Raw genomic sequence first — 57671 nt, forward strand, 5'->3', positions numbered from 1 at the left:
TGCAACAGTCATGTCTGAATCTTTAACAAATGCTTGATCTGCTAAGCTGATTTCTGCCAAGAACTTGTTAACACGTCCAGCAACCATTTTTTCAACGATATTAGCTGGCTTGCCTTCGTTCAAAGCTTCTTGAGTTAAGACTTCAGTTTCGTGTGCAAGACGGTCTGCAGGAACGTCATCACGTGAAACAAATTCTGGATTAACAGCAGCAACGTGCATAGCAATATCTTTGGCAGTTTCTGCATCAGCACCTTCAATAAGTACCAAAGCACCAATACTTCCACCCATGTGTAAGTATGCGCCAAAGTTTTCGCTATCAGTCTTTTCGAGAATTGCAAAACGACGAAGTGACACTTTTTCACCAGTTTGTTGAGTTGCAGTGATTAATTCATCATTCAAAGTACCTTTATCAGTACTCAATGCTAAAGCAGCTTCAACATCAGCTGGAGCATTAGCAACAAGAACATCAGCAATATGGCTAAGAAGGTTCTTAAAAGTTTCACCGGCTGCAACGAAATCAGTTTCTGAGTTCAATTCAACGATAACAGCCTTGTTACCATCAACTTTGATACCAGTTAAACCTTCGGCTGCAATACGATCACTCTTCTTGGCTGCTTTAGCAATCCCTTTTTCACGAAGAAAATCGATTGCCTTGTCAATGTCACCTTCAGTAGCAACGAGGGCCTTTTTTGCGTCCATCATTCCTACACCAGTTTTTTTACGTAAGTCCATAACTTGGGCTGCTTTAATGTCTGCCATTTTATGTTTCTCCTTAGAATATATAATTATTTTTGCTTTTAAAAAAAGACTGTCCCACTTGCTCAGGCCAATATGGTCCTACTTGCAAATGAAACAGCCTAAGGTTTTAATTATTTTTCAGTTGTACCTTCAACGGTAGCTTTTAAACCGTCAAGGTCCGCGCCAGAAACTTCTTTGTTAGCTTCTTCAGCTTGAACTTGTTCAGCTTGGTCGTCAACGCCTTGGTTACCTTCGATAACAGCATCTGCCATCTTAGCAGTAATCAAACGAACGGCACGAATAGCATCGTCATTTGAAGGAATGATAACATCAATGTCATCAGGGTCAGTATTAGTATCAACCATGGCAACGATTGGAATGTTAAGCTTTTGAGCTTCCTTAACCGCAATTTGTTCCTTGTGTGGATCAACAATAAACATTACGTCTGGGATACGTGGCATGTCTTCAATCCCACCCAAGAATTTTTCAAGTTTTTCACGTTGCTTAGTAAGCAATGAAACTTCTTTCTTAGGTAAAACATCAAAGCTACCATCTTCGCTCATGCTCTTAAGTTGCTTAAGATGCTTGATACGAGTTTGGATTGTGTCCCAGTTAGTCAATGTTCCACCTAACCAACGATGGTTAACGTAGTATTGACCGGCACGTACAGATTCTTCTGCAACGGCTTCTTGAGCTTGCTTTTTAGTACCAACGAAAAGAACAACACCACCATCAGCAGCGGTTTCCTTAACGAAGTTGTAAGCTGAATCGATCATTTTAACAGTCTTTTGTAAATCAATGATGTAAATACCATTACGTTCTGTAAAGATGTATGGCTTCATCTTTGGATTCCAACGACGTGTTTGGTGTCCAAAATGAACACCGGCTTCTAACAATTGTTTCATGCTAATAACTGACATGAATAGTACCTCCAAAAAAGTTTTTTCCCTCCCCAGGCATCTCATTTGAGTTGAGAACTCTTACGAGCAACGCTCTTCTCATCAATCCTAGGTGTGAATTGGCGCTTTTGCACCGAAAATTAGTATACCGAAAAATGGGCTGCAGTGCAAGCTTTTAATTAAAAGTTACCAAATTATCAGCCGTGCCTGTTTGGATGAGTGACAGATTATTATCAAGCCCACCGTTAACCATATTTTTAACCGCCACATCAGTAAAGAATGCTGTATGTGGTGAAACTAATACATTTTGTCGAGCGGTTAAATTTTGGAAAACTGGGTAATCAATGGTTTTACCACTGAAATCTTGATTAAATAAACGCGTCTCTTCTTCCAAAACATCTAAGGCGGCGCCGGCAACTTTTCCACTGTCTAACGCATCAATGAGTGCTTGTTCATCAATCAATGGTCCACGAGCAGTGTTGACAATAAAGACTCCGTCGTTCATTTTTTGGAATGCAGCTGCATTTAACATGTGTTCTGTTTCGGGGAACAACGGAATGTGTAATGAAATCACCGTCGCTTGATCATAAATCTCGTCTAAAGAATCTACGTACAACCCTTGTGCTTCAACATCAGGATTATGGAACTTATCATAGGCAATGACTTTAGCACCGAAGCCTTGGAAAATTTTGATAGCACTTTGACCGATATGCCCCGTACCAATCACACCGACAGTTTGCTGATTTAGTTCTTTAGAAATCTGTGGTGCCCAACGGAAATCTTGGTTAGCAGCTTTGGCGTTATATTCTTTTGTCCGTCGCAACAGATTCATTAATTGGGTAACGGTAAATTCAGCAATTGCTTCTGGTGAATAGACTGGTACATTCGTAACTTTAATGCCAAGTTCTTTCACTTTAGCTGGGTTTAAGTTATCAACCCCAACGTTACGTAATGACAAATACTTAATGCCAAAATCTGACATAGTTTGAAGTGCAGCGTCAGGATATTGGATTTGCTGGAACGCAACAACGCCGTCATATCCCTTGGCTTGTTGGATTGATTGTTCATCCAATAGAGCAGTTACCGAAGTAACTTCAACATCTGGATGTTGTGTAGCCCAATCCTTAACAAATGGTTGTTCATCGTCTCTAATACCGTAAGCAATAATTTTCATCAGTTAATTAACCTCCATATTTGTTCCAATGTTTTCAGCAACTAAGTTAATTATATCAAAGCTTGTTGCTTGACTGAAACAAAAAGGCACCGCTTTCACTGATATTTTTGCCAATTAATCTGGTGGTCATTTAAAAAATGCTCTTTCGCCAATCGGGATTGGTGTTTGAACTGATACTCCGCCTTCATTGCCTCTGATTTAGAATCAAATCGTTGTGAATAAATTAAATGCAATGGATGCCGACTTTTAACCTGGGTGTATTTAGCCCCTTTGCCTGCTTCGTGAGTTTCAAATCGTTTCAGGACATCATCCGAATAACCACCATAAAAAGTATTATCTGCACAGTAAAGAACATAAAAATAATAGGCTTTATTTTCCATACAGCATTTCCTTTACTTGCGGAGTATATTCATTTTGTTGATCAGCCACCACGATGGGTTCAATAATTCTGACCCCCCCGGGTCGACCATCACGAATGGCTTCGATTAACACCATGTTCGCTTCTCGTCCTGGTTTAGGATGGATAAATTGAATTCGTTTCGGTGCCATTCGGTATTTCCTAAAGATATCAAAAATCTCGGTTAACCGATCAGGTCGATGAACCATATAGCCTCGGCCATTGGTTTTTAATAAACCACTCATCACCGACACAACCCCGTCTAGGTTGGTCTTTAATTCATGTCGCGCAATCGCCAAATATTCATTAGGATTCTTCTTACTATCGGGTAAATCTGTAAAATATGGCGGATTACAGAGCACAATATCTACACTATCTTTATCAATCTTCGAGTACAAATCGGCAATATCAAGATTTAAAACAGTGTATTGTTCCTCGAGTTGATTGAGGATGACACTCCTTTGGGCCATGTTCGCTAACCGCGGTTGAATTTCCACTTCAGTAAAATGAGATGGAATTTTAGAATGTAAAAATAATCCTACTGCCCCGTTACCGGCGCACATATCGACTACTTTTAAGCGAGTTTTTTTGGTGGCTGGGACAAAATTAGCCAGTAAAACTGCATCCAACGAGAAGGAAAATACCTCGTTGCTCTGGATAATTTGCACGTCCTGACTATATAGTTGATCAATTCTTTCATTTGCTTGTAATAAATCTTGTTCTTGCATTCTCATTTCCTCTTGTCAAAGTAACTTGCAACTCTCTTATTTTTCTTGCATACTAAACATGTGCTACAGATAAACAAGCACATAAACTAATTTAGGAGAAACAACCTAATGTTCTATTCATTTTTACGTGGATTGGTTAGAATTCTATTATATATTCTAAACGGAAAGCCCACATATTTAAACAAAGAAAATTTACCTGAAGGAAATTATATCTTAGTTGGCCCTCATCGTACATGGTTTGATCCAGTTTATTATGCGTTAGCTGGATCACCCAAAAAGTTCAGCTTCATGGCTAAGCAAGAATTATTTCAAAATAAATTCTATAAGTTCGTCTTAGATCATATGTTTGCTTATCCAGTTGATCGGGCTAATCCTGGCCCATCAGTGATTAAAACACCGGTCAATTATCTCAAAAAAACTGATTTATCGACAATTATTTTCCCCAGTGGAACCCGCTATTCAGAGCAAATGAAAGGTGGAGCACTGGTAATTGCTAAATTAGCTGGGGTACCATTGATTCCCACTGTCTACCAAGGTCCAATGACATTCAAAGGGCTTTTGACAAGGAAGAAAACTACCGTAGCCTTTGGTAAACCCATCATGGTTGAGAAAAAAGTTAAGCTTGATGACGATGTACAAGCAGATTATGAACAACGCCTCCAACAAGCCTTTGATAACTTAGACCATCAAATTGATCCAGGTTTTCACTATGTGTTACCCGTTAAAAAAGAAAAATAAACCAAGAGCACTCGACGAAAAATAAAATTCTCGTCGAGTGCTCTTTTTATGAAGACGGATTTTCTTTGATGAATAATGTCAGCAAGCCTACTACTCCCATTAAGATTCCAACAATCGAGAGTACTGCTTGGGGCTGATGATTACCCACCATATTTTGCACTAAATTCAGTGCATACGGCGTTAAAATCACACCAACATTAATCCCAACAATCAAGACGGCTGACGAAAAGGTCTCATGACCTAAACCAGCAATTGATGCGGATTGCGTAAATAAGTATGGTCCAACCAGTGACGTCGTTAAGCCGGCAAATGCTGCCATCAAATATGTGAAAATCATTTGGTGCGAAATTGTCATCCCCATAATCGCCAGTGCGGCCCCAATCAAGCCAATCGGCAAGATAAAACGGGCTAAGACTTTATGCAATTTACCATATAAAGCACCACCGACCATGGTCGCAAATCCTAAAATTGCTAATCCAATTGTCGCTTGAAATTCATTGCCATACCCTTAGCCAACCACTAAATCAGCAATTTTTACCACAACCGTGGTTGAGACAAACATACTAAACATCACCAACAAAAACAGCAGTATCAACTTGGGACTAAAAGGATTCCGCTGTATTTCTTGACCGGTTGTACTTTCACTGGTGCTTTGCTCCTGCAGAGAATTTGGCATTTTTCGTGTGCCCCATAAGAAGATCACCAAAATCGGCACCGTAATCAAATAATACAAATTAACTGCTCTCCAAACAATGAGCACGAGTCCTGCGGTGATAATAAACATTACAATATTGCCTAACGAGGTGATTGCCCATTCATAACCTAGCAATCGCTGCCGCTCATCCCCATCAAAATATTCACTAATCATACTGTATGCAAAGGCATTAAACAGTCCCACGCCCATTCCCAGTAATAATCTGGCCAGGTACAGTATCCAAAAGCTAGGTGCCAAATACGAAATCACACCCGCCACAAATATCGTAATCATTCCCGTTGCGACGACTTGGCGTTCCGTAAACCACTGTGTAATTTTGGTACTGAGTAAAACAAAAATTAAGACGGTCACACTTGGAATGGTCACCAATCTTTCTATTTGCGTGGCGGAAACCGTATTGAATTCTTGTTTTAATCCCGGAATCGAACCCGCAATAGCATTCGCACTAGTTAACAAAATTGAGATGGATAAAATACTGGTTTTAAATCCAATTTGATTATTTTTCATCAATTTGTCCTCCCAACGATGCTTTGACATATTGATGATTGGCCAACGAAATCAGCCGATTGACCATTGTCAAACTCAGTTTCCCTGATGATTGTTGCGCTAATCGAATGATTGGTGTGTCCAAAATAATCGTGCGCATAAATTTTGCCTCTGGACTAGTTTTATCCGGAATCTCCTTCAATAATTGCTTAATCATGAGGTTGGTATAATTTTTCACCAAAATGGAATAGTTTTGCATTTCAGCTGGAGTGCTCAAATAATTAAATGCCCCAGCCTTAACTTGATAATTAGTGTCAAAATCTAAGCCACTCATGGTTTTAAAATCATCAATTTCAACCTTTACAGCGGATGGTTGCAAGTACCATTTGGGAAAATTATTACCACTTTTTTCTTGCCCAGCGACGTTGACTACTTGCATAAATTGGATATCATCGACGCTGGTTCCCACAAAGATTTGTTGGCTACTTTCAAATAATCGCCACTCTTGATTTATTTCCGACCAAGCCTTAAACGCTTGCGATGGTAACTCAAAGAAGACCTCTTGAGTTTCATGAGGTGCCAATTTAATTTTTTTGAATGCCTTTAATTCTTTGGCGGGCCGCTTTTCATTGCTACTATTCTGATTTCCAACGTACAACTGAATTACTTCACTCCCAGTGTGTTGGCCGGTATTAGTCACTGTCAAACTCACCTGCACCTGTCCATTTGCTGCCAGTTCGGTTGAATCAACTTTAAAATCTGTCAACGAAAATTGGGTGTAACTTAAACCATAACCAAATGGAAAAGCCACCGTCACTTTTGCCTTATCGTAATAACGATACCCTGCGTAAATACTTTCAAAATATGGTGCCTGCCGACGGTAACGTCCGTAAACGTCGGAGGAAGGCACATCCTGGTACTTGATTGGATAAGTTTCAGCTAATTTACCGCTAGGATTAACCTCTCCACTTAATAAACGAGCAACTGCCTGACCAACCTCCTGACCCGCTAGGTAAACATTTAATAAACCTTTAATTGAGTCAATAAACGGTAATTCTACAGGCGCTCCAGCAACCAAGACCACCACGATATTTTTATTAACTTGGCTCAAACGTTCAATTAATTTAATTTGATTAGCTGGTAATTGCATAGTTTTGCGATCAAAGCCTTCAGATTCATCTGCTTCGGGTAATCCCATGACCACAACCACTTTTTTCACTAATTTTGCCTGTGCCACAGCCTGTGAGACTAACTCTTCCGCGACTTGGCCATCTAACTGGTACCCTTGTTAATAGCTAAACGCCTGTTGAAATTGTTGTTTCATACCTTCCAAGATTGACGTGTGATGAGTCGCATTGATATGCGATGAACCCGCACCTTGGAATCTAGTTTCAGCCGCCATTTCACCAACTAATAATATTTTTTCATCTGTTTTTATCGGTAAAATGTCTTCTTCATTTTTTAATAAAACGGCAGAATCTTCGGCCACCTTTTGTGCCAACTTTGCATTAGCTGTTAGCAATTCATCAAGATTACCAACAAATTTGGGGCGTTTACGTTGCGCAATTGAATCAAGCTTGTTCGCAGCACGTTCGAGGTCTGCTCGCTTCAATCGTTGCTCCTCGAGTGCAGTTAACGCTTGTGCATCAAACATATGTGCACTGCTTGGAATTTCTAAATCTGTGCCCGCCTGGATACTCTTTGACTTATTATTCAGTGCGCCCCAATCTGTGATGACAGCTCCGTCAAAACTCCATTGATTTCTTAATACGTTTGTAAGTAAATAAGTGTTCTCGCTAGCATAAACTCCATTAACTAAATTGTATGAACACATGATACTTTCAGGTTGAGATTCTTCAATCACAATCCGAAAGGCTTCTAAATATAGTTCTTGCAACGCCTGAGCATCCACAACAGAATTTGAAACTAACCGTTCATTTTCTTGACTATTGAGTGCGAAATGCTTTACACAAGCTCCGATGCCCACGCTTTGAATTCCAGTGACCCATGCTGAACCCAGCATGCCAGACAAATATGGATCCTCACTGAAATACTCAAAGTTTCGTCCACATAATGGATTCCGTTTGATGTTAACCCCCGGTCCCAAAACAACATCGACATCCCGAGCATTAGCTCCCTGGCCAATTGCCGCACCAATCTGATTGACTAAGTCCAAATTCCAACTTGACGCCACTGCACTTGCAGTCGGAAAACTGGTATTCGGCAAACTATCATTAATTCCCAAGTGGTCTGAATCCAACGCCTGAAATCTTAAGCCATTTGGTCCATCACTCATCCGAAAGCTGTTGATTGACTTTTGGTCGATGGATTCTGAATTCCAAAAATCTTTGCCTGACGTCAATTTAATCAATTCAGCATTCGTTAAACTTGCTATTCTTGCGTTACAAAAAGGGAGTACAACTTATGGAATCGATTCAAAAAAACGTTTGTACAGAAAAAGGTCTGTAAAACAAAACGTTAGTTTCGTCACAGACCCCTTTAAGTTTTAAAGAATCGCTTATTTACTCTTCTTTGATTGTTGTTGCATTGCTTGCATCATTTGGTGAAGCTTCTTAGCAGAAGGCTTCTGACCCATTTGTAACATCATTGTGCTAAGCATTTCTTCATTGATTGGTGGGTTATCTTGTAGATATTTTTCCATGTACTTACGTGCACCGAAGAATCCACCAACGACACCAATAACTAAAGCTACTACAATTAATAAAATCCAAATGCCAGTAGACAAATTGAATCCCCCTTTTCTAGTTCAATATCTTATGATACTCAATATTCGCCGTGATTGAAAGTAAAATTTTAGATTTGCGTCAATTATTAATCGTCACGCAAGCCTTTATCTCTTTGAATTTTTTTAACTTTTTCTGGTGTAACCTCTTTACCAGATTTATCGAAGACTTGCATCATCTCCACTTGGCTTCTAAAAGATTCTTTAAAATTAGCCAAAAACTGTTTTCTTAATTTTTGTCGTTCGATTGCTTCTTCTTCAGTTAAACCTTCTTCTTTGTCCTTGCGCGACAGTTGATTGATTCGTGCTGTCAATAATTTACGTTCTTTATCCGTTGCCATTTTGCACCTCATTATTTTACATTTTGTCTGTTTTGATAATACTCAATTTTAGTCAATTCTTCAAGTTTGATAAATTATCTTAAAATACACGAACAAGTGTTTGATTAGCGACATAAACTATGGTATCGTTAACATTAGATAAAAAAGCGGGAGTGTCGACATGTCAAAACAAGGAGAAACAAAACAATTAGCAGTACTTAATTTTATCCATGAACGCGTTGCTAATCATGGGTACCCACCCACTGTGCGCGAAATTGGAGAAGCCGTAGATCTTTCATCTACTTCCACCGTGCACGGTCATATCAATCGTTTAATTAAAAAAGGATACTTACAAAAGGATCCTTCCAAACCACGTGCTATTGAAATTACCCCTGATGGTCTGGCACTGTTAGGCCTTTCTAACGTGGTTACCCCTTCTTTTGAAGAAGAGAAGATTCCAATGTTAGGGGTAGTTACTGCCGGGGCTCCAATCTTGGCGGTGGAAGAAGCCACGGATTACTTCCCAGTCCCACCTACGATTCATAACAATGAAGATTTATTTATGCTCACCATTCGTGGTGAAAGTATGATTAACGCCGGTATCCTTAACGGCGATAAAGTCATTGTTCGTAAAATGGCGAGCGCCAAAAATGGCGACATTGTGATTGCCATGAATGATGACAATGAAGCAACTTGTAAACGATTCTTTAAAGAATCCGATCACTTCCGTTTACAACCAGAAAATGACACTATGGCGCCAATTATTCTCAAGAATGTTTCAATTCTTGGACTTGTTGTTGGCCTGTTCCGAGACGATATTTACTAATTTAATAAAAGCCTGCATCGTTAAGATGTAGGCTTTTTGTATACAGCAAATTATTATTTTTGTATATTACAACTAATTTGATTGAATCTGATAGATTCTTTTTTGATCCTGAATGCCTGCTAAGACAAATTGATTAGGGTCTGCATCAATATTTAATGAAATATCGGCCGTATTCATACCCAATTGACTATTAAAAATTGATTCATATTCAGTGACGGACACTTTGGTGCGGTTCGCTAAATTAGCTTCAATTTGTTGACTACTGAATGCATTTTCAAATCCCGGTTGTAATTTGACTGGATAAAATTCACCCTCAGCACCTGATCCATAACTAAACAACCCTAACTTATCCCCGGCCTTAACGTTACCGTTAGCCAACAGAGAAATTAAACTCAAGTATAATGATCCCGTATATAAATTACCAACTTCTCGATTTAACTGCTGACTGGCTGTTAACTGTGCCCTTAATTGTTCAGCAATGGCACTGTGGTCTTCACCTAGCAATGCTTCCAACGCTTTTTTGCCCATCTTCGTAAAGGGCAAGTGAAATGCCAATGCGGTAAAGTCAGTTAATTGGTCATTTGTCAGTTGTTGATACCGTTTAAATGCATCTAAGAACATTTCAATGTAGACATTGGTAGAATATTTACCATCAACAATCGCTTCAGTAGCTCCCAAAGGCCGCCAAAAATCCATCACATCTCGTGTAATCGGTACACTAGGATTTTCAATCGTCAAAATTCGCGGATTGGCTTTAACCAACATCGCCACCGCTCCGCCTCCTTGTGTCACTTCACCAGGCGTATTTAAGCCATATCGCGCAATATCGGCGGCAATGACTAGGACTTGTTCATCTGGATTAGCACTCACCAATCCTTTAGCTGCTTGAATTGCCGCGGTTCCAGCGTAACACGCTTCTTTAAATTCAATTGTCCGCACAAAATCATCCAACCCTAATAAAGTTTTCACATAAATGGCCGATGCTTTTGAATTATCAATACCTGATTCCGTCGCAACAATCACGGTGGTAATTTTAGCTTTCTCTGTTTCAGTTAAAATTTGTGCTGCAGCACTAGCCCCCATGGTCACGATATCTTGGGTAGGAGCAATAACTGCCTGTTTTGCTTGCCCAATACCAATTAAATATTTATTAGGATCTACGCCACGAGCTTCAGCTAGCTCCACCAAATCCAAATATAGTGATGAAGTGGAAAATCCAATTTTATCAATTCCAATTTGCATCTAAATGTTCTCCTTATTGATTAATTCATCATTACATTTTAGCACCAATTGCACGGTTAAACTACTTTGGTTGTTCAATCACTATGTCCCAGCTGCTCAACTGTGCGACTAACTCTTGACGAGTTTCTGCCGTAATTGTCCATTGGTCAATGGTCAATGCATCATTGGCGCATGTTTGATAATAGCCAAACCATTCAAAATCTAATAGACTCAACTCTTCGGCAGTTAAACTAGCCTTCGTACGCGACACTTCATTTTCTTCCATCAAGGTTTTAATCTTTTGATATTCTACTAACTTAGCATCTAATGAATCCTGACTAAATAAATAGATTGGCTCAGGCCAGAGGGTAAAGTCACCCTTATCTTTTGGATAAATGGCCAAAGCATATCCCTCTTCAACGACCCGCTGAATTCGATCAGCAGTCAATTTTATGGAGCGAATCTTTTTGGTTAATAAATTTGTGGTTTGAAAGTTATATTCTTCGTTATTCATCTGCGCCACCTCATTAGTAGTTTATCATGTTTACTAAACAAATAAAAAAATCATTCTTTTATTTGCGAGGATAATTTTTTCTTCGTTTGACCTGTTCGTTGATGGCAGTCACATCCAAATAAATCCAAATACGAAAACCAATCCAGATTAATAGGTAAATAATTAAGAATGAAATAATTCCTTGTTTCCAATCATCCAAGAAACTTATGGGATAGACCAAGTAAGCAATCAATACTGCCAAACTAGTCAGTATAAAATGTGCAATAATTCGTAAGGTGAAATTACCAAAATCCATATCTAACACTTTTGAAATCATCCCTATAATTCCACTCATTACTAAAATAATTATTATATAAAACGTTTTAATTGTGACAGTGTTCCACCCGAATAATAAGCAAAAAACGAATGTCGTTGAACCAATTAATATTGCAATAACCGCACGTCTGATTAAATCTTTTATCGTATTGATCTTAATCACATCCCTAATTTAAATTTTAAATCTGGTAAATATTTTCTACTTACACCTATTTTTACGGAATGACTTAAAATGGCAACCATATTGCCAGAAAATCCCGCTTCTAAACTATCTGGTCCCCTGTCAATAAAATAGACAATTTAATATAGAAACTTTTTTGTCCTATACCACGACTAAATTTTGAATTTGAGTTTGATACTCATCTTCAAGTTGCTTTGGTGATTTGAATCCACAGTGACTGTGAATTCTAACTGTGTTGTAAAACGTTTCAATGTACTGAAAAACTAGTCGTTTAGGTTCGGAGTATGAATGGATTTTAAACCGATTTATCCATTCACGCTTAATCAAGGCATGAAACGACTCAATGCAGGCATTATCCCAAGGATAAGCTTTCTTTGAATAGCTTAATGTCATGTTAGCTGTAACTTGATTGTAAGCTTCAGACGTAAACTGACTACCACGATCACTGTGCATGATTAATGGCTTGCTAATATGGCGACTGTGCTTAGTCTTTTCAATAAGTGGGATGACATTCGATACCTCCAAGGTTTCAGATAAGTCCCAACCAATGATCCGTCGGGAGTACAAGTCCATAATACTGGTTAAATAAACGAATCCGTCATGAACTGGAATATAAGTGGTGTCAATGCACCAAACGGCGTTTGGTCGCAATGGATTGAACTGCTCGTCTAAAATATTTATTAGCTGTTTATCAAACTTAGAATTGCGAGTGGTAGTCGTCCAAGGGGTTAGGTAAACGGCGTGAATGCCAAGTTCACGCATATACTTACCAACAGTTCGTTCAGCGATCTTATATCCTTTTGAGCGAAGTTCTTGGGTGATTTTGCCGGCACCGTAAATACAAAGGCTTTTGAGCCAAATTGCTTTAATTTCACCTTGAATAAACTTCTTCCGAAGCTTTCGCGGTGATTGGTGATTATGACGCTTTTCTCGTTGATAGTAACCACTTCTTGAGATTCCAACATAATCACACATACCATTGATGGAAGGGTGGGATTCCAAAGCGTGCTGAACGTCCATTTCTTGGTATGCCTTTTCGGTAGTTACTTGCTCAGAATCCCGATTGATTTTTTTAACACTTCGATCGCTCCTTCAGCGTCACGAAGTTGACGCTTTAGTCGTGCAATCTCCTTGTCCTTATCGCTGGCAAAATTACCAGAGCCACGGCCAAACTCCCCAGTCTCAGTAAACAGCTTAATCCATTTATGTAATGTACTAGCCCCAATACCTAGATTCTTACTTATTTCATTCATGGTCATGTGATCCTTGTTATCTAAGTAATACTGAACGGCCTGTTCCTTAAATTCCTTGTCATAACTGTGCTTCGTCATTATTTGATCCTCCAATTTACTTCCTTAATTATACTAAATCAGAGTCTCTATTTAACTTGTACACTTTTTATTCTAGGCCCAATTGTCAGCAACGGTTGTAAAATGTTGGAAAATACCGATTAGAAAATGTCGGTTTTCCAACATTTTTTTACGGTAAACTAAACGCATCTCAAATTTGGAGGAACTGAAATGCGTTTAGGTATTGAACAGTGTGTCCAGCAATATATTATGAACAAAATAAAGCCCAACTTCGCTGAAATTGGTCGACGATATGGTGTTGATCCGCGAACGGTTAAAAGATACTACAATTTAGGGCTCACGCCCCCAGATGAGCAGCCACAACCCCTACGGCGGCCGAGTAAACTTGACGATTATCGAAAAACGATTGAAGAAAAGGTTCTAGAAGGCTGTTCGGCAACGGCAATTTATTACTTTATCAAAGAACGTGGCTATCAAGGAAAGCAAAGTATTCTCAGAGACTATTGTCGAACCATCAGAAAAGCCGCAACGAAAAAAGCCACTATCCGGATTGAAACCTCGCCAGGACTTTCAGCCCAGGTTGATTGGAAAGAAGACTTAACATTGGTTTCTCGGCATGGAGAGATTGTCAAAGGCAACATCTTCTTATATGTTTTAGGGTACTCGCGAATGAAATACATGCAATTTACCTTCAGTCGCAGCCAAACTACCTTTTTTGATTGCTTAACGAATGCCTTTTGGGCAACCGGGGGTGTGCCGAAAGAAATCTGGTTTGACAACCAAAAGGTTGTCGTCGATCATCATAAAAGTAATTTTGGTAAGCCGGTATTTAATGAAACCTTCGTTGAATACGCTAAGGACGCTTGTTTCAAGCCAATTGCTTGTCGACCGTTTCGGCCACAAACCAAAGGAAAGGTTGAGGCGTTGGCCAGAACTACTCAGCGAATTAAAGTTTACAACCATGAGTTTGAAGAGCCGCTAGACTTAGCCGAAATCGTTCATTTGACGTGTGATCAGCTGAATCATGAGAAGTCTCAGGCGACTCAAATTCCGCCTTATTTATTGATTGATAAAGAAAAAGAGTATCTCCATGATTTTGATCATGACTTACTCGATGCCTATGCCAGCCAAACCATCGCAAGGAAAGTTAGCAAGGAATCAATGATTGTCTTTCAAAATCGGAAATACTCCGTCCCCATCAGATATATTGACGAAACCGTACAAATTAAACACGATGACATGGAAGAGATTGTCCGATCAGACCTTTATAAGAATCGTGATGACCGAGTCATTGATGATTACGTCGACCGAAACCTGAAGATGTTTGATGAAATGGAGTGAGAAAATGGCTAATTACCAAGCGTTATACACCAACCTTAGACAATTAAAGTTAGATCGTTTCGCCGAACATTTAGGCTACCTATTGGATCATCAAGATGAAGCACCCAAGTCCTTGAGTGATGCCTTATTCGAATTGACAACGGCTGAGCTTAAATACCTGGAACAAAAAAAGATTAATTTGAGAATTAAACTAGCCCGCTTTCCATATGAAAAAACGTTAGCTGACTTTGACTTTAGCTATCAACCAGGAATTAACCAAGGGACAATTGAGGACTTGGGATCACTAAGATTCACCCAAGAGAATCAAAACATTTTGTTTATCGGCACCTCCGGTGTCGGTAAGACTCACCTAGCCACCGCCATTGGAATTGAAGGGTGTAAACAAGGAATTTCAACGCAGTTTATTCGATGTAGCGACCTCATCAACAAGCTTCAAACAGCACAAGTTCAAGGACGAAGCGAAGAAGTGTTGCGCCGGTATGCCCGTTTTCAAATTCTAATCATTGACGAGATTGGTTATCTCCCAATTGAGTCAGTGGGTGCTAAGCTGTTCTTTCAGCTAATTGAAAGACGATATGAACGGAAATCAACCATTATCACCACTAATATTCCGCTTTCTAAGTGGGGAAACACCTTTTCAGATAAGATGTTAGCTAACGCCATTTTAGACCGCTTGGTTCACCACGCTAAAGTTATCCGAATCACCGGTCGATCATATCGAATGAGGGATCATTTGATTGAAAAGAAGGATAATTCTGGACCTGATTTATCAGGTTTCAGCTCACAAAATAAAGAAAGGAGCAGTGAGACACTGTAAACCTTATCGGTAAAAAACAGCATTTTTTAATCGGCAAAAAACGACATTTTCACATCGGGGTTGACACCAATCACAATCCAGATTAATAACCGCACTTTTAGATACCTGTACAAAGTCATTTTCCGGAAGTTTTAACAATATGCTTTTTAGTTGTCCTTTAATCTCAAACTCCTGAGAAAATGTATGAATAGTTAAATTATTTTTTAATACTTCAATTGCAATAATATCGGCGAACTGAATCATTCGTATGCTGTCACCAATGCTGATTGGTAAAGTTTTTGAGAATGAATTATTGGAGTTGATATTATTAATTAAGTCGATAACAGGTTGACTCAACTGATTAGCAGAAACTTCGACTTTTATTTCATTATCACGGAGGTTATTATATTGATTAAAATTAACTTTCAAACTTATTTACCACCTTAATCTTTCAACTTCTTTGAACTGATTTTTTTCGAGAAACTTTACTGATAAACAGAATAGCAATCATCGCCAACAGTGTAAATATAATCATTATAATTATATTTTTAAAAGGCTGAGTTAATCCGTTTATATCTATTCCCGAGAGCGTAAAATATCTTGTGTAAATGCATAAAAGATTTCTGAATTGTATAGAAATAGGGAATGCCTTCCCTTATGATATTTAGTAATCACAGAAAACATCACAGGAGGCATTCCCCATGAATGAACTTACCACAGAAATTATCGCTGCACTAGCCCAAAAGCAATATTTGGACGAAGTTTTTCGTCACCACCTCGAAATTGCGATTAACCAGCTGCTTCAAACCGAATTGGCAGAGTTTTTGGGTTACGAACGCTACTCATACGCTGGGATTAACACTGGTAATAACCGCAACGGCAGTTATGAGCGCTCGTTTGATACGAAGTACGGCCAACTTAACTTAACCATTCCTCGAGATCGCAATGGCCGGTTTGAAAATCATACCTTGCCAGCCTACGGTCGGCACAGTGATAATTTAGAAACAACGGTCATTCAGTTGTATACCAAGGAAATTACCACTGCTGAAATTGCCGAACTTATTGAGAAAATGTACGGTGCTCACTACTCCAAAGCCACGGTTTCCAACATGACTAAAGCCGTCAATGAACAGGTTCAAGCTTTCCAGCAACGTCGACTGGCTTCACAATATGCGGCCATCTTCTTAGATGCCACTTACTTGCCGTTAAAGCGGGATACCGTTCAAAAAGAAGCCGTTCATATTGCGATTGGCATTCGTCCAGATGGTACGAAAGAAGTGCTGAACTACCAAGTGGCGCCAACGGAATCGACTGGAATCTGGACTGAACTGCTGGGAACCTTGATCAAGCAGGGCGTTAAAGATGTGCTGTTGTTTGTGGCCGATGGGTTAGTTGGTTTTGATGAAGGCTTGAATCGGCATTTCCCTAAAGCCAAACGACAACGTTGCCTGGTTCATGTTGGGCGGAATCTGATGAACAAAGTTCGCGTAAAAGACCGCAAGGCCGTGATCAGTGACTTTAAACAAGTTCATCGGGCCGCCAACCGTGAAGCAGCCGAACTGAAACTGAATGAGTTCGCCAACAACTGGCATCAGACCTATCCCAAATTAATCAAAGATCTGCTTAAAATGCCGAATTTACTCACTTTCATGGACTTTCCACCAGTTATCCGGCAATCACTATACTCCACTAACCTGATTGAGAACTTTAATAAGCATCTCAAGCGCACCACCCACCACAAAGAACAATTTCCAACGGAAGATTCACTGGATCGCTTCCTGGTTTCTCAGTTTAATGTTTATAACGAGAAGTCTCTGAAGCGGATCCACCGATGGTTCAAAGGACCCCAGGACACCTTGGAAGCATCATTTATTTAAGTTAGATACATATTATATGTACGAAGGCATTTCATTTACACAAGATTCTTGACGCTACCTCTGAATATTCTGCCTCCTCTAAATAATGAGTCGTTAGAATAATCGTTAACAGTTTTTTATGTCTAATTTCATTTAAAATATCCCAAATTTTGTTTCTAGTTTGAATATCTAAACCTGTAGATGGTTCATCTAAAAATAATAATTCTGGTTCATGTACCAAAGCCCTAACAATATCTACTCTTCGACGTTGTCCACCTGACAAAATACCATATTTTTTATCTAAAATATTTTCAAGTTCAAATTGTCTAATCAATTCTTCGAAATACGCTTGACTAAATTGCGGATATAATTTAGCTCGAGTAATCAAATTTTGAAGTACTGTTAAATTGTGATCCAAAACACTATCCTGAAATACAACACCAATTTTATTTCTAAACTGAGCACTATTAACCTTTACGCCACTCAAGCTAATTTTCCCTTTTGTTGGGGATATAAGCCCTGTTAACATGTCTATAGTAGTCGATTTACCAGCACCATTAGGGCCCAAAAATGCAATCAGCTGACCCTTATCTGCTCTTAAATTAATACTGTTTACAACTCGATGGTTGTTAAATTCTTTTGTAATGCTTTTTGCTTCAAAGATACTCATTATCTTTTACCCTCTCGTATTTAATATCAAAAAGATAACAAAGATTGGATATAAAATAAGTAATTCCAAGATAACAGGACGATTATTAAATATAAGTGGTAATAAATTTTAAACAAAAAAACGAGCTGTCATTTCGACAACTCGTTTACAAGTTAACGGTTATTATTCGTCATTTTCAATGGATCTACTAATTGATTGAATTCTTCAGCTGTCACATAACCTAGTTTTAAAGCAGCTGTTTTCAAATTAGTATCATCTTCATGGGCTTGTTGCGCAATTTCAGCAGCTTTATGATAGCCAATTTTTGGTGACAGGGAAGTCACTGTCATCAAAGAATTATCAATCAAATCCTTCATTCTGCCTTCGTTGACTGTGATTCCGGCCACCATCTTGTCAGTAAATGGTCCCAACACTCCTGTCAACAGTGACACTGATTCCAAGAAAGCAGAAATAATAACTGGCTTGTAGACATTCATCTCAAAATTACCTTGGCTGGCTGCAACTTCAATTGTCGTATCGTTACCCATCACCCGGGTGGCTGTCATTGTGACGGCTTCTGCTTGAGTAGGATTAACCTTCCCCGGCATGATTGATGAGCCCGGTTCATTGGCAGGAATTGTCAATTCACCATAGCCAGCCCGTGGTCCACTGGCCAAAAAGCGAATATCGTTCGCAATTTTCAATAAATCTACGGCTAGCGTGCGTAATGCCCCGTGCACTGCGGTCAAGCCAGAATGTGATGCGAGACCAAAGAATTTGTTTTGCGGTTTAAATTGTAATCCATAAATTGAATTCAACCGTTCGATAATTTTTTCATCAAAGTCGGCAGGTGCATTCAAACCTGTGCCGACAGCAGTTCCACCAATTGGTAATTCCAATAAGGTTTGACTTAAGTCTTGAATGTAGCTTAAATCGTGTTCTAGAGCACTCACCCAACCACTAATTTCTTGACCAAATGTCAATGGCGTTGCATCTTGTAAATGAGTCCGGCCTAATTTAACCACGTCCCAATATTTGGTTTGTTTTTCTTTTAAGGTCGCAATCAAATGTTCAACCACTGGCGTGAACTCGATGATAGCTTGAGTTGCAGCAATGTTCATCGCCGTTGGAAAAGTATCATTGGAACTTTGCGATTTATTCACATCATCATTGGGGAGTATTTCAACAAAGTCATCAATTTGATCACTAACGTTGGCTAAAACCTCATTTACATTCATGTTAGTTTGAGTACCAGAACCAGTTTGGTAAATATGTAGGGGAAAATCTTTCATTAATTCTTCATCTGATAACGCAAGCAATTGTTTGCCGGCCGAAACAATGACATCAGCCTTTTTATGGTCAATTAATTGTTTATCGTCGTTAACTTGTGCTGCGGCAGACTTTATATTAATTAAAGCTCGAATTAAGTGTACTGGCATTAAAGGTCCTGTTGGAAAATTGTGACGACTCCGCTCAGTTTGTGGTCCCCACAGGGCATCGATTGGCACTTTCACCTCTCCCAAAGTATCATGTTCAATTCTAAATTCAGTCATCGGTAAATCCTCCTAAATTTCATTGATTTCTCATAATCATACACTATTTATGACATAATTGGCTGGCTTTTGTCTAATTTACCTGAATTATGATAAGATTATTTAACTGTTAACGATTTGAGGAAGATGCATGAATAAATATGCCAAACACATTTTAATATCCCTAGGTGTCTTAATTGCGCTTGGCCTAATTGCCTTACTGGTTCGTAATTACTATAGCCAATTCAGTGCACTGTGGGACAATACCAACAATTTGAAAACAATCTTAGCGTTACTGCGAGACTATTCCGCTTATGACGTGGTCATTTTCTTAATCTTATTAATTGTCGTTTCTGGCATTCCAGGCGCCCCGGCATCAATCTTTGCCATCGCCGCCGGAATTTGTTTTGGTAAATTACTCGGCGCCACGATTAGTGCGATTGGTTTTTCGTTAGGCAATATGTTAGATGTGTTTGCTTTGACGTTCGTCGACGGATTAATGAAAAAAGAACGCACGAACAAATACCTGGACGCGATAATTAATATGGAGCATCCCCGAATTGGACTAATTATTGGCTATGCTGTGCCCTTTATCCCCTCATTTATGACTAGTATGGCCGCGGTCAAGATGAAAACAAGTTCTTGGCAAACCGTTTCTTGTATCATCCTTGGTAGCACGCCAATTGCCTTTATCTACGCATTTGGTGGCGATGAATTGATGAAACAACACTGGACCTCTGCCATTTTATTTATCTTATTAGCCGCCGCATTAATTTTCTTAGTCATTTTTATCTTTAAGGATCGGAAAAAGATTATTGAACGAACCAAAAGTGCCAATTTATTCACTAAAAAATAACCTAAAGGAGTCATACTAATGCTCGTTGCTAAAGTTTTGGCCGATAACCTCTCACCTGCATCATTTTTTGATATTTTTGACGAAGAAGATTTTTTGTTAACTGACAAATTAATTGAAAATGAATTTGCCGAAGAACAGCAAATTGACCATCCTTATGTAGAACAATCGATTTTTAATCGTGTCACCCTCACGACGAGTTCGTTTTACAAATTCGAGGCCACCGATGTAATTTTCAATAACTGTGATTTTTCCAACTGTAACCTCGAAGAAGCAGTCCTGTTACGCTGTGAATTTCGAAACTGTAAAATGTTAGGACTAAACCTGAATAATGCCTACATCAGTACTTGTGAATTCGAAAATTGTCTCATGGATCTTGCCAGCATTAACAAGGTGCAACTGAAGACCACTCACTTTATTGAAACTAGTTTAAAAGACGTCGGTTTTGCCGATAATAAATTAACGAAGACTACCTTTGCTTCATGTAAACTCAATCAAATCTCCACGTACGGCACCTCACTCAAGGGTCTAGATTTAACCTCAAATAGTTTTGAATCACTGGAAGCAGACCTAGCTTCAATCCGTGGTGTGATTGTCAATGAACAACAAGCAGCGGTTCTCGCGCAACGATACTTAAATTTATCCATCAAATACTAATGGAGTCGCGACAAAACTAAACGTTTTGCTCAACGACTCCATTTTTTAACTATTAAAGACTAGAGTATTAGTTCCCGACACATTGAGCCAATACAAGAAAATTAAAATTGCGTTCAAAATCATTGAAAACATGATGATTCCGTAACGTAAGGTCCAAGGGTGAATCCAATTTTAAAAATCAAACCATTTCACTTTGCGTTGTCCTTTATAAGTGAAAACCATAAACAACAAAATAACGGTTAAAACTACTTGAACAATCAGGCCCAACCAAAACATACTTTGTGACATTGCTTGTTTTTGAACAAAATACAGTCCAGCGACAACTACGTCGATTAGTAACGCAACTAACGTCATACTTAGTTCCTCCATTTTTTATTATCAAATGTTATACCGCGAAACTTTGGTTTAGCACAATCTGTTAACTTTACTTACAAATATTTAAACTTTATTTGAATTATTTCTTTTTTAGCGTTATTATTGCAAATGCAATAATAGGAGGCCCATTTTATGAATTTAGATTTTCAACCCGTACAACAAGCCAGTCACTTAGTTCCAGAATCAATTTATCAACAACTACATACATTAGATTTATTAGACAAAGTTCAAGTCGCAAAAATTAATCCCGACTTTGCCGACGGAGAATTACTCCATGAGCAATACAATGTTCCTTTTGAATCAGAATTAAATTGCCTAGTCGTCCAAGGAAAAAGAAATGGCTTAGTCAAACATGCAGCAGTTTTAGTTCCCTATGGACGTAAAGCTAACACTGGCAGCCCCGCTAAGCACGCCTTGGACGTTTCCAAAGTTTCCTTTGCCCCACTTGAGTTTGTAATTGAACAGACTAATATGGAATTTGGTAGCATCACGCCATTAGGATTACCGAACGATTGGTTCATCCTTGCAGACGCGTCTATCTTTGAGCAAACGGATGTCATCATTGGTGGCGGATTAGTAAAATCTAAACTTCAAATTGCCACTAAGGATTTAAAACAGATTCCTAACTTGATTGTGGTTGAAAATTTAGCCAAATAAAATGGTGATCTCCTGACTGGGCTCATCATTTTTATTTAGAAATATAATCTAAGATGCTATCCAATACTTTTTTATTTTGACTTGGTAATTCACGTGATAGCACGTCCGTCGCCGATTGTTTAAAAATCGAATCAGTTAAATACTCGGCATCATTCACGACCATTTCTCTCACATTGTCGATCGTTGGTTCAAAATGGAATTGTAATCCAACAATTCGATGATTCATCACAAATCCCTGGTTTTTAACCGCCTTACTAGAAAATAACAAAGTTGCCTCCTCAGGAATTTGAAATACTTCTTGATGCCAATGTAAAACTTCCAATTGAGCTGGAATGCCTGGAATTACGTCTGTTTGCTTGGTCACCGGTGCCCATCCAACTTCTTTAGCAGCACCAATGATAACCTGGTAACCCAAAGTTTTAGCTATTTGTTGTGCCCCAAAGCAAGCTCCAAAAATTGGTGTGTCATTATCAATCAATTGCTTAATGAGCTTTCTTTCAGTCTTAATCCAGTCTGTGTCGTCATTAACGCTCATTGGGCCACCCAACACGACCAACATGTCGGTTGATTCTGCGGTCGGAAAAATACCAAATTGATATGGATGATAAATGTACAATTCATATCCATGCTCATGTGCCCAAGCTTGAATATAACCTGGTCCTTCATTAGGCGTATGTTGTAAAACGTTAATTCTCATAATTCGTCTCCTTACCTCATTACATATTTGATTCAATTTATTGTTTGCGCTTTTGTTTGCGCGTCCGTCTTTTTTTCCGTGATTGAAACCAGTTTTTTTCTTGCTGAGCGCTTTTTGAAATTGCCCAGTGGCGACCAATACCATGAACCAATTGATCGACTAATTTTAAGATTACTAGTGCCGTAAAGTACCAGGCAATAATTAACAATATTCGGATAATGGAGTCTCTGCCTATATGTAAGCTTGGAATGAGATAAACTTTAATCACTGCAATCACGATTTTTACCATTACTATCCAAGCAAAAAAAGTCGGGACCCAATAATAATTTTCTATTTTAAGTGACCATTGACCAGTTTTTATTCCCAAATTGCAAGAACAAATTAGCCACACGATAAATCCTATCAAATCAGTATTTTCATTAATATTCATATTTTATGGACTTAACTTAACCGGCGGAAGCAGCGGAGAAAAGCTCTTTGGGTGTTTGATAGCCAGTTTGCCGGCGCGGTAAATTGTTTAGCTTTGACTCAACTGCTTGGATATCATGAGGACCCAAAATATCCATGGATAGACCCTTGGGTACATCGCGGCGGATCATTCGATTATGCGCTTCGTTAGTCCCACGCTCAGAGGAACGATATGGATGGGAATAATAAAGGTCAGCGACACCGGTAAGTACAGCGCCAACTTCCGAGAACTCAGCGCCATTATCGGCAGTAACTGACTTCATGATTGATCCGTATTCTTGACAGATCTTGGCCAGCTCATAGTCGACTGAATCGGCATCACGACCATCGATCAAACGTAGAATTTGGCAGCGGGATTGACGCTCGATCAGCGTTAAGATCACACTCTCTTGACCGTTGCGCTTGCCCACCACGGTGTCCAATTCGAAATGGCCGAACTCTTGACGCTGGTCGATACTTTTAGGCCGTTCATCAATACTCCGTCCGGCCAGACGCTTGTGCTTGATCGAGTGATGATGTTTGGCACGGTGGCGCGTTTTTTCGAGTAGATCAAGATTGCGGACTTCAAGTAACTGGGCATCAATATAGTGGTATAGCGTATTGGTAGAGACCATCTCCTCAGGTTGATATAAGCCTTCAAGTTTGGCCCGTCCTACTGCTGCATCAGGCGACCAACCATCTTGACGCAAATGAGTCGTAAAATAGTCGATAAAATCAGCGACACCGACGAGTTTCAAAGGTCGATGACAGTGGGCTCGATTAGCTTCGTACTTAGCTTGTGCTGTTTCTGGTGAGTATACAGCGTAATATTGGCGTTGACCATTCACTTTTTTTACTTGGTCGATCTCGCCGCGGCACAATTCATTATTGATTGTTTGATGACAAACATTAAGCGCTCTGGCAATTGCACGATTGGAATAGCCTTGGCTGTGTAGCGTAGCAATTCTGCCTCGTTCAAACGAAGTTAGGTGCTGACCTTTTTTTCTGACTGTGGTATTCTGTTCTTGCATCAAGACAATAACCTCTTTCATTGTTTGTGTAGGAACATCAATGATAACAGAGATTTGTCTTGGTGTTTTTTATTTTATCAATTAGCTAAAAGTATTTGGCTAACTTGATTATAAAACGCGCGACCAGTTTTTATTTTCCAATGCATAATATAATTGATAATAACGTTCACGATTACCCAAACAATAGACAATACAATAACGCTCACATAAAAAAGCATTGAAAAAGTGTTCAAATTAGAATCAACATATCCGTCTTCAACTAGTTTCAAATTGAATAGGCCAAGTAAACAATACAATAATACCAATAAAAAAAGCTAACCACAACAGATGATTAACAAAAGAACGCCAGCATTCATCCGATGCTTTTTTAGCTGCCATAATTCAATCAGATAAATTAAGATTGGAAAAAGTATTAATAATGTTATTAACATGGGTAGTGGCATTAACTTCATATATTCAAATATTTGAGATAATATTTTGCTCAATTTTTACACCTTGTTGTTTACCATATGTGACAGTAAAATCTTTTTTATTTGATTTAATGTATTTTCATCTAAGGATTTAATAAAAAACATTTCAAAAGTATTATTGTTGTTTTTTAATAATATTAATGTGCCAATTTGAGTAAAGTTTTGATACCTACTCCATTTTGCAAAATAACTATGGTCTGATCTTATACTTTCAATTCCATCTTCATTTTAATAAAGCATGGCTACAGGCCTATTTAATAACGTATATGAACTGAAAAAGATCAATTAAATTAAATTGAGTGTACACAAAATAAACATCTCTAGTATTCCTAATTTTTGAGATGCTATAATGTATTTGAATGGATAATGATCTACAGTTCTGGCGTGAACTTCATAGGGTCATAAAATTCATTATTTTTGATGAGGTGGTAGATGGTTCGATTGAGCCTTCCCATCGCAGCTATGGCAATCTTCTTGGTGTGAATGTCACCGGAAGATTGCTTTTTTCTTTGATAGAACAGACTAATGTTACTAGGATGATATCTTGAGACACTCACTATATTCAGTACAGCTTTGAAAAGTATTTTACGAGCATAGGTATTACCACGCTTCCTGATGTGCTGTCCCATTTCAAAGTCCCCAGATTGATATTGGATTAAGTCAATTCCGATATAAGCATTAATCGCATTAGGTTTTCTAAATCTGCGGATATCTCCCAATTCAGCCACCAAACATACTGCTGTTTTAATACCAATTCCTGGAATCGATTGTAGAATGGTAATTTCCTGAAGATTAGCTGAAATTTCAGTCATTTCGTCAATCGTTTTCTTCTTCAAAGTATCGAGTCGTTCTACTTCTCCGGCTAAATAAATTACAGCTTGGACGGCATGTGTGCAGTTTTCAACAGCTGGAGCTGAATTATATGCCAAATCTTGTAAGTGCTGGGCTAGAACCAGCGAACGACGTTCACCCATGTTCTTAGGTGTCGCTTCAATAATTAGCCGAGCCAGTTCGGTAATTCCCATTTCTAAAACCAGAGATGGATGTGGAAACTGCTGAACGATGTGCCAATACAATGCACCATCGGTGACACTTAAGAATCGTTCAATTTCGGGGGAAGCCAGTTGTAGTTTTTGATGTAATCGATTCTTAGCCCTAACAATATCTTCATTCAGCTCTTGATATGTCCGTTCTAAATCATGCAGTTCTGAATAAACTGGTTGTTCCTGAAATGTTGGCTTGTAGTGATGTTGTGACATCGCCATTGCCAATGAAACTGCATCTAATCGGTCATTTTTATTGTGGCGAAAACTATCCATATCCTTCTTAGCTGCTAAAGGATTAATTTCTGTATATTGCCAACCGTTACGAATCAGAAATGCACGTATACTGCGAGAATAGATTCCTGAAGATTCAAAAATTATCTGTGGTGATGTTAATCCATCTAGCTCATCTTCAAGAATTTCAAACCCATGCCGGTCATTTTGAATTTTGAATTCTTTGTAAACCTTTTGTTCAATCAAAATTGCTATATTGGAGCTGTGCTTACTTACATCAATACCAAATACGATATCCATGACTAACTACCACCTTTATGAAAGTTGTATTCACTGATTCACTCATCTCAATTTTCAATACACGACTTTAAATAGCCAACGGACTTCGAGCGAGTTAATTTGTGAACCAAATGAAGTTGCCAGTTTTTGTGACGACGTCACCAGAAGGTGCGCCAAATAGACCTTCGACATGTCAACTTCATTACCACTTTAGCAAAAAAAGAAAAAGTGGTGAATCATAATTCCGTCGAATTATGATTCACCACTAATGTTAGTCAGTTTTTGTAGCAAAAAAGTCCTAACAGATCAGGGCTTAAGTGGAAATATTAACTTTCAACCTTTAGTAAGAGCAACATAAAAACGCACTCGGATAGAGTGCGCCCGTTAATCCATGACATGGCGAATTGGTCAGGATTTATTCAATTTCATTCACTATAAATATCTACAGTGCAGTAGTCTACTTTCCCACACGTGCCCACATCTTTTCCTGCACTTTCGGCCAAGCAATTTGATCAAACTTCGTGACATTCAGCCATTCACCCGGAAAATAGCTTAAATCAGGGCGTTCATTCCAGATTACCTGTAGTAATGTGATTGTCCATTTTTGATGCGTAAACGTGTGCGTCACCGGTCGTCCTTGTACTGGTTTCAGGGAAACTTTGAACCCATATTTTGTCATTAAATACTGACGCAACAATTCTAGTATCTCCGAGTCCGTTGGCTCATTATCCCCAGAATCTGTATCCCCAGAATCCGTGGCCACCAATACGTCCGCTTGCTTAACCAGTGGAAACGTCCAAAAGTTAGCCAGTAATCCGTTACTCGGTCGTTTTTCCATCAAGTACTGATTAGCATCTGGCATAACTAAACCAAAGTACGCCACTGGCTTGGGCCGTGGCTTCTTCGTTTTAACCGGATATTGATCCTCAACACCATCCAAATATGCCTGATTAAACTGGCGCACGGGAGAGTGTTCCGAGTCCGAATTCTTGGCGCTCATATAGCTCGCACCGAGATCCATAATTGCCTGATTAAAGTCGCCCGGACGATCTGGTGAAATAATTCGCGCAATTACCTGTCCAAAAATCTGGCGTGTCTGTGGTTTGGCAATATCAGCGTCAATTTTTAACAGACGTGCAAATACGCGAAACGCGTTACCGTCGACTGCCGGCACAGGTTGATTGAACGCGATACTTGCAATCGCGCCGGCCGTATACGGTCCAATTCCTGCCAGTTCGCGTAACACGTCTGCCGTTTGCGGCCATTGTCCGTGATAATCGTCGACAATCTGTCGGGCCGCCTTCTGCAAATTGCGCGCTCGTGAATAGTACCCGAGCCCTTCCCACGCCTTCATTAATCGTGCTTCTGGTGCTGTCGCGAGCTCTTGTACCGTCGGAAACCACGTCATAAACCGTTCGTAGTACGGAATCACCGTATTCACCTGGGTCTGTTGCAACATAATTTCTGAAATCCAAACGTGGTACGGATCATGATCCTGCCGCCACGGTAAATCACGCCCATGAGTATCGTACCAATCAAGCAGTGTTTGCCGAAACGCATCAATCGTATCTTGTGACCATTCAATCATCAGTAATTTTCTCCGTTCGTTAAGTTCACTGCTGTTATGGTCTCATAGTGTCTGATCGTGCGCAAATGATTCGCAACATGCCAAGTTTGTTATATCTGACTCAAGATATAATTCGGCATCTTAGGTAAAAGAACATCGGTGATTAGAGCAATGAGATTGTACTTATATTTTCGCCAAGCTTCTAAAACAAAATAACGCAAATTCCTATATATACTATAGGATCGTAACTCATATTTTTACCAAGCTTCTAAAACTCTTCAGCGGTATCAACGTTCACACTTTGTGGATCGTAACTCATATTTTTACCAAGCTTCTAAAACATCCGGCTATAAGGTTATGCAAGACTATTCGGATCGTAACTCATATTTTTACCAAGCTTCTAAAACAGTGTTATTAAGCGTGACGTCTGTTTGCTGGGATCGTAACTCATATTTTTACCAAGCTTCTAAAACCCTATGTTTGGTGTTAGTTTCATTAGTTAGGGATCGTAACTCATATTTTTACCAAGCTTCTAAAACCGAAGACAAGAAGTTAACGACTAACGTTAAGGATCGTAACTCATATTTTTACCAAGCTTCTAAAACAGATGAGAACACGCTCACAGCTCGTACATGGGATCGTAACTCATATTTTTACCAAGCTTCTAAAACGTGAATACATGCCTGCACTTAATTGTTCCAGGATCGTAACTCATATTTTTACCAAGCTTCTAAAACAATTAAACTTTCCTTCATACATTTTCTTGTGGATCGTAACTCATATTTTTACCAAGCTTCTAAAACTAAAGGGGACAATCATGCAGACGCTTAGAGGGATCGTAACTCATATTTTTACCAAGCTTCTAAAACAAACTCATGTCATGTAGGTCCATTGCCACCGGATCGTAACTCATATTTTTACCAAGCTTCTAAAACTCGTCAGTCACCTCTTCTTTCTCGCAGTCTGGATCGTAACTCATATTTTTACCAAGCTTCTAAAACGGTATCAAGGTATATTTTCCTTAAGGCAACGGATCGTAACTCATATTTTTACCAAGCTTCTAAAACTGTTAATGGTGGTTTTATTGTGCATAATTGGGATCGTAACTCATATTTTTACCAAGCTTCTAAAACAGTTGGACTGTCCCAGGATATAAAGCCCAAGGATCGTAACTCATATTTTTACCAAGCTTCTAAAACGCATCCGCCCAGCGTGTTATATGCTCCCTGGGATCGTAACTCATATTTTTACCAAGCTTCTAAAACTGCTCAATACTCGTACTTTCCAGTTAATCTGGATCGTAACTCATATTTTTACCAAGCTTCTAAAACGACTGACATTGCTAACGACGCTAAGGCCAGGGATCGTAACTCATATTTTTACCAAGCTTCTAAAACAGTAAAATAGTTTTACAATATACTATTAAAGGATCGTAACTCATATTTTTACCAAGCTTCTAAAACATAATTTATGATGATGATGTTGCACGGCGTGGATCGTAACTCATATTTTTACCAAGCTTCTAAAACAAATTTACGGACAGTTTAATTTAGTGATTAGGATCGTAACTCATATTTTTACCAAGCTTCTAAAACGCTTGGGTTGGATTGATTTCGTAGCTTTCCGGATCGTAACTCATATTTTTACCAAGCTTCTAAAACAAGAGAACAACAGCTCACGTTATCAGATTTGGATCGTAACTCATATTTTTACCAAGCTTCTAAAACAATGTTCTGTGCGTAATCGCAGTTGTCTAGGGATCGTAACTCATATTTTTACCAAGCTTCTAAAACCTTGAGCAAGGGCACTAGCGTTATTAGCTAGGATCGTAACTCATATTTTTACCAAGCTTCTAAAACCCACGCCCCGGATGCATACCATGATGCTAGGGATCGTAACTCATATTTTTACCAAGCTTCTAAAACTGTTTACACCTCCAGAAGATGGGTATCTACGGGGATCGTAACTCATATTTTTACCAAGCTTCTAAAACAGAATAAGGTGTTAAAGGTTTACTGTTGTAGGATCGTAACTCATATTTTTACCAAGCTTCTAAAACAACAATATCTTAAATCCGCTTGAAAATGACGGATCGTAACTCATATTTTTACCAAGCTTCTAAAACCGTTATTTTATAATCAATCTATAATGATCATTCATAGTGCCATTCAACATAATCATTATCAACGTAGTAATACCGGCATCCTTCAAACATTTTATATCGATTAATCTCCGAGAACTTAATGAGAATAATTTTAATATTTAACATTTGAATCAATCTATTTAACTCGCTAAACTCGTCACGCGTTAAATAGTCAGAAACATTCATGAGTCCTAAAATCCGAGATTCATTTAACTCTACAGAAGTTTTTAGAAGTGTCTCAATTATATCATATGGACGGTTAACTACAGTCGGTATAAATCTTAAATCACAAAATTTAAAAACTTTTTCTAATTCCGTTTGTTCTTCAATTTGTAATGGTAAATCTAGTGAGTACGACGCGCATAACACCGCCAATTTAAGCTGTTGGCTTAATTCAAAAATTTGCTGTTGTTGCTCGGGAGTTACTACCTCTTTAAAATGCTTGTAAAGTCGGTTAGTAAACAATTTATCTAAATCATTCTGAATAAAAGCATCCCCAAACCAATGAATTGCTTTGCTTGTTTCAACCAGCTTAAACTCATCATCACTAAAATGGACATCATCTTGAAGATCCTTAAAATTTAATATCAACGTTTGATAAAACTCATGATTATTCGTCTCAATTACTGTTAACTTTCCCTCATTAATTTCAAACGGTTTGAATGGATAGTAAGTCATTCTCATAAAATCACCGTCCGGTTAGAGGTGTTTCGTACATCTTTTTTTGGTTCACCAGCAATAAAATGCATGTCATTATACTGTTTCTCCGTCACCATCATAGATTGGACAACACCATCCGCCGGTGCAAAATCAGCAATTCGACGTTCCATAAAAGTTGCCGATTGTTTTGTGACGCATACACGCACATAAATCGAGTACTGAATCATAAGAAATCCTTCATTTATTAATGCCTTGCGAAATCGACGATAATTGCGTCGCTGCTCGCTTGTTTCAACAGGTAAATCAAACATGACCATTAATCGCATTATTCGGTACCTCATCAGTTAATTCCACCTTTATTGTAACTTCATCACGTTTTTCACTAAGAAAATTAACACAATTTGCTACATGCTTAGTCAACGCATTTCGTAAAATCGTTTTTTCATCATTGTATTTAAATTCGAAATTTAGTAAATCCACCAATCCATATTTAACATCCGGCGTTAATTCATTAAATTTCTGGTGTGCAACCCAAAAATCAATAATTGGTCGGAATGGCTCCATCAAATCCGATCCCAAATTAAAATCGTTACCCTCGCTATGATGATGAATTCCAAACTGAGTGAGATATCCATTGGCGGCAATCTCACGATCAATTGCAGACAGTAGGATCGAATAACCATAGTTTAATGCGGCATTAATTGGGTCAAATTGATGCCGAACAAAATAATTGTCAAACACCATCGTAAAATATTTATGTGCGACTACTGCTTCTCGGTTAGTAATATCACCAATTTCCAGTTTCTCAAGCTCATCTTTTAGTGCAAAACATTCAATGCCCATCAACTGGCAAACTTGAATTTGCATTTGAATTTTTTGATAAATTAGCTTAGTCCATAATATTTTTTTCTTACCATCATTCCAGTCAATCTGTGTTTGAACCAAATTTGCATCTCGGTTACCAGAATAATACCCAACTGTTTCACAGATTGGTTGCCCGTCACGGCCCGAAAAAATCACTTTCGCACCACTACTCGTTAAGGCTGCAATGGCTGCAGTCGTCACAACCGCACTTAACGTCGTAATCAGTACAATTTGAATATCGCTAATCGGGATTTGACTCGTTCCATCCCTTGTTTGCACCACCAATTGTCGACTTGAGTAAGAAATTTTTGCGTGCTGTGTAATAATTACGCTGCGCCATCCCACTTTTTCCAACCTCCTTGTAATCGTTTCAATTTATGCTATAATCTATTTGTCGGATTAACTCACCGACGGATCGTACTTATATTTTTACCAAGCTTAATTTAAAATCAAACAAGGCTTCGGCCAAGTTTTATCATCTTAATTGAAGCCCTTATGGGCATTACATAAAAAGAGCAATTGATCCCTACGATCAATTGCTCTTTTACTATATCCCTGAAACCGTTATGCCAGCGGCTTTAAATCTTTAAGTGCTACTATTTTTTCATACAGCCCTGTCGGTGACTGATAAATCAGCTTAGCATCGCTTGTCAAAGTTATGCCTCTCCCTTGTTGCATAAACCCAAATGGCGTTGATATCCCTAACACCTTTAGATCTGAGACAGAGGCATTGGCATGCAATCCTATCAAGATCCGATCTATAACTGAATGTTTACCAATTTGCAGAATCTTACCACTCTCATACTGTGTATTATTGGGTAAACTGTCAAAGATGCTTTCGCCTTCAGTCAACTTAGCGATGAATTTATTTATTTTATACATTGGAAAATATGAATGTACACTCTTTAAAATTTCTGAATATACTGCGTCAAGCTGTTCACCTTGATTAATAGCTCTAATCATATTCTTCGATAAATACAATTCACGCGCATTATGACGATACGTTGCGGTGCCAAGCATAAACGGTTGACCTTCATCAACTACAAGCTGTCGGTAAGAAATTTTTGGTGCGATAATTTCAAATGGTTCAACTTTGCTTACTACTTCACCTGTTTTTTTATTTATCTTTTGACTAGTAAATTGGCGCTTCATGTATTCCAGAAGTTTGTCTAATTTTATTTCTTTACCATTCGAAATCTTATCCGCAATTCGTGTAGGTATTCCAAATACTTTATAGTAAAATTCGTCTTTCTTTTTCAGACGCACAATTGTCATGAATGCACTAGTTGCTCCGGTATAGCCACCATACAATTCAGTTGGCATATTTTTCTTTTTCGGTATTAACTGCTTTGATCCGCGACCACTACCCTTGTCATCGGTAGCCTTATACAGAGTCCGTTCATACAGCGCACCATGATTTTCAAACACTTCATGAGTTACAGTAACCTTCTTAAAATCATAAATATGATCGAGTCGATCCCATAACTCCTGATACGCATCCGAACGCTGCATTTTTTTATCATTGTGTTTAGGATCAACCCATCCCAAATCATGTAAAAAGTTAAACGATCCAAGATTGGGCAATTCTCCCTTGAAAAATTCACCGTACGTAAACAGCTTACTAAGCTTGGGATAATGTTCGAGGAGATGCAAGCCAACGACCGTTGTTAAGTAGGCATCGAATGCATGATGATAGTTGTTTACATTTCGATTTTTGGGAAAATCAAAATCTTCACGCATCTGGTGGGTTAAGTTGGCCTTAACAGAAATAATCTTAGTGTCATCATTCTGATATTCATCAGCGAGAATATTAGCCACAAACTTAATTACCTGACGTGTCTCAACTAACTGACGCCGAACAAAACCAGTCTTTTGGTACTTATTCACTTTATCATGAGTCAAAGTAAGATTATTAAACTTACGCTTGGTCATCATCCCCGCGTCCAACTGACGTTTCCATAACGACCGCATCTTATTAACCAATGTCTCACCAGGTAAATTATCCGCCTTCTCTCGGTTAGAAGTTTGATTAACCAGTACCCGGTTATCAAGCGAATCATCCTTAATAAAGGACTGTGGCAAAATATGGTCGATGTCATAACTTGAGATATCATCAATACTGATTGACTCGCCAGTATACAGATCTCGCCCACCTTGTGCGAAGTACAGATAATACCGATCCCGCGCCATTGAATACTGCTCACTATTCAACTGAGATCTGATTGCGGAACTTGCCAGCAGTTCATCACTCAATCCTTGATAGACCTGTTTTAAGTGATTTGCACGACTAGTTGTACGACGTGGATCAGCTTCATCTTCACGTGCAAATTCGATAAATACCTTATCTGGTGCCTGGCCCCCCATTGCTTTTTGAATATCCTTAACAACCAACAGTACCTGGCGTAGGGCTTTTTTATTTTGTGGTGATGTGTACAAATCATTAATTACCGTCGACAAATCCTGCTGCTTAAGCAACTGTTGATTTTCCGTCACAATTTGTTGACTGTAGGCAGTTTGATTGACCAATTCCATAAAATTCTTGTCTGATTCCCACATCCGGGTAATGATTGACTGGCCATTTTCATCAGCAAGTCCTGACAATAACTTACGTGAGAATCGGCCCCAACCGCGGTAACGTTTCTTCGCTAAAGCATCCTTGTCTGCATCCGTCAACCAGTCAATATCATTCAACTTTTCACGTAAAATTTTGCTATCTTCAAAAATAGTCAACCATTCGATAATTTTCTCAATATCTGGTTGCAGCATCGGATCATCAATTCGGTTCAAAAATACTTTTTTAAGATCATTGTACGAGGTTAAACCACTTAGAAATTTCGTTGGATCAGCAAGCCCTTTGACTTCTAGTTTGTCTGCTGAATAATCACCATCCGAAATCAAGTAGTCTCGAAATCGTTTAATGGTCACATTACCAACATGTTTGAACACATCTTCAAACACGTTTTGTTTAAGTGGCGTTTCTAAACGGTCACCATTAACCCGAACATTATTGAGTTCACTAAGAACCTCGTAACGTTGATAGAGTAGGCTCTGTTTGGGAAGCACATCTTCGTTCAGCAAATAGGTATCCTTCGTGGTCATCCGCTTAATAAAGCGTTCAGCCGTTGCCTTCCGATCCACAACCTGATCAAAATTCCATGGCGTAATCTCGTCCTTCTCATGACCTTCACGACGCTTTGTCCAAGCAAACTTCGCTTCTTGTGGATTTTTACCAGTTGGCGTCACCATTGGTCCAATATAATAAGGGACCCTAAAGGCCACTAATTCATCCAGTTTATACTGTGCAGCATTGCGCCGCTTCTGATTAGGATTTGGTTCCGCTAACCATGGATAGTATTCCTTTTGGTTTTCAATAATTTGGTCCAATTCCTGCTGGTGTAATTGATGTGGCATTACGCCATTAGCTTTAGTCCGTTGTTTGGGCATAAATTCATCTAGGTCAATCGACCGTTGAATTGCCGTTGCCCGTTCATCATCTACATCTTTCAATATTTTAGGAACGGCCTTATAGAAATCATCTTTAGTATATGATTTATCTTTTTCATTTTTGGATGTGATGTAGTATTTATATGCATTTCGTAATGCTTCTCTTTTCGGATTACCCAAGTCATCCGATAACTGCTTATACTGACGAAGCTGCTGATCGTGGCGGTTATAGCGCTCCATCATCGACTCTGATAATCCCATTCCATTTGGAATAATTGCGGCCAATGTAATTGCTGAGTAAATTTTCTGCAACGTCTCAATAATTTCACGTTGTAAATCGTCAAGCTGATCATCAACCGCTGATAATTTTTCATCAATCTCTTCATTACCTAGATCAATATTCCATATCGTATTCTTGCTTTCGATACCAACAATCACGTTAATCTTACTTTTTAATCCTACAATTGCTTTTAACAGCTCTGTGCTAATACTCTTGAACTGCTTATCAACTTTCTTATCATGACTTTCTTCATAAAGAGTAGGTGCTAACTGTTTTTGCCGATCATTACTCGTTAAACTGCGATCTAGTAACGTTGCTTTTACAGCATCAACCTGATCCAATTTCAACTGAAATTGTTCACCTTCATCAGTGACGGTTAACACTTCGACAAATAACTCATTTAATTTTTCAAAGTCTTGTTTTAAATCTAATTTTCCTACTTTAAACGACTGAACAGGTGCCTCGCTCAAAAAATGGCCGCGATATTTTACAATATGGTGCAGTGCCCAATAAATTTCTCGAATGTCAAACTTTCGTTGTTCTGTCATTAATGCCTGGCGCAAATGATAAATGGTTGGATAATCATGATAGAAATCTTTGTCTTCTCGATCGTTAAATAAGAAATGCCCATCTGTATGCTGCTTGTCTTGCTTAACTAAATTGGATTCTTTCTGCCGCATAAAAAAATTCTCATCGATTTCATTGATATACGGTTCAAAAATCTCTCGTAAAAACCTTAACCGCCATTTACGGCGATTGAGGCGACGGCGAGTCGTTCTAAAGCCTCGTCGTTCAGCAGCCGTCTTCCCTTCTTCAAAGATGCGGACCCCATAGCCAAGTTTTCCTCTGACATGAACTAATCTGCCGCCATCATCTGTAATCGTATAACCAATCGAACTAGTCCCAATATCAAGTCCAATATTATATTTTTTATTTTTCATTTGATTTCCCCCGTTATAATTAACGTTGCTTTAATTATACTAATATTCAGTTTTAATTAAAAGATGATTGCGAAAGCGATTGCAACATAAAAATAATCTGATCTGTAAATATTTGCTACTATTAGTATCCATTTGCATTATTCTGCTCTCTCTGAGAGAGTATAAAATAGTTTGTGTAAATAAATAAAATCCTATTGAAAAGGGAATCCCTTCCCCGTATGATTAAATCGTCAAACCAAACCAAAACGGAGGGATTCCCCCATGGGACAGTTTACCAAAGATTTAACCAAAACTCTATTATCAAATGGCGATGTTAAAGAACTTTTTCGCCAACAACTTGAAAAAGCTATTAATCAAATCTTACAAGCTGAGTTAACTTCGTTACTCGGTTATGATCCTTATGAACGTAATGGTTTTAAGGCTAACAATTATCGGAATGGTCAATACTTTCGGTTAATTGATTCCGAATATGGTAAGTTGAAAATTGCTGTACCGCGTGACCGACAAGGCAAGTTTCATAATCATTTACTTCCAGCTTATTCTCGTCGTCAAGATGCTTTAGAAACTACAATTATTCAACTTTACTCTAAAGGTGTTACCACTCGTGAAATCGCTGATTTGATTGAGAAAATGTATGGTTCTTATTATTCAGCTACAACTGTTTCTAACATTACTGCTCAAGTAACTGAGCAGATTGAAGCTTTTCATCAACGAACCATTAAAGCAAACTATGTTTGCTTATTCTTAGATGCAACTTATTTACCTTTGCGTCGTGACACAGTTCAAAGAGAAGCGGTTTATATTGCCTTAGGAATTACACCCACTGGAATTAAAGAAGTTCTTGATTATCGCATTGCACCCAGTGAAAATGCTGAAGTCTGGTCGGAAATGGCAGCAGATCTTAAGCAGCGAGGGCTTAAACAGGTTCAATTAATTATTGCGGACGGAATGGTCGGACTTCAACCAGCGCTGTTACATGCTTTTCCTAAAGCAAAATTTCAAAGATGTTTAGTTCATGTTATGCGTAATATTAGTACACATGTCCGTTTAAAAGACCGTGAGGTCATTTCAAATGATTTCAAACAGCTTCATTCGGTAACTAATAAAACTGAAGCTCATAAAATGCTTGCCGATTTTTATAGTACTTGGGAAAAGCAATACACAAATCTGATTAGTCACATTAGGTCAATGAAGTGAACCCACAAGTTTGGACAACTAAATTAAGCTACTAACTGATTGGCAAGTTCTCGGTATTGTACTGGTGACTTGCCTTTTAGCTTGGTCCTGATTCTACGGTTATTATAAAACTCAATCCATTCAGTCATCGCTTGCGCGAGACTCTCTGGATTTTCGAAGTGTTCATCCATCATCTCTGCTTTCATGAGATGAAAGAATGATTCCATGGCGGCGTTATCTAAGCAAGTCGCCTTACGGGACATACTCTGAAAGGTATGATGAGTTTTAAGCGTTTTTTGCCACTACTTATGTTGGTACTGAAATCCTTGATCTGTGTGTACCGTTGTTCGATAAGGAAGCTCAGGTAGTCCATCTAATGCTTCTTTTAGTGGCTTCAACGCAAACTCAAGAGTTGGATGTGCACTAATGTTAAATGCCAAAATTTCACCCGAAAATAAATCCATGATGGGCTCTAAATAGATTCGTTCACTTTGACTCATCTGACCGTATCGAAATTCACTAACGTCGGCGACAAGTTTTTGATATGGTCGATCTGTCTTGAATCGCCGGTGTAACTTGTTTTTGGCGATTCTACCAACAACTCCTTTGTATGAGTTATATTTACGAGTTTGCTTATTAAAGGCCTGACATGTCCAGCCTTGTTCCTTCATAATTCGGAGGACGCGTTTGTGATTAACTTTAAATCCCTGTTCATGCATAACTAACGTTATGCGACGGTAACCGTATTTTTGAGTATACTTGGCATCTGTTTGGCGAATTTCATCAATGGCTTGGATAACCTGGTCATCATCATATTTTCGTCCCTGGCTGTGCTTAGTGTAATAGTACGTGCTACGTGGTATCTTAACGGCTTTGAGGATAAAACTAATCGACGTTTTGAAGACTCGCCTAAGATCATCAATTAAGGTCACGGTTTCGCGTGAGCTGATTTTTCGTGATCTAAGGCATCGAGTTTTTTTAGGAATTCATTCTCGATTCTTAACATCTTATTTTCTTGCTTGAGTTACTTTAACTCATCTTTATCGTGGCGTGCTTGAATTTGTGCTGTTGTGGGTTTGGTTACTTTTTTATGCTTATGCTTAGCCATAGTCTTTGGATCTCCTCTCACTCTATTTAGGCCACTGAGTCCCTTTAAATCAAACTTTCTTTGCCATTGCCAGATAGTACTTGGTGAAGAGAGATTGAAGTGTAGTGCTGTTTCTGAAAGCGAAGCTTGGTGCTGTTGTTTCCAGTTTAATACTTCTATCTTGAACTCACTAGAGTATTCCAAGTTCATAGGTCTCGGTTTTAATCCTGCAATGCCAAAACGATTAAAGCGATGAGCCCATAGGAGAATCGTTTCATTGTTGGCAATATGGTATTTTCTGGCCAATTGAATGGAACTAATACCCGTTAAATATTGTGTCACAATAGAAATTCGTAACTCTAAATTAAATTTAGTCATAATAAAACCCCCGAGATTGTTGTCCAATCTCGGGGGTTCACTTCAAACCTTGATAGATTCAATATATTAAATGCTGTCTGGGGATGCCTACCGGCTCGTTATTGCTCTACAGCCGTACGTAAAAGTACTCTTGCAATCTAAGTAGTTGATGTAACCAATATTAAAGAATCGCCTGTTTTGTTATTTACAATCATGCTAAATAGTTCAAACATGCAAATTAATGTCGTTTTTATCAAGTTCAATTAATCCAATGCATATCCATGCCCCGCCACAGTGCTGAATATGAAAGGATAATAGATTATGACAGTTATTAAGCAGTACGAACTTAAAAATGGATGTTTAAGACGTATCTGGGTGTGAACCCAAAAACAGGCGGTGATGTAAATACTACACGCCGCGGCTTTGATACAAAAAAAGAAGCTCAACTCACAGTAACGCGGTTGAAAGCTTCGTTTGATGATGGCACGTATTTTAAAGATGAACCCACTACCAGGGATATTAAGACGTTTAAAGACGTCTTCGACTTATGGAAAGAGAACTACGAGCTCACTGTAAAGGAAAGCACCTACTGTAAAGCTATTAGCCAGTATGAAGTGCATACCATACCTATTTTTGGTAGTAAGCGTATGGATGAAATTACGATTGCTGATATTCAGCACTTCGCTAACAATAACGTTAAGAAGTTCGTTAAGTATCGGGATTTTGTCACAGATGTTTCACGAATATTTGAGTATGCGATTAATCTGGGATTAATTAAGGATAATCCAGCTACCCATATCACTATCCCAAAGCGTAAAGAATCCCTCGATGAACCAAAACGCCAGAACTACTACACTAAAGACGAACTCAAACAGTTCCTTGAGTTGACTAAAGAGCAACAGACACAAAAAGCATACACATTCATGAAACTGTCCTCTGCTTCCGGATGCCGTCAAGGTGAACTGCTGGGGCTTGAATGGCAACATGTGGACTTTGAGAACAATTCTATTAGTATCGTCCAGACATTGGCTATGGGTAAAGAACGGCGCTATACCTTGAACAACCAAAAACAAAGCATTCAAAGCGTACTATTAGCATTGATCTTGAAACTATGGCCGTACTGAAACGGTGGAAAGTTCAGCAAAGTAAAGACATGCTCAAACTAGGATATAGCACGCTTAAAAAGCATCAACTTGTATTCAGTAACGAACACAACGAATTTTTACAGCTAACCGTTCCTCGTAAATGGTTGATGAAAACCATCACTGATAACCAGCTACGAGTAATCACCATTCACGGACTACGCCATACATACGCTACTCTATTACTTGAAGCTGGGGTTAGTCCTAAAATTATCAGTGAGCGGCTCGGACACGCCAGCATACAGATCACATTAGATTTATATTCACATGTCACACTGATAAGATGGAAAAAACGGCGTCTGAAATATTCGCTAAGGCCATGAATTCGGACTAAACCGAGTCAAAGACCAAAAGAAAAACGCCTCGCATACTGACAACCCTTTAAGTATCAGTACATGAGACGTTTATTATCAAATCAATTAAGGAGAGTACAGGATTTGAACCTGCGCGCCGGTATGAACCGGTTCGACGGATTTCGAGTCCGTTGCATTACCACTCTGCCAACTCTCCAAATGCGGTACCAAATAAGTATACCAACATATTGACAGTGAGTAAATATCCAAATCTAAAAAATTGTAGCGTAACTATTCAATTCCTAGGATTTCTTTGACCTCTGCTTCAGACAAGGAAGCCTTATTTTCAGTTCCACTCAAAACTTGATCCACAAAGTTGCGTTTCTTTTCTTGCAGTTTGAAAATTTGTTCTTCAATCGTCCCCTTGGTGATTAGTCTAAAGACATCCACATTGTTTTTCTGGCCAATTCGATGTGCTCGCGCAGTTGCTTGATCCTCAACCGCTGGATTCCACCATAAATCAACCAGAATAACCATATCAGCACGCGTCAGATTCAATCCGGTCCCACCAGCTTTGAGCGAAATCAAAAAGATACTCTTTTCGCCATCATTAAATTGATTGACCATTTCTAACCGTTCTTTGGGTTTAGTATCACCCTTTAATAAATAAGAATCTAAGCCTAGTTCATTCAATTCGGTTTTAATTTCATCAAGCATGGTTGTAAATTGAGAAAAAATAAGCACATGTCGGTCATTGTCCTTGGCCTGTTGTAAAATTTCCTTCAATTGATTGATTTTGCCAGAATCACTATTGTATTCGTCCAAATAAAGTGCTGGTGTATCACAAATTTGTCGTAATCTCGTTAAGCCAGCTAAAATTTCAATTTTGTTTTTGACAAATGCATCTCCAGACATGCCCTTCACTTTGACCTGCATTTGCTTGAGCTGAGCTAAATAAACTGCTTTTTGCTCTTTAGTTAACTCATTATATAGGTTCGACTCCACTTTTTCTGGTAACTCTGTCAGCACTTTCTTTTTTTCTCGTCGCATAATAAATGGCGTGACTCGAAGTGCAACTTCGGCCGGTGCCAAATGCTTAAAGGCTTTTTTACTTGGTAAAAGTCCTGGCATGACTACTTCAAAAATCGCCCATAATTCTTCAATTCGATTTTCGATTGGCGTACCCGAAAGAGCAAATGCATTCCGTGGTGTCAATTTACGCAAAGCTTGATTAGTTTTTGAGGTTGAATTCTTGATAAATTGCGCTTCATCTAACACCAAATATTCCAAATTAAGTTGCTGATATTCGGCAATGTCAGCACGGGCGCTGTTGTAACTAGTAATTAATACTTCACTATTACTTTCATTGATAATTTTGCGCCGTTCTAATTTGGAGCCATCAACCACACTCACAGACATACTTGGTGCAAATTTTTCAAATTCGGCTTGCCAGTTATAGGTTAATGATGCTGGCGCAACAATTAAATTCACCCGTTCCGAAACCAAATTATTCAACAAAAAGGCAATCATCTGGACGGTTTTCCCCAGTCCCATTTCATCAGCTAAAATACCACCGAAATGGTATTCATTTAACATTTCAAGCCATTGAATACCGTCTTTTTGATATTGGCGCAAATCTGCCTGGACCTTTGCTTTAATCGGATAATCAAACTGATCAGGATGAGCTAAGTCTTGCGCCAGATGTTTAAACTTTTCATCAAAGTCAGCAGTATCATCTAACATCGCTTGAACGCTTATCGCTTGCGCTGCCGCAATTTTAATTTCACCGTACTCGAATTTATCATGACCAGCTCTTAATTGAGTTAAAACTGCAGTAATTTTACGCAGTGAATCATCCACTAACATGATTGAGCCATCTTGACGTTGTACAAATGGTTTTTGATTATGCTCTAATTGATCCAACATCGCATCGACATCATTTTCATTGATGCCGTCAATTGTAAATCGAACTGATAACAACCCATCATCTTCCGAAACGTTAATATTGGGATTGGCCAAATTCATTTCTGACAATATTTTATCCAGCCGATTGCTTAACTCAACCACTCCATTTTCACGTAAATTAGGTAATTGTCGAGTAACAAAGTCATACATTTGGTCCCCACTCATCACGTTCAAACTATAATTGTCATCGTCTCCAACAAAGTTCAAGCGAGCTAGATACTGCCGTGCCATCCCCTCCTTGATATCATCTCGGTGAATAGTGGTTGTGCCCTCTGCTGACTGATAATTAAATTCCAAGCCCAGTTGAATAAAATTATTATCGATATCCAAATTAAACTGTGGTTCCATTGGGCTAATTGTCAATTCGTCTGGCACAATAACTGTGCCGACCTGCTGAAAATACTTAATAAAATCAATCAATGCACGTTCACTACCAATTGGAAAATGTAAACTCGCGTCAACTTCCATTGGTACCCCAATTCCGCCGAATTGATGGTGCGTATTTTGTCGGTAGCGGAACAAAATGTCTTTAATTTTGGAAGCCGTTTGATGGTCAGTATAATAAATCACATCATCCATCAATAAAGCATTATCGTCTTCTAACTCTAAATCAAACTGTGCATCAATCTTTAAATCATATCCATCTTTATCATTGGTCACATTAGCACTAAATAAGCCACTATTTACGTCGTAAGGCAGATATTGAACAGCATCATATTCACTTTCATTGATTGAAAGAAACAAAAAATAATCCACCTGTTGTGCGACATTAATGGTGGCTTCAAGATTTTCAGGTGTAATTAAATAGTATTGATTTTTGTCAAACTGACTAGATTCAAAATTTTGATCTCGCTGATGTGCTGACAAAAAGATCAAAAATGCTTTATCTACATCATTAAAATTACTTTGATTTAACGAAAATCGTTTTTTCCCACCAGTTTGATAGATAGCTTGTTGATTGAAATCATCTAAAAAACTGTCGATGTTCTTAATCGCATAAAATTTTTGATCATTACGACTGCCTATTCTTAACTTAATAAACAATCGTCCGACATCGAGGTCATAATCATCATGACTAATTCCGCCTAAGGCTAAAGTCACTTCCAACATCAATGGCTCGTCACTTTCATCCACATTTGGTAATTTGAAAGCATCTTGTTCTGTATATTTGATATCTGATAAGAAAGATAAACCATTAGAGTGCTTAGTTTCTGGAACCCAATCAATTGCATTCTTGTTTTGCACGATATCACGCAGGACATTTTTAGGTTCACCTTCAAATAAATGTTCAATTGGATTTCCATATTTAGCCAAAAATTCAATCACTGCTGCAATATGTTTGCAGTAACCGTGTTCTGCGAAATATGGGCACGAACAAAAGTCTTTTTGCACCTCATTTTCATTAATCGTGACTTCATAGCGATATGTACCGATGACTGTAGCACGCACCAAATTATTCGAATAATCGATTTCATCAATATCAACATCCCCATTATTAACAATTTGTTTACCGCGCTTCCAAAATACATCTGGAATACTTCTATCTTTCATTTTCAATCCTCATCTTATTTGGTTTGTACTAATACATTTTTTAATTTGAGTAAATCATTTTCTAACACTTGGTTTTTGCGATTAAAGACCGAAATAATAAATTCCGGCTGATTCTTGTCTGTTAACGGAATTGTCACTAAATCATCTTCGGGCGTAACTGCAATTTCAGTCAAAAAGCCAATTCCAACCCGTTCTTTAATCATCTTTTTAAGCATGGCTACATCTGAGGTTCGATACAGTACCTCTGGTTGCATTTGAGCATTTTTAACGAACCAATCAAAAGCTTGAACAATCACAAATCCTTCCGCCAACGAAGCAAACGAATATTTTTTTAAATCCGCAAAGGCTACTTCAGGTAATTGGGCTAGCGGGTGTTGTTTATCAACAACAATCGTAAATGGAACACTCATGATTTGAGTAATGTCCATATCCTCAGCAATTTTAGGTCCTGTCGATCCGAGCAATGCAATATCTAAATCTCCCGAACGCATCTGATAAAACAAATCATCAGAGCCACCTTCTTTAGTATCGACAACGTCCATTAAATTTTGTTTAACCAGCTCGCTGGCAATTTTTGGAAAATAATAACTACCAATAATTGGTGGCATGCCTAATTTCAATTTATGTTGGCGTACCCTGGCTAACTCAGTTCGTGCTAGTTCTAATTGCCCAGTAATAATTTTTGAACGCTCAAATAGCTGATTCCCCGCCTCCGTCACAGACAACTGGCCATGGCTTTGATCGCGATTAATTAACTGAATCGAAAAATAATCCTCCAACCGTTTCAATGAAAAGGTAATGGTTGGCTGAGTCACAGCAAAAAACTTGGCAACTTGAGAAAAATTTTTTAATTCAACTAATTTGTTAAAGTATTCTAAATCTCGCGTGTTCATGTGAGCGTTATCCCGTCTAGTCATATAAATATATTTTATCATACTTTAGTGGTTTGACTATAAATTTTTCAGCGTTTTATACTGCTTGCGTAAATTAAATAAGACATCGGAGGAACTATTCATGAAATACACACCACAACAATTAATTAATAACCCATTTCTAAACAAAGGCACTGCCTTTACAAAAGAAGAACGTCAAAAATATAACTTAAATGGTATCTTGCCTCCAGCCATTCAAACTTTAGACCAACAGGTTTCTCAAACTTATGCGCAACTATCATCGAAAGCAACTGATTTGGACAAGCGGATGTTCTTAATGAACCTATTTAATGAAAACCATGTTTTATACTACAAATTATTCTCTGAACATATCTATGAATTTATGCCAATTGTTTATGATCCAACAATTGACTGGGGTATCTTAATTTTATTTGCCATTGATTACTTCGTCCGCCTATTTTTAGCTACCAATAAACGTAAATTCTTTCGGGAAAATATTTTTGATTTATTAGCCATTATTCCTTTTGATGCCTTCTTCTCACTCTTCCGACTCAGTCGAGTCATGCGTGTGACACACATTCTCAGAGCGATGAAATTACTGAGACTATTACGAGTAATTGGACTAACCGGTAAGATGCAAAAAAACTTTAGCAAATTTTTTAATGCTCATGGACTAATTTATATTTTCTATTCATCACTAGCAATTGTGTTCTTCGCAGCCGTTTTGTATGCGGTGGCTGAAAATGCATCCCTCGTAGACTCTCTGTGGTGGGCCATCGTAACTGTGACCACCGTCGGCTATGGTGATATCTCACCTCATACCGGTGTTGGTCGGCTGGCCGCAATTTTACTGATGTCATTAGGGATTGGTTTTATTGGGGTGCTAACGAGTTCTATTACCAGTTATTTTGCCGAAGAAACTGATCAAAAAGACATGGATGAACTGATGACCGAATTAGAAACCATCCGTAAAGAAAACTCCGAAATTAAGCAAGAATTAACTAAATTAAATCAACATTTAGATGCACAAAAAAATGCTAATCACAAAGACGATTAGCATTTTATTTTGCGGTCCAACCTCCATCGATTGGCACCACGGTTCCATGAACATAATCAGATACATTACTCAGCAAATATAAACTAAGGTTGGCAACTTCTTCTGGTTGCGCCCAACGTTTGGCAGGTGTTTCAGCAGCTACTTGCTTTGCCATCGCCCCATCACCAGCAAAATCAGCAGCATTCATTGGGGTATCTATCGCACCCGGAGCAATACAATTAGCCCGAATTCCCTGTGCCGCAAAATCATAATCAAGTTGCTTGGTGTAGCCAATAATAGCGTGTTTCGACGCGGTATACGCAGCACCGCCACCACCTGCCACCATGCCAGCAATTGATGTCATGTTTAAAATAACCCCATGGGTTTGTTGCAGCATCACCGGCAGAATCTGATTCACCATTAAAAATTGCGATTTTAAATTAGTATTCATAATTTTGTCCCATAGTTCACTAGTTGTTTCCAACGTAGTGACATAATTGTCCAAAATCCCCGCAGTATTCAATAACAAATCGCAACCAGCTAATCTAGCTAATTCATCTGTTGCGGCACGCTTAACTTCAGTTTCAACCGATAAGTCCGCTTTGATTATTGACACTAACTCAGACTTTAATTGTAAAAGTTCTGGGGTGATGTCGATGTCAATTGCACAAACCATCGCACCTTGACTAAGCAAAGCCTTAACTTGTGCTAAGCCAATGCCAGATCCCGCTCCGGTGACAATCGCTTTTTTACCTTTCAAATCTTCAAACATATTTATTCAACTACTTTCCAATCACTCGCTAAAATATCGCAAACTGTTGGTTGGAACATTGATAAGCTAGGTGTTTCTTTGGTTTTAATTAAAAAATATGGATCTACTGCTTCACCATTTTCTAATGGTTGTTGAACTTCATAAATATATAGTTCTGACCCAGTCCAACTGTCACGAATTACTTTTTGACCAGCTTTTATTTGGGGTAGTATTTCTTCAAATGTCATATTTATTCCTCATTAATTATTTACTTAAATCTATCCGTCTGGATAGTGCGGTAAAAATAACCATTCCGACCAACAATGAAATGAGTTCTCCAGATGCAACCGTTAAATATGTTGGCCAAAATGGTAAGTGACTAACAATATTTAATTCAAGCGCAACGCTCCATGAAAAGATCGTGCAGACAACTGTGCTGACAGTCATTTTATAAATTGGATTTTGGATATGCTTAGCAATCCAATAACTAATCGAAGTCATCACTAAAGTACCTAACGCCCCAAAGATTACATCCACGATGCCTAGTGGCGAGGTAATGTTAGCAATCGCACAACCGACGGTGAGTGCCGCAATATAGCGTTTATTAAAAACTGTTAGATGATTAAACCCTTCAGCCAATCTCAATTGAACTGCTCCATAACTTAACGGTGCTATGCCCATTGTCACCGCTACATACAAAGCTGCGACAATGCCAATTTTAGCAATCTCTGTCGACTTACTTTGAGCCTTTTCCATATTTAATTCCCCCTAGTTTTTTATATGGTGGGATGGTTACGAACCACCAACGATTTTTCTTCGTAAGTACAAAAGTACCGTAGATAGTATAGCAAGAATTCGGCTTAAATAACAGAGTTCAATAAATATCGACAATAATTCACATTAATTTTCCATATGATTATCATCTTTTCATGGATTATTAATGTATTTATTTATAAAAAAATTTTGCAGTTGATAAATCAGTTTAGTATGTTTTTTTAATCCAGTCAATATCACACTCAAATTCCCGATTGATTGGCTTATAAATAAGGACGGCGTTACCGCGCTTTTGTTTGCGTTTTCTTAAATTATCAACCTATCACAAAAATTATTTAATTAATTATTTAATGGGACTGTTAACGTACTCTACAGATTTATGCGTTTAACTAATCTTTATCAAGATATTAATAAATCTGCATATTTTCAATTTTCATTTAACTGTTTTAATAATCAAAAACGGTAATATTTAGCCCTACTGATGGTATACTGTTACTAAGGTTACAACCGATATGAAAGTCTTATTTGCGAAACCATTTTTTTATTATGTAACAAAGTGGTTCAGATTTTCTTCAAAAAATAAAAAATATTGAATGCTTGATTTTTCGTTTCACAACACTTTTATCGGTAGCGTCAAGAATCTTGTGTAAATGAAATGCCTTCGTACATATAATATGTATCTAACTTAAATAAATGATGCTTCCAAGGTGTCCTGGAGTCCTTTGAACCCTCGGTGGATCCGCTTCAGAGACTTCTCGTTATAAACATTAAACTGAGAAACCAGGAAGCAATCCAGTGAATCTTCCGTTGGAAATTGTTCTTTGTGGTGGGTGGTGCGCTTGAGATGCTTATTAAAGTTCTCAATCAGGTTAGTGGAGTATAGTGATTGCCGGATAGCTGGTGGAAAGTCCATGAAAGTGAGTAAATTCGGCATTTTAAGCAGATCTTTGATTAATTTGGGATAGGTCTGATGCCGGTTGTTGGCGAACTCATTCAGTTTCAGTTCGGCTGCTTCACGGTTGGCGGCCCGATGAACTTGTTTAAAGTCACTGATCACGGCCTTGCGGTCTTTTACGCGAACTTTGTTCATCAGATTCCGCCCAACATGAACCAGGCAACGTTGTCGTTTGGCTTTAGGGAAATGCCGATTCAAGCCTTCATCCAAACCAACTAACCCATCGGCCACAAACAACAGCACATCTTTAACGCCCTGCTTGATCAAGGTTCCCAGCAGTTCAGTCCAGATTCCAGTCGATTCCGTTGGCGCCACTTGGTAGTTCAGCACTTCTTTCGTACCATCTGGACGAATGCCAATCGCAATATGAACGGCTTCTTTTTGAACGGTATCCCGCTTTAACGGCAAGTAAGTGGCATCTAAGAAGATGGCCGCATATTGTGAAGCCAGTCGACGTTGCTGGAAAGCTTGAACCTGTTCATTGACGGCTTTAGTCATGTTGGAAACCGTGGCTTTGGAGTAGTGAGCACCGTACATTTTCTCAATAAGTTCGGCAATTTCAGCAGTGGTAATTCCCTTGGTATACAACTGAATGACCGTTGTTTCTAAATTATCACTGTGCCGACCGTAGGCTGGCAAGGTATGATTTTCAAACCGGCCATTGCGATCTCTAGGAATGGTTAAGTTAAGTTGGCCGTACTTCGTATCAAACGAGCACTCATAACTACCGTTGCGGTTATTACCAGTGTTAATCCCAGCGTATGAGTAGCGTTCGTAACCCAAAAACTCTGCCAATTCGGTTTGAAGCAGCTGGTTAATCGCAATTTTGAGGTGGTGACGAAAAACTTCGTCCAAATCTTGCTTTTGGGCTAGTGCAGCGATAATTTCTGTGATTACTAAATATCATAAGGGAAGGCATTCCCTATTTCTATACAATTCAGAAATCTTTTATGCATTTACACAAGATATTTTACGCACTCTTAAAGTGTAACACTAGGTATAAACTAGTGTCTTTTTTTACGGATTTTTAGAATGTACATAAAAAAGCGTAGAGGTTGTTAACCTTCCACGCTAAAAAGTATAGAGCCTAAAAAAGGAACGATCATACAAACATGTATGATTGTTCCTATTTATTTTGAATCTGATTAACTCGATATTCGATAATTTCTCGTATCATCCCCGCTGGTAACGGTAAATTATAAGGAATTTTGATAGTCCCCTTAGTGGTCTCAAAATTAGTCAATTCATTTTTAAAATGTTCGATGGGCTCTGCAGTTGGATAAAAGCCCAAGTGCCCTTTGGCCGGTGCAAAATAAGCAATGACTTTACCATCTATTTTGATGGCTGGCATATTGTATGAAATAGTTTCAGTGCCATCTGGTGCTGCATCTTGAAATAACTCACGCATGATTTGTGACACTTCTTTTTCCATTTCAGGTAAATCGTCAAGGTATTCATCGATTGTTTCATATTTTTTCATATAAATTCTCCACTCATCTATCTTGATTATCTATTCATGGTTATTATACACTGAACACATTAACAAATACATTTGATTGGTCGTGAATTATGAACACTATTAATAATATTGCCATTTATTGTGGCGCATCTGAAGGAAATAATCTTAAATTTAAAGAAACTACTATGCAAGTTGGGCAATGGCTGGCTGATCAAGGTATCGGTTTGGTATATGGCGGCGGTGGAGTTGGCTTAATGGGTATTTTAGCCCAAGCCACCTTAGACGCTGGCGGTTCGGTGCATGGAATTATGCCTGAAGAGTTGTTTAAACGCGAAGTTGCCTATAAAGGATTAACTGAACTTGAAATTGTCGATAATATGTCCATTAGAAAGGCCCGTATGCTTGAATCTGCTGATGGATGCATAACTTTACCCGGTGGTCCTGGAACGCTAGAGGAAGCTTCTGAAGCCTTTTCTTGGGCAGTGATTGGCGATAATTCAACTCCTGTTACTTTTCTGAACGTGAATCACTATTACGATTCACTAATAAACATGTTTGATGAGATGACAATCAACGGCTTTTTGGCAGAAACAGACCGCAACAAACTATTTTTCTCAGATTCATTGGACGAAATTTATGCTTTTATGGTCAGTTATACCCCACCAGCTGTTCGAACGTATCATCGGGATTAAAACTAAGTAATACTATTATTTTTGGAGGACGTTTCATTGGAACAAACTAAATCAAGAGGATTATTTTTATTGTGGCTGGGTGCAGCCATTTCAATTGCTGAAATTGTCACGGGTACATTGATAGCACCATTAGGCATCGGGCTTGGATTAACCGCCATTATCATTGGTCACTTAATTGGCTGCTTTATTTTTCTACTACCCGCCGCTTACATCTCTGCAAAACAAAGTAAATCTGCTATTCAGGTCGCAGATATTGCCTTTGGTAAAATTGGTATCCTGATATTTTCATTTTTAAATGCACTCCAGTTACTAGGCTGGACTGCGGTCATGATAGTCAATGCACAACTTTCTGTAAATGGCATTACCAAGCATCTATTTGGTTTTCATTCCGTTGCACTTGTCTCAATTGTCATCGCTGCCTTAATTATTATTTGGTTGCTATTCAATCATGATTGGCTATTTAGAATTAACAATATCGTCGTTATTTTATTAGCTATTGGATCCTTACTAATAATTTGGGCAATCTTTGACGCCGGTCAGCTAGTTGCTACACCCTCATCCGCATCGATGACTTTTGGGAGTGCTATCGAACTAAATGTCACCATGGCACTTTCCTGGTTACCACTAATTGGTGATTACACCCAACAATCTAAACGCCCGTTCCTAGACAGTTTTGTCAGTTCGGCTGGTTATTTTATTGGTAGTTGTATTATGTTTATAATCGGCTTGGTCACAGTCATTGTCACCGGTGAATCTGACTTTGCCACCGTGCTAGCACACTCGAATTTAGGTATCTTAGCGTTGCTCATCATTGTTTTCTCGACGGTTACGACAACTTTCATGGACGCTTATTCTGCGGCTACTAACATTAAAAATATTTTTCCTAACTTCAAAACTAATCTAACTGCAATCATTATTACCTTGATTGGTTTACTAATTGCCATCTTCATTTCAATGACTTATTATCAAAATTTCTTGTACACGATTGGTGCGGTGTTCGCCCCACTATTTGCGATTATCTTTGCTACCTTCTTCTTAGTCAAAAGAAAATTACCAATTTGGATCAGTTTTGTTTGGTGGATTATCGGTTTCATGTTGTATTCATATGTTCAAAAATTAGATTTAATTCTGGGAACCACCTTACCACTTTTAATCATTATGTGCTTAGGTTATTACCTAACTAGTTTGTTAGTCAAAAAGAGCCGAGATTAAAAGTTTGTTTTACATCACCAACTAAATAAGGATTCAGAAAAGTAAATTTTACTTTCTGAATCCTTATTTATTTTGGCCATTTTTTAGCCTAGTGATTATTGATTAGCAATATCATAAGTGGTCTTTCCATCCTTAGCGGTAAACATCGGCTCAGTACTTGCCGGTTTGGTAACCGTCAAAGAATATCCTGCACCCATGGCTGATTTCAATTGCTTAGATATTTTTACAATGCTGCCTGTTAAAGTACTCCAACCAGCAGCATCTGCCTGTGTAGGATCTTGAACGATATAATTTAAGCTTTTAACAGTATTATCATCTGTTGGTGTAATAAAATAGGTTTTGCTATCTTCATCATATGTCACTGAACCAAATGATTTAAAATTCTTTTTTAATTGGGTTAACACATTTTTTTGGGCAGTGGCTGCAGTTTGTTCGGAAGTTTGGCCGGTTAAACCAGCTTTTCCAGTTGCTGCAATTGAAGCTGCAGCAGAACTATTTGAAGAGGTATTTTGACTTTTGGCAGCAGAACTAGCTGCTGATTTTGCTGCAGAACCAGCTGTTTGTTCTTGACCGGTCCATTTTGGCCACATCCCCCAAACACCAACGCCAACAATTACAATGCTTAAAACAGTCATAAACGTTGCCCACATCCAAGTACCATATTGTTGAATTGAATTAACTAGATAAAAAATACTCATAATTAACATCAATCCACCAATTATTACAAATAAAATCATTTTTAAATCCCCCTAGATATTTTTTTATTAAACTCCTAATTGTGTACTGCTCTTGATTTCGCTACAATAGAATTATCTTATTTTAAAGGAGCGTCCTTATGAAAAATATTTACCTTGCAGGTCCATTTTTTAGTGATGAACAAATTGATCGAGTATCGAAAGTTGAAAGTGCTCTACGTGAAAATCCAACGGTGAATCAATTTTTTAGTCCAAGACTATCTGACGAGAATGATGATAACATTAATGATGGCTCTCCACAATGGGCCAAAGGTGTTTTCAACCATGATGTGGAAGAAATTGACCGTGCCGATGTCATTGTCGCCGTTACAGATTTCATCCATGAAAATGTTGATAGTGGAACCGCATTTGAAATTGGCTATGCCTATCATGCCAACAAACCACTCATCTTATTACAAGAATTAGACGAAAACCTGAACTTAATGGTTAGCCAAGCTGGACATTATTACACCAAATCAATCGAAGAACTTAAAACCTACAACTTCGATGAACTACCTGCCAACAAATTCACTGGTAAATCATTCTAATTTATTCGATAAAAGCATTTGCAACCGCAAATGCTTTTTTAGTTTTCAATAAATTATTCGCCGCTATATTCTAGCAAAGCTAACATATCGTAGTCTTTAATTTTTTCTCGACCCTTTAAATCAGTCAACTCAATAATAAAAGCAGTTCCTACGACAATTCCACCAAGTTCTTCAACCATTTTAATTGTAGCTGAAATTGTTCCACCAGTCGCAAGCAAATCATCCGTGACTAATACACGTTGACCTGGTTTGATGGCATCCTTTTGAAGTTGCAATTCGGCCGTACCGTATTCCAAAGCATAAGTTGCACTGACCGTTTCACGAGGTAATTTCCCCTTTTTACGAGCTGGCGCAAATCCAATACCCAATTCATATGCAACTGGGCAGCCGACGATGAACCCTCGTGCCTCAGGTCCAACAATCATTTCAACTTGCTTGTCCCGTGCAAATTTTGCAATTGCATTGGTGGCTTGTTGATAAGCTTCACCACTTGCCATTAATGGTGAGATATCTCGAAAGATAATCCCTGGTTCCGGATAATCTGGAATACTTGCGATGTAGTCTTTTAAATCTAATGCCATTTCATATTCTCCCTTAGTGCTTTTGGACAGCTGAAATGATTAATTTTCTTAAATCTGTCGAGTCACTATATATTAATTCACGTTCAGTTTCCATTTGGATTTGTCGTTGCTTAAATCGATTTGTTTCTTCGAGCGCAACAGTTTGTGGGTTATCAACCCGATTGAGCAAACCATCTTCTATTTTAACAAAATCGGCTTCAGAAAACACCTGTATCATGAAAATTAACTTATCTTGATTGATCTTCAAATAATCACTAAGTAATTTCAACTGTGCTTTCAAGTTTACATTTTGATGCGATTGCACAAATTTGAACAGTTTGCCGAACTCTTCTCGGGTTGGCATGCCACTGAGGTACACGCTATGCTTTTCATAAAACAGCACTCGAATAATTGATGGTGCATTGGTGATTTCCAATACATGTTTCATATCCGCAATATTGACCGGGCAATCAACAATCGTCAAAGTTTCAATTTGAATTTCACTAGTAATTTCATCCGCAAAAATGATTGATTTAGCATCAATATAATTTGTTAGTTGCGCAGCTAAATCATGATTAAAAAATAAATACTGACCAGAGAATTCAAACAATTCTTCCGATAGATGATTAGTTCGTTGATCAATGACTTGAGTCCCACTCACTAATAAATCCTTGACCATCAATTGAACACTTTTGTTGCCGCGCCATTCATTTTCATCTAACGTGCCCGCAATAGATATTTTATCCTTGCTGGCCGTGATTTGATCAACTAAATCACCACGATTAAATGCCACTGCGTTTACCTTGCTGTTGTCACCGACCATTTCAAATTTCAAATGGGCATTTGTTTTGCCCATCGATTTAGCATTGTCAATAGCAGTGTCTTCTAGCATGACCACTGGACGTTGATTATTCGTTCCAAATGGTGCTAGCTGTTCAATTTGGTAAAACAATTCCAAATTTAAATCATCTGGGGTAACATTAGCTGCTACTTTCAAAACCCGTTTGGGTTGGCCAGCTAAATTGGCTTCATCCGCCGCTTTTTCTAAGGCAATCTGTAAATTATCTAGCTCAGTATCTTTAAGTGAAATACCGACCGCCATTTGATGACCACCAAACGAAGTTGTAATATCACGAACGACATTAATACTTGAAAATAAGTCAAAACCTTCTATGCTTCTTCCAGAACCCTTAGCAATGTTAGTTTCTTCATCTATATTGAGTACTAAAGTTGGTTTATTGGTACTTTCCACAATTCGGCTGGCCACAATACCAAGAACGCCTTCGTGCCACCCTTGACCTGCAATCACCAAAGTTTGGTGATCAAGGTTGTAATCTGCAGTAGCCATTTCAAGTGCTTCTTTAGTAATATCAGCAACAATTTTTTGCCGCTGTTGATTCAATTGATCAACCATTGCCGCTAATTCAACGGCTCGATCATCATCTAACGTTGTGAGTAACTCTACGCCCAAGTTAGCATCGTCCATTCGTCCTAATGCATTCAGTCTTGGCGCAATTGCAAAACCAATATTGGTTTCATTTAAATTTTGTTCATTCACGCCGGCTAATTTAACCAACTCATGAAGACCAGGACGCATCCCCTGTTGTAGTTGTTTGAGACCATACGTAATTAAGATACGATTTTCATCCGTTACTGAGACTAAATCAGCAATTTCACCAATCGCAACGAGATCTAGTAATTCACTCGGAAATTCTTCAAGCAATGCCCAAGCAACTTTAAAAGCCACTCCAACGCCAGATAAATCGCCAAATGGATAATCAGTTCCAGGAAAACGTGGATGAACAATTGCAAACGCGTCAGGTAATACTTCAGGTAGCTCATGATGATCTGTGACAACCACATCAACACCACGTTCATTAGCAAACCGAATTGCCTCGTTTCCTGAAACTCCATTATCAACCGTGACAAATAACTGAGTGCCACTATCGATTAATCGGCCAAACGAATCCACATTGGGACCGTAACCATCAGTAAAACGATTTGGAACATAGTAACTTACGTTTGCTCCAACGGTCATCAAAGCCTCATACATGACTGAAGTACTCGTAATCCCGTCAGCATCATAATCACCATAAATGGTAATTTTGTCACCATTTTCAATTGATTGACGAATTCGTTCAACTGCTTTATCAATATCATGCAATGCATCTGGTAAATAGATGTCATCAATTTGCGGATTTAAAAATTTTTCAACTGTTTCACTTGAGGTATATCCTCGATTTACTAAGATATTACTAATGGTGGGTGTGAGTTTAAACTGGTCTTGCAGTTTCTTTGCCACATCCGGTTCAGAAACCTCAGGTAATTTCCAATTAAATTGCGATTCTAACACTAAATTTCCCACCATTCTTATTTATGTATTGGAGCTTCGATTGAAACTCCGATTGTTCCCGATTCACTCAGCTCTACTTTTTTATCGGCTTCCTGAATCAACAATCTCCGTCTAGCTTGAATACTTATGGCTCCTTGAGCCATTTCATATCCTTTGCTAGTACTCAATTGTTCCCGATTCACTCAGCTCTACTTATTTATAGTCAAAGAACTTTTTAATTGCCCAATCACCAAGACCAGGTACAATATGATATCCCCAAATAGCAAAGTTAAAGTACCATGGAATATTAATTTCACGAACTGGATAACCAATGCTACCCCAAATCCGTTTGGCAATTGTGGTTGAGTCTAACACCATGCCACTTGGCAAATGGCTAAGGTAGCCACCAGAAGAATCAGCTTTGTCGAAAAACTTAGTTTCCACTGGGCCAGGATTAACAGTCAGGACTTGGATACCGTAATCAGCAACTTCCATCCGGAGAATATTACTAAAACTGATTACACCTGCTTTAGTTGCCGAATAAACACTACTATTCGGAGTTGGAATTTTGCCTGCAATTGAACCAATGTTAACAATCGCGCCAAATCCTTGACTCAACATTTGTCGTGCTGCTTGTCGGCTTAAATACATCAAGGCCAATAGATTCAACTGCACCATTTTTTGCATTCGTTTTCTGGACTCTTCAATTATCGGTGACATATCACCAAAGCCAGCGGCATTGACCAAAATATCAACACTACCGACTTCACGTTTGATTCGAGCTAACACATCATCAATTTGATCTGGATCCGTTAAATCTGCATTGAAGGCAAACGCAGGACGACCAGATAAAATTAAACATTTTCTAGAAACATATTCCAACTTACGTAAATTACGAGCCACTACGACGACAATTGCACCACGTTTAGCTGCCTCATAGGCGGTTGATTCACCAATACCACTTGAACCACCAGTAATTAATACGATTTTATTTTTCAAGGAACGCAATGCTTTTAGCTGATATAACGTTAACATGATTCGTCACCTCTATTAGAATTTATCCTTTAAATGGAATTTCAAAAATATCAAAATCATTAACAACACGGGTATCTGCAAAAATGTCTCGAACTTGATAAGCTAATTCATACGCATCCTTGCCAATATATCTTGCAGAAATATGAGTCAATAACAACTTGTGTGCCCCAGCTTTTTTCGCTTCTTCTGCGGCTTGCACACTAGTTGCATGGTAATGATTTCTGGCAAGTTTAGACTCACCTTTCCCATACGTACTTTCATGCACTAAAACATCCGCATCTTTGCCTAGAACAACACTGGCTTCTGTCTTTCGAGAGTCACCTAATATAGTTACAATTCTACCCTTTTGTGGGCGTCCTATAAAGTCATTTCCATCTAGAATTTGGCCATCTGGTAATTCCACAGTTTTACCCGCTTTTAATTGGCCATACAATGGGCCTGAAGGAATGCCAGCCGCCCGTAATTTATCGACTAACAATTCACCTGGATGGTCTTTTTCAGTGATTCGATATCCAAAACATTCAATCTTATGGTCTAAATGATCACACTCAACTTTGAATGTATCATCTTCAAAAACAATGCCCGGATCTGAAATTTCCACAAAGTTTAATGGATAACTTAGTTTTGATTCACTAATGGATAAACTAGTTTTCACATATTTTTGAATCCCCGTTGGTCCATAAATAGTGAGTGGTTCATCCCCACCTTGAAACGAACGTGAACTCAACAGCCCTTGTAAACCAAAAATATGATCACCATGCAGATGAGTAATAAAGATTTTTTCTATTTTTCGTGGACGAATTGTGGTATTTAAAATTTGATGTTGTGTGGCTTCACCAACGTCAAATAACCACACCGAGTTTCTTTCTTCTAGTAAGCGTAAAGCTATGCTAGTCACATTTCGTTGCTTGCTGGGAGACCCGGCACCGGTACCTAAAAATTCAATTTGCATAATTTATTGACTACTTTCTATACACATTTTATTGTGCTATTACGAA

At 38.4% G+C, this 57671-nt stretch carries 55 protein-coding genes, 1 tRNA gene, 4 pseudogenes, 1 CRISPR repeat array and 1 riboswitch (1 of these 62 cut by a window edge); of the genes and pseudogenes, 15 read left to right on the forward strand and 45 right to left on the reverse strand.

Going from position 1 to position 57671, the window contains the following annotated elements:
* From tsf to F0161_RS07100, 5 genes are all read right to left on the reverse strand, one after another.
* Positions 1-759, reverse strand: the 5' portion of a protein-coding gene (gene tsf, locus F0161_RS07080) for a translation elongation factor Ts (protein ID WP_137602567.1). Its footprint begins 120 nt before the window's first position; the window shows 759 of its 879 coding nt (coding positions 1-759); its start codon is at positions 757-759; its stop codon lies off the left edge, out of view.
* A 110-nt stretch (positions 760-869) separates the two neighbouring features.
* Positions 870-1658, reverse strand: a complete 789-nt coding sequence (rpsB, locus tag F0161_RS07085; RefSeq protein WP_150204170.1) for a 30S ribosomal protein S2 — start codon at positions 1656-1658, stop codon at positions 870-872.
* Between the two features lie 154 nt (positions 1659-1812).
* Complete coding sequence (locus F0161_RS07090; protein WP_150204171.1) at positions 1813-2811, reverse strand: D-2-hydroxyacid dehydrogenase; 999 nt, start codon at positions 2809-2811, stop codon at positions 1813-1815.
* 95 nt (positions 2812-2906) lie between these two features.
* A complete protein-coding gene (locus F0161_RS07095; protein ID WP_150204172.1) occupies positions 2907-3191 on the reverse strand; it encodes a GIY-YIG nuclease family protein in 285 nt (94 codons plus the stop codon).
* Positions 3181-3936 (reverse strand): tRNA1(Val) (adenine(37)-N6)-methyltransferase, encoded by a 756-nt coding sequence (locus F0161_RS07100; RefSeq protein WP_150204173.1) that lies wholly within the window; start codon positions 3934-3936, stop codon positions 3181-3183. Before F0161_RS07100 ends, F0161_RS07095 begins: the two co-directional genes overlap by 11 nt.
* Before the next feature lie 108 nt (positions 3937-4044).
* Here F0161_RS07100 and F0161_RS07105 point away from each other — a divergent pair, with 108 nt between their 5' ends.
* Complete coding sequence (locus tag F0161_RS07105; RefSeq protein ID WP_137602562.1) at positions 4045-4674, forward strand: lysophospholipid acyltransferase family protein; 630 nt, start codon at positions 4045-4047, stop codon at positions 4672-4674.
* Positions 4675-4720: 46 nt separating this feature from the next.
* Here F0161_RS07105 and F0161_RS07110 read toward each other — a convergent pair whose 3' ends face one another.
* From F0161_RS07110 to F0161_RS07130, 5 genes and pseudogenes are all read right to left on the reverse strand, one after another.
* Positions 4721-5125, reverse strand: a complete 405-nt coding sequence (locus F0161_RS07110; protein ID WP_150204174.1) for an MFS transporter — start codon at positions 5123-5125, stop codon at positions 4721-4723.
* 57 nt (positions 5126-5182) lie between these two features.
* Complete coding sequence (locus F0161_RS07115; protein ID WP_190318848.1) at positions 5183-5896, reverse strand: MFS transporter; 714 nt, start codon at positions 5894-5896, stop codon at positions 5183-5185.
* Positions 5886-8270 (reverse strand): annotated as a pseudogene (locus F0161_RS07120) (beta-glucosidase). Before F0161_RS07120 ends, F0161_RS07115 begins: the two are co-directional and overlap by 11 nt.
* A 123-nt stretch (positions 8271-8393) precedes the next feature.
* Complete coding sequence (locus F0161_RS07125; protein WP_137602560.1) at positions 8394-8621, reverse strand: YneF family protein; 228 nt, start codon at positions 8619-8621, stop codon at positions 8394-8396.
* 86 nt (positions 8622-8707) lie between these two features.
* The gene (locus F0161_RS07130; protein ID WP_137602559.1) at positions 8708-8959 is read right to left on the reverse strand and encodes a DUF896 domain-containing protein; all 252 of its coding nucleotides are present in this window, start codon (positions 8957-8959) and stop codon (positions 8708-8710) included.
* A 160-nt stretch (positions 8960-9119) separates the two neighbouring features.
* Here F0161_RS07130 and lexA point away from each other — a divergent pair, with 160 nt between their 5' ends.
* Positions 9120-9764, forward strand: a complete 645-nt coding sequence (gene lexA, locus F0161_RS07135; protein ID WP_150204176.1) for a transcriptional repressor LexA — start codon at positions 9120-9122, stop codon at positions 9762-9764.
* Between the two features lie 72 nt (positions 9765-9836).
* Here lexA and F0161_RS07140 read toward each other — a convergent pair whose 3' ends face one another.
* From F0161_RS07140 to F0161_RS07160, 6 genes and pseudogenes are all read right to left on the reverse strand, one after another.
* The gene (locus tag F0161_RS07140) at positions 9837-11006 is read right to left on the reverse strand and encodes a hydroxymethylglutaryl-CoA synthase (RefSeq protein ID WP_150204177.1); all 1170 of its coding nucleotides are present in this window, start codon (positions 11004-11006) and stop codon (positions 9837-9839) included.
* Between the two features lie 61 nt (positions 11007-11067).
* The gene (locus F0161_RS07145; protein ID WP_150204178.1) at positions 11068-11499 is read right to left on the reverse strand and encodes a hypothetical protein; all 432 of its coding nucleotides are present in this window, start codon (positions 11497-11499) and stop codon (positions 11068-11070) included.
* Positions 11500-11557: 58 nt separating this feature from the next.
* A complete protein-coding gene (locus F0161_RS07150) occupies positions 11558-11977 on the reverse strand; it encodes a DUF3021 family protein (RefSeq protein ID WP_190318849.1) in 420 nt (139 codons plus the stop codon).
* Positions 11974-12084, reverse strand: a pseudogene (locus tag F0161_RS11590) (LytTR family DNA-binding domain-containing protein); the annotation flags it as partial. The pseudogene F0161_RS11590 and the gene F0161_RS07150, both read right to left, overlap by 4 nt.
* 52 nt (positions 12085-12136) lie before the next feature.
* Positions 12137-13015, reverse strand: coding sequence for an IS3 family transposase (locus tag F0161_RS07155; protein WP_150204180.1), 879 nt, complete (start codon positions 13013-13015; stop codon positions 12137-12139).
* A 23-nt stretch (positions 13016-13038) separates the two neighbouring features.
* The gene (locus F0161_RS07160) at positions 13039-13326 is read right to left on the reverse strand and encodes a transposase (protein ID WP_003688751.1); all 288 of its coding nucleotides are present in this window, start codon (positions 13324-13326) and stop codon (positions 13039-13041) included.
* 189 nt (positions 13327-13515) lie between these two features.
* On the opposite strand from F0161_RS07160, the gene istA reads away from it, so the two are divergent.
* Complete coding sequence (gene istA / locus F0161_RS07165) at positions 13516-14646, forward strand: IS21 family transposase (RefSeq protein ID WP_150204181.1); 1131 nt, start codon at positions 13516-13518, stop codon at positions 14644-14646.
* A 4-nt stretch (positions 14647-14650) separates the two neighbouring features.
* Complete coding sequence (gene istB, locus F0161_RS07170) at positions 14651-15463, forward strand: IS21-like element helper ATPase IstB (protein ID WP_150204182.1); 813 nt, start codon at positions 14651-14653, stop codon at positions 15461-15463.
* 3 nt (positions 15464-15466) lie between these two features.
* Here istB and F0161_RS07175 read toward each other — a convergent pair whose 3' ends face one another.
* A complete protein-coding gene (locus F0161_RS07175) occupies positions 15467-15871 on the reverse strand; it encodes a LytTR family DNA-binding domain-containing protein (RefSeq protein ID WP_150204183.1) in 405 nt (134 codons plus the stop codon).
* A gap of 272 nt (positions 15872-16143) precedes the next feature.
* Here F0161_RS07175 and F0161_RS07180 point away from each other — a divergent pair, with 272 nt between their 5' ends.
* Positions 16144-17319, forward strand: coding sequence for an IS256 family transposase (locus F0161_RS07180; protein WP_150204184.1), 1176 nt, complete (start codon positions 16144-16146; stop codon positions 17317-17319).
* 31 nt (positions 17320-17350) lie between these two features.
* Here F0161_RS07180 and F0161_RS07185 read toward each other — a convergent pair whose 3' ends face one another.
* Together F0161_RS07185 and F0161_RS07190 are read right to left on the reverse strand one after the other, a co-directional pair.
* Complete coding sequence (locus F0161_RS07185; RefSeq protein WP_150204185.1) at positions 17351-17968, reverse strand: ABC transporter ATP-binding protein; 618 nt, start codon at positions 17966-17968, stop codon at positions 17351-17353.
* 152 nt (positions 17969-18120) lie between these two features.
* Positions 18121-19500 (reverse strand): class II fumarate hydratase, encoded by a 1380-nt coding sequence (locus F0161_RS07190; RefSeq protein ID WP_150204186.1) that lies wholly within the window; start codon positions 19498-19500, stop codon positions 18121-18123.
* Between the two features lie 130 nt (positions 19501-19630).
* On the opposite strand from F0161_RS07190, the gene F0161_RS07195 reads away from it, so the two are divergent.
* Together F0161_RS07195 and F0161_RS07200 are read left to right on the forward strand one after the other, a co-directional pair.
* Positions 19631-20335, forward strand: a complete 705-nt coding sequence (locus F0161_RS07195; RefSeq protein ID WP_150204187.1) for a TVP38/TMEM64 family protein — start codon at positions 19631-19633, stop codon at positions 20333-20335.
* Between the two features lie 18 nt (positions 20336-20353).
* Entirely contained in the window at positions 20354-20989 is a 636-nt protein-coding gene (locus F0161_RS07200; RefSeq protein WP_150204188.1) for a pentapeptide repeat-containing protein, read from the forward strand.
* 171 nt (positions 20990-21160) lie between these two features.
* Here the strand turns inward: F0161_RS07200 and F0161_RS07205 are convergent, their stop codons facing one another.
* Positions 21161-21343 carry a hypothetical protein gene (locus F0161_RS07205; protein ID WP_150204189.1) on the reverse strand — a complete coding sequence of 61 codons (183 nt, stop codon included), beginning with the start codon at positions 21341-21343 and terminating at the stop codon, positions 21161-21163.
* Between the two features lie 153 nt (positions 21344-21496).
* Between F0161_RS07205 and F0161_RS07210 the strand changes: the two genes are divergently transcribed.
* Positions 21497-22021, forward strand: coding sequence for a YbaK/EbsC family protein (locus F0161_RS07210; protein WP_150204190.1), 525 nt, complete (start codon positions 21497-21499; stop codon positions 22019-22021).
* 31 nt (positions 22022-22052) lie between these two features.
* Here F0161_RS07210 and F0161_RS07215 read toward each other — a convergent pair whose 3' ends face one another.
* The 9 genes from F0161_RS07215 to cas9 form a co-directional block, all read right to left on the reverse strand.
* On the reverse strand, positions 22053-22718 hold the full coding sequence (locus F0161_RS07215) for a type 1 glutamine amidotransferase (protein WP_150204191.1): 666 nt from the start codon (positions 22716-22718) through the stop codon (positions 22053-22055).
* A gap of 37 nt (positions 22719-22755) precedes the next feature.
* Positions 22756-23148 carry a hypothetical protein gene (locus F0161_RS07220; RefSeq protein WP_150204192.1) on the reverse strand — a complete coding sequence of 131 codons (393 nt, stop codon included), beginning with the start codon at positions 23146-23148 and terminating at the stop codon, positions 22756-22758.
* A gap of 16 nt (positions 23149-23164) precedes the next feature.
* Positions 23165-24196, reverse strand: a complete 1032-nt coding sequence (locus F0161_RS07225; RefSeq protein WP_190318933.1) for an IS30 family transposase — start codon at positions 24194-24196, stop codon at positions 23165-23167.
* Between the two features lie 841 nt (positions 24197-25037).
* Positions 25038-26243: an IS110 family RNA-guided transposase gene (locus F0161_RS07230; protein WP_150204193.1), complete on the reverse strand. Its 1206-nt coding sequence runs from the start codon at positions 26241-26243 to the stop codon at positions 25038-25040.
* A gap of 436 nt (positions 26244-26679) precedes the next feature.
* Positions 26680-27810, reverse strand: a complete 1131-nt coding sequence (gene mutY / locus F0161_RS07235; protein ID WP_150204194.1) for an A/G-specific adenine glycosylase — start codon at positions 27808-27810, stop codon at positions 26680-26682.
* A gap of 218 nt (positions 27811-28028) precedes the next feature.
* Positions 28029-29914: a CRISPR direct-repeat array (repeat unit 36 nt; unit sequence GGATCGTAACTCATATTTTTACCAAGCTTCTAAAAC).
* 27 nt (positions 29915-29941) lie between these two features.
* Complete coding sequence (csn2, locus tag F0161_RS07240) at positions 29942-30616, reverse strand: type II-A CRISPR-associated protein Csn2 (protein WP_137602341.1); 675 nt, start codon at positions 30614-30616, stop codon at positions 29942-29944.
* Positions 30613-30918 carry a CRISPR-associated endonuclease Cas2 gene (gene cas2 / locus F0161_RS07245; RefSeq protein WP_225423086.1) on the reverse strand — a complete coding sequence of 102 codons (306 nt, stop codon included), beginning with the start codon at positions 30916-30918 and terminating at the stop codon, positions 30613-30615. The genes csn2 and cas2 overlap by 4 nt, the downstream gene beginning before the upstream one ends.
* Positions 30896-31801, reverse strand: coding sequence for a type II CRISPR-associated endonuclease Cas1 (gene cas1, locus F0161_RS07250; RefSeq protein WP_150204195.1), 906 nt, complete (start codon positions 31799-31801; stop codon positions 30896-30898). The genes cas2 and cas1 overlap by 23 nt, the downstream gene beginning before the upstream one ends.
* Positions 31802-32020: 219 nt before the next feature.
* The gene (cas9, locus tag F0161_RS07255) at positions 32021-36121 is read right to left on the reverse strand and encodes a type II CRISPR RNA-guided endonuclease Cas9 (RefSeq protein ID WP_150204196.1); all 4101 of its coding nucleotides are present in this window, start codon (positions 36119-36121) and stop codon (positions 32021-32023) included.
* Positions 36122-36382: 261 nt separating this feature from the next.
* Here cas9 and F0161_RS07260 point away from each other — a divergent pair.
* Positions 36383-37315: pseudogene (locus F0161_RS07260) on the forward strand (IS256 family transposase); the annotation flags it as partial.
* Between the two features lie 26 nt (positions 37316-37341).
* Here the strand turns inward: F0161_RS07260 and F0161_RS07265 are convergent.
* From F0161_RS07265 to F0161_RS07275, 3 genes and pseudogenes are all read right to left on the reverse strand, one after another.
* Positions 37342-37560 carry an IS3 family transposase gene (locus F0161_RS07265; protein ID WP_096494467.1) on the reverse strand — a complete coding sequence of 73 codons (219 nt, stop codon included), beginning with the start codon at positions 37558-37560 and terminating at the stop codon, positions 37342-37344.
* 39 nt (positions 37561-37599) lie between these two features.
* Entirely contained in the window at positions 37600-38229 is a 630-nt protein-coding gene (locus F0161_RS07270; RefSeq protein ID WP_190318851.1) for an IS3 family transposase, read from the reverse strand.
* Positions 38226-38762: pseudogene (locus F0161_RS07275) on the reverse strand (helix-turn-helix domain-containing protein). The gene F0161_RS07270 and the pseudogene F0161_RS07275 overlap by 4 nt, the downstream one beginning before the upstream one ends.
* Positions 38763-39097: 335 nt before the next feature.
* Here F0161_RS07275 and F0161_RS07280 point away from each other — a divergent pair.
* Positions 39098-39865 (forward strand): tyrosine-type recombinase/integrase, encoded by a 768-nt coding sequence (locus F0161_RS07280; RefSeq protein WP_263862614.1) that lies wholly within the window; start codon positions 39098-39100, stop codon positions 39863-39865.
* Entirely contained in the window at positions 39853-40206 is a 354-nt protein-coding gene (locus F0161_RS11725; protein WP_263862615.1) for a tyrosine-type recombinase/integrase, read from the forward strand. Before F0161_RS07280 ends, F0161_RS11725 begins: the two co-directional genes overlap by 13 nt.
* A 99-nt stretch (positions 40207-40305) precedes the next feature.
* On the opposite strand, the gene F0161_RS07285 is transcribed toward F0161_RS11725, so the two are convergent.
* From F0161_RS07285 to F0161_RS07295, 3 genes are all read right to left on the reverse strand, one after another.
* Positions 40306-40393 (reverse strand) — tRNA-Ser (locus F0161_RS07285).
* 74 nt (positions 40394-40467) lie between these two features.
* Complete coding sequence (locus tag F0161_RS07290) at positions 40468-43692, reverse strand: SNF2-related protein (protein ID WP_150204198.1); 3225 nt, start codon at positions 43690-43692, stop codon at positions 40468-40470.
* Positions 43693-43706: 14 nt separating this feature from the next.
* Entirely contained in the window at positions 43707-44627 is a 921-nt protein-coding gene (locus F0161_RS07295; protein ID WP_225423092.1) for a LysR family transcriptional regulator, read from the reverse strand.
* A 79-nt stretch (positions 44628-44706) separates the two neighbouring features.
* On the opposite strand from F0161_RS07295, the gene F0161_RS07300 reads away from it, so the two are divergent.
* Entirely contained in the window at positions 44707-45642 is a 936-nt protein-coding gene (locus F0161_RS07300; RefSeq protein ID WP_225423094.1) for an ion transporter, read from the forward strand.
* Positions 45643-45646: 4 nt separating this feature from the next.
* On the opposite strand, the gene F0161_RS07305 is transcribed toward F0161_RS07300, so the two are convergent.
* The 5 genes from F0161_RS07305 to F0161_RS07325 form a co-directional block, all read right to left on the reverse strand.
* Positions 45647-46393, reverse strand: a complete 747-nt coding sequence (locus tag F0161_RS07305; protein WP_137602423.1) for a 3-oxoacyl-ACP reductase — start codon at positions 46391-46393, stop codon at positions 45647-45649.
* A gap of 2 nt (positions 46394-46395) precedes the next feature.
* Positions 46396-46620 (reverse strand): DUF2829 domain-containing protein, encoded by a 225-nt coding sequence (locus F0161_RS07310; protein ID WP_137602424.1) that lies wholly within the window; start codon positions 46618-46620, stop codon positions 46396-46398.
* Positions 46621-46636: 16 nt separating this feature from the next.
* Positions 46637-47128, reverse strand: a complete 492-nt coding sequence (locus F0161_RS07315) for a QueT transporter family protein (RefSeq protein ID WP_150204199.1) — start codon at positions 47126-47128, stop codon at positions 46637-46639.
* Between the two features lie 6 nt (positions 47129-47134).
* Positions 47135-47181: riboswitch (PreQ1 riboswitch) on the reverse strand.
* Positions 47182-47831: 650 nt separating this feature from the next.
* Positions 47832-48995, reverse strand: a complete 1164-nt coding sequence (locus tag F0161_RS07320; protein WP_150204200.1) for an IS256 family transposase — start codon at positions 48993-48995, stop codon at positions 47832-47834.
* Positions 48996-49227: 232 nt separating this feature from the next.
* On the reverse strand, positions 49228-49581 hold the full coding sequence (locus F0161_RS07325; RefSeq protein WP_150204201.1) for an iron chaperone: 354 nt from the start codon (positions 49579-49581) through the stop codon (positions 49228-49230).
* A gap of 89 nt (positions 49582-49670) precedes the next feature.
* On the opposite strand from F0161_RS07325, the gene F0161_RS07330 reads away from it, so the two are divergent.
* Positions 49671-50252, forward strand: coding sequence for an LOG family protein (locus F0161_RS07330; RefSeq protein WP_318635329.1), 582 nt, complete (start codon positions 49671-49673; stop codon positions 50250-50252).
* Positions 50253-50288: 36 nt separating this feature from the next.
* Positions 50289-51464 (forward strand): putative hydroxymethylpyrimidine transporter CytX, encoded by a 1176-nt coding sequence (cytX, locus tag F0161_RS07335; RefSeq protein ID WP_150204202.1) that lies wholly within the window; start codon positions 50289-50291, stop codon positions 51462-51464.
* Between the two features lie 95 nt (positions 51465-51559).
* Here cytX and F0161_RS07340 read toward each other — a convergent pair whose 3' ends face one another.
* Positions 51560-52201 carry a DUF308 domain-containing protein gene (locus tag F0161_RS07340; protein ID WP_137602428.1) on the reverse strand — a complete coding sequence of 214 codons (642 nt, stop codon included), beginning with the start codon at positions 52199-52201 and terminating at the stop codon, positions 51560-51562.
* Positions 52202-52299: 98 nt separating this feature from the next.
* Between F0161_RS07340 and F0161_RS07345 the strand changes: the two genes are divergently transcribed.
* Positions 52300-52746: a nucleoside 2-deoxyribosyltransferase gene (locus F0161_RS07345; protein ID WP_150204203.1), complete on the forward strand. Its 447-nt coding sequence runs from the start codon at positions 52300-52302 to the stop codon at positions 52744-52746.
* A 53-nt stretch (positions 52747-52799) separates the two neighbouring features.
* Here F0161_RS07345 and F0161_RS07350 read toward each other — a convergent pair whose 3' ends face one another.
* The 4 genes from F0161_RS07350 to rnz form a co-directional block, all read right to left on the reverse strand.
* Positions 52800-53327: an adenine phosphoribosyltransferase gene (locus F0161_RS07350; protein WP_137602430.1), complete on the reverse strand. Its 528-nt coding sequence runs from the start codon at positions 53325-53327 to the stop codon at positions 52800-52802.
* Between the two features lie 13 nt (positions 53328-53340).
* Complete coding sequence (recJ, locus tag F0161_RS07355) at positions 53341-55659, reverse strand: single-stranded-DNA-specific exonuclease RecJ (RefSeq protein WP_150204204.1); 2319 nt, start codon at positions 55657-55659, stop codon at positions 53341-53343.
* A 192-nt stretch (positions 55660-55851) separates the two neighbouring features.
* Complete coding sequence (locus F0161_RS07360; RefSeq protein WP_137602432.1) at positions 55852-56673, reverse strand: SDR family NAD(P)-dependent oxidoreductase; 822 nt, start codon at positions 56671-56673, stop codon at positions 55852-55854.
* A 22-nt stretch (positions 56674-56695) separates the two neighbouring features.
* Complete coding sequence (rnz, locus tag F0161_RS07365; RefSeq protein WP_150204205.1) at positions 56696-57625, reverse strand: ribonuclease Z; 930 nt, start codon at positions 57623-57625, stop codon at positions 56696-56698.
* Positions 57626-57671 lie beyond the last annotated feature (46 nt).

The sequence above is a fragment of the Paucilactobacillus nenjiangensis genome (assembly GCF_008632615.1).
Lineage (GTDB): Bacteria > Bacillota > Bacilli > Lactobacillales > Lactobacillaceae > Paucilactobacillus > Paucilactobacillus nenjiangensis.

What these genes read in the sequence shown, in the direction of transcription:
- F0161_RS07090 (WP_150204171.1), bottom strand. Translation starts at nt 2,811, where the DNA reads ATGAAAATTATTGCTTACGGTATTAGAGACGATGAACAACCATTTGTT.
- F0161_RS07350 (WP_137602430.1), bottom strand. Translation starts at nt 53,327, where the DNA reads ATGGCATTAGATTTAAAAGACTACATCGCAAGTATTCCAGATTATCCG.
- F0161_RS07155 (WP_150204180.1), bottom strand. Translation starts at nt 13,015, where the DNA reads ATGGACGTTCAGCACGCTTTGGAATCCCACCCTTCCATCAATGGTATG.
- F0161_RS07230 (WP_150204193.1), bottom strand. Translation starts at nt 26,243, where the DNA reads ATGGATATCGTATTTGGTATTGATGTAAGTAAGCACAGCTCCAATATA.
- mutY (WP_150204194.1), bottom strand. Translation starts at nt 27,810, where the DNA reads ATGATTGAATGGTCACAAGATACGATTGATGCGTTTCGGCAAACACTG.
- F0161_RS07345 (WP_150204203.1), top strand. Translation starts at nt 52,300, where the DNA reads ATGAAAAATATTTACCTTGCAGGTCCATTTTTTAGTGATGAACAAATT.
- F0161_RS07110 (WP_150204174.1), bottom strand. Translation starts at nt 5,125, where the DNA reads ATGGTCGGTGGTGCTTTATATGGTAAATTGCATAAAGTCTTAGCCCGT.
- F0161_RS07220 (WP_150204192.1), bottom strand. Translation starts at nt 23,148, where the DNA reads ATGAATATTAATGAAAATACTGATTTGATAGGATTTATCGTGTGGCTA.
- F0161_RS07330 (WP_318635329.1), top strand. Translation starts at nt 49,671, where the DNA reads ATGAACACTATTAATAATATTGCCATTTATTGTGGCGCATCTGAAGGA.
- F0161_RS07305 (WP_137602423.1), bottom strand. Translation starts at nt 46,393, where the DNA reads ATGTTTGAAGATTTGAAAGGTAAAAAAGCGATTGTCACCGGAGCGGGA.
- F0161_RS07205 (WP_150204189.1), bottom strand. Translation starts at nt 21,343, where the DNA reads ATGACGTTAGTTGCGTTACTAATCGACGTAGTTGTCGCTGGACTGTAT.
- lexA (WP_150204176.1), top strand. Translation starts at nt 9,120, where the DNA reads ATGTCAAAACAAGGAGAAACAAAACAATTAGCAGTACTTAATTTTATC.
- F0161_RS07310 (WP_137602424.1), bottom strand. Translation starts at nt 46,620, where the DNA reads ATGACATTTGAAGAAATACTACCCCAAATAAAAGCTGGTCAAAAAGTA.
- F0161_RS07195 (WP_150204187.1), top strand. Translation starts at nt 19,631, where the DNA reads ATGAATAAATATGCCAAACACATTTTAATATCCCTAGGTGTCTTAATT.
- F0161_RS07145 (WP_150204178.1), bottom strand. Translation starts at nt 11,499, where the DNA reads ATGAATAACGAAGAATATAACTTTCAAACCACAAATTTATTAACCAAA.
- F0161_RS07185 (WP_150204185.1), bottom strand. Translation starts at nt 17,968, where the DNA reads ATGAGTATCTTTGAAGCAAAAAGCATTACAAAAGAATTTAACAACCAT.
- F0161_RS07100 (WP_150204173.1), bottom strand. Translation starts at nt 3,936, where the DNA reads ATGCAAGAACAAGATTTATTACAAGCAAATGAAAGAATTGATCAACTA.
- F0161_RS07300 (WP_225423094.1), top strand. Translation starts at nt 44,707, where the DNA reads ATGAAATACACACCACAACAATTAATTAATAACCCATTTCTAAACAAA.
- F0161_RS07115 (WP_190318848.1), bottom strand. Translation starts at nt 5,896, where the DNA reads ATGAAAAATAATCAAATTGGATTTAAAACCAGTATTTTATCCATCTCA.
- F0161_RS07160 (WP_003688751.1), bottom strand. Translation starts at nt 13,326, where the DNA reads ATGACGAAGCACAGTTATGACAAGGAATTTAAGGAACAGGCCGTTCAG.
- F0161_RS07190 (WP_150204186.1), bottom strand. Translation starts at nt 19,500, where the DNA reads ATGACTGAATTTAGAATTGAACATGATACTTTGGGAGAGGTGAAAGTG.
- F0161_RS07295 (WP_225423092.1), bottom strand. Translation starts at nt 44,627, where the DNA reads ATGATAAAATATATTTATATGACTAGACGGGATAACGCTCACATGAAC.
- istA (WP_150204181.1), top strand. Translation starts at nt 13,516, where the DNA reads ATGCGTTTAGGTATTGAACAGTGTGTCCAGCAATATATTATGAACAAA.
- istB (WP_150204182.1), top strand. Translation starts at nt 14,651, where the DNA reads ATGGCTAATTACCAAGCGTTATACACCAACCTTAGACAATTAAAGTTA.
- F0161_RS07325 (WP_150204201.1), bottom strand. Translation starts at nt 49,581, where the DNA reads ATGAAAAAATATGAAACAATCGATGAATACCTTGACGATTTACCTGAA.
- F0161_RS07360 (WP_137602432.1), bottom strand. Translation starts at nt 56,673, where the DNA reads ATGTTAACGTTATATCAGCTAAAAGCATTGCGTTCCTTGAAAAATAAA.
- F0161_RS07130 (WP_137602559.1), bottom strand. Translation starts at nt 8,959, where the DNA reads ATGGCAACGGATAAAGAACGTAAATTATTGACAGCACGAATCAATCAA.
- F0161_RS07340 (WP_137602428.1), bottom strand. Translation starts at nt 52,201, where the DNA reads ATGATTTTATTTGTAATAATTGGTGGATTGATGTTAATTATGAGTATT.
- F0161_RS07180 (WP_150204184.1), top strand. Translation starts at nt 16,144, where the DNA reads ATGAATGAACTTACCACAGAAATTATCGCTGCACTAGCCCAAAAGCAA.
- F0161_RS07315 (WP_150204199.1), bottom strand. Translation starts at nt 47,128, where the DNA reads ATGGAAAAGGCTCAAAGTAAGTCGACAGAGATTGCTAAAATTGGCATT.
- F0161_RS07210 (WP_150204190.1), top strand. Translation starts at nt 21,497, where the DNA reads ATGAATTTAGATTTTCAACCCGTACAACAAGCCAGTCACTTAGTTCCA.
- F0161_RS07095 (WP_150204172.1), bottom strand. Translation starts at nt 3,191, where the DNA reads ATGGAAAATAAAGCCTATTATTTTTATGTTCTTTACTGTGCAGATAAT.
- F0161_RS07225 (WP_190318933.1), bottom strand. Translation starts at nt 24,196, where the DNA reads ATGCAAGAACAGAATACCACAGTCAGAAAAAAAGGTCAGCACCTAACT.
- F0161_RS07140 (WP_150204177.1), bottom strand. Translation starts at nt 11,006, where the DNA reads ATGCAAATTGGAATTGATAAAATTGGATTTTCCACTTCATCACTATAT.
- rpsB (WP_150204170.1), bottom strand. Translation starts at nt 1,658, where the DNA reads ATGTCAGTTATTAGCATGAAACAATTGTTAGAAGCCGGTGTTCATTTT.
- F0161_RS07290 (WP_150204198.1), bottom strand. Translation starts at nt 43,692, where the DNA reads ATGAAAGATAGAAGTATTCCAGATGTATTTTGGAAGCGCGGTAAACAA.
- csn2 (WP_137602341.1), bottom strand. Translation starts at nt 30,616, where the DNA reads ATGAGAATGACTTACTATCCATTCAAACCGTTTGAAATTAATGAGGGA.
- F0161_RS07215 (WP_150204191.1), bottom strand. Translation starts at nt 22,718, where the DNA reads ATGAGAATTAACGTTTTACAACATACGCCTAATGAAGGACCAGGTTAT.
- F0161_RS07280 (WP_263862614.1), top strand. Translation starts at nt 39,098, where the DNA reads ATGTTTAAGACGTATCTGGGTGTGAACCCAAAAACAGGCGGTGATGTA.
- F0161_RS07200 (WP_150204188.1), top strand. Translation starts at nt 20,354, where the DNA reads ATGCTCGTTGCTAAAGTTTTGGCCGATAACCTCTCACCTGCATCATTT.
- F0161_RS07105 (WP_137602562.1), top strand. Translation starts at nt 4,045, where the DNA reads ATGTTCTATTCATTTTTACGTGGATTGGTTAGAATTCTATTATATATT.
- cas2 (WP_225423086.1), bottom strand. Translation starts at nt 30,918, where the DNA reads ATGCGATTAATGGTCATGTTTGATTTACCTGTTGAAACAAGCGAGCAG.
- rnz (WP_150204205.1), bottom strand. Translation starts at nt 57,625, where the DNA reads ATGCAAATTGAATTTTTAGGTACCGGTGCCGGGTCTCCCAGCAAGCAA.
- cas9 (WP_150204196.1), bottom strand. Translation starts at nt 36,121, where the DNA reads ATGAAAAATAAAAAATATAATATTGGACTTGATATTGGGACTAGTTCG.
- F0161_RS11725 (WP_263862615.1), top strand. Translation starts at nt 39,853, where the DNA reads ATGGCCGTACTGAAACGGTGGAAAGTTCAGCAAAGTAAAGACATGCTC.
- F0161_RS07265 (WP_096494467.1), bottom strand. Translation starts at nt 37,560, where the DNA reads ATGTCCCGTAAGGCGACTTGCTTAGATAACGCCGCCATGGAATCATTC.